The following is a 56,817-nucleotide window of genomic DNA, read 5'->3' as shown; positions in this document are numbered from 1 at the left end:
GACCCGGTGCGCATGTACATGCGCGAAATGGGCACGGTCGAACTCCTGACGCGCGAAGGCGAGATCGAGATTGCCAAGCGCATCGAGGGCGGCTTGATGCGCATGATGGAGGCCATCTCGGAAAGCCCGGCGACGATCGCCGAAATCTTGCGTCTGGCCGAAGAAATTCGCGAAGGCAAGGTCGTCATTTCGACAGTGGTTGACGGCTTTACCGTGGCCAACGAAGCCGATGACTATGTTGCCGAGGAAGACTTCGACGAATTCGACGAAGACGATGACGACGACGGCAAGGGCGGCTCCAAGGCGCTGACCAAGAAGCTGGAAGAGCTGAAGAAGGAAGCGCTCAACCGTTTTGAAAAAGTGGGCGATTACGCCGAAAAGGTCAGAAAGCTCTACGAAAAAGAAGGTTACGGCAGCCAAACCTACCTGAAAACGCAAAAGGCCCTGAGCGACGAGCTGATGACCGTGCGTTTTACCGCCAAGACGATTGAAAAGCTGTGCGACCTGCTGCGTGGCCAGGTGCTCGACGTGCGCAAAAAGGAACGCGAACTGCGCAAGATCATTGTCGAAAAGTGCGGCATGCCGCAGGAAACCTTCATCAAGGACTTCCCACCCAACCTGCTGAACCTGAAATGGGTCGAAAAGCAGGTCGCGTCCGGCAAGCCGTGGTCGAACGTCATGGCCCGCAACATTCCGCCGATCCAGGAACTGCAGACCAAGCTGGGTGAATTGCAGTCGCGCGTTGTGGTGCCGCTGGCGCACCTGAAGGACATCAACAAGCGCATGAACGAGGGCGAATCCAATTCGCGTGACGCCAAGAAGGAAATGATCGAGGCCAACTTGCGGCTGGTGATCTCGATTGCGAAAAAGTACACCAACCGTGGTTTGCAGTTCCTCGATTTGATCCAGGAAGGCAATATCGGCCTGATGAAGGCAGTGGACAAGTTTGAATACCGACGCGGCTACAAGTTCTCGACCTATGCGACCTGGTGGATTCGCCAGGCCATCACCCGCTCGATTGCCGACCAGGCGCGCACCATCCGCATTCCGGTGCACATGATCGAGACCATCAACAAGATGAACCGCCTGAGCCGCCAGCACTTGCAGGAGTTCGGCTTTGAGCCCGACGCCAGCATCCTGGCCGAGAAGATGGAGATTCCGGAAGAAAAAATCCGCAAGATCATGAAGATCGCCAAGGAGCCGATCTCGATGGAAACGCCGATTGGCGACGACGACGACAGCCACCTGGGCGACTTCATCGAGGACGGCGCCAACACCGCACCGTTAGAGGCGGCGATGCAGGCCGGCCTGCGCGATGTGGTGAAAGACATCCTCGACAGCCTGACGCCGCGCGAAGCCAAGGTGCTGCGCATGCGTTTCGGCATCGAGATGTCCACCGACCACACGCTCGAAGAAGTCGGCAAGCAGTTCGACGTGACGCGCGAGCGCATCCGCCAGATCGAGGCCAAGGCGCTGAGAAAACTCAAGCACCCGAGCCGCAGCGACAAGCTGCGCAGCTTCATCGACACGCTGTAAACGTCGGATCACGATAAAAAGCCAGCGCCCTGAAAAAGGCGCTGGCTTTTTTCATGGGCACGAATTTTTGCTATTGAATGAATAGCTGTCTGTGCAGTCCAGGTGTGCGCAAAAGGCTTGTTTGATGCTGAAAAGTCGTTCGCGCGCCAGAACGGATGCGCTCCATCAAATCATGATCATGTTCAATCCAGCTTGATGCTGGCCTGCTCCACAACCTTGGCCCATCGGACTTTTTCCTGATTGAAGAAACCATCCTGCTGCGCTGGCGTCATCGTGACCACCTCGGCGCCCTGCCCGGCCAGCTTGGCGCGAATGTCAGGCTGGCGGATGACCTTGATCAGCTCGCTGTTGAGGCGGTTCAGGATGGCGGGTGGCGTGCCGTTGGCCACCAGCATGCCCTGCCAGGTGCCGGACTCGAACCCGGCCAACCCTTGTTCGGCCAGCGTCGGCACGTCGCCAATCAGCGGCATGCGGCTGCCTTTGGAAACGCCGAGGATCTTGAGCTTGCCGCTCTGCACAAACGGCAGGGTCGCCAGCATGCCATTCATGAGAATCTGAGTTTGCCCGGCCATCGTGTCGGTGATCGCCTGCGAGCCGCCCTTGTACGGGATGTACTGCCATTTGGCGCCGCTGGCGCGCTCGACCGCCACGCCGGCCAGGTGCGGCGCACTGCCCATGGCGGTGACGGCAAAGTTCAGCTCGGTTTTTTTCGACAGCGCGACCAGTTCCTTCAGGTTGCTGGCCGGCACCGACGGATGCACCACCAGCAGGTGCGGCGAATAGGCCAGCATGGTCACGCCGCGCAGGTCCCGGGCCGGATCAAACGGCAGCTTGGTGTACACCGACGGGCTGATGGCCAGCGCCCCGGTGTCGCACAGCAGCAGCGTGTAGCCGTCGGGTGCCGACTTGGCGACGTAGTCCGCACCCAGGTTGCCATTGGCGCCGGCCTTGTTTTCGACAATGACGGACTGCTTCAGCGCTTCCGACAGCGGCTGGGCAATCGACCGGGCAATGATGTCGGACGAGCCGCCCGGCGGGTACGGCACCACGATGCGGATCGGCTTGGCTGGCCAGTTGGGCGACTGCGCGCTGGCAGCGCCCAGACCGAGGGCCAGCGTGGCCCCCACGAGATCACGACGGTTGATGGACATGGTTTGTCTCCTGCATTGAATGGATGCCCGGGTTGCCCGCCCTCAAGGCCGCAGCCCTGAAGGGGTTCGGAAACCGTTTGCCTGACGTGCTCAGGCGACGGTGTGGTTGGCCATGATTTCCAGGCTGCGCACCAGCGCGGAATGGTCCAGGTCCTGCATGCCGTTGGCAGCGCAGACCTGCATCAGCTGCGCCGCGCCGGCAGTCTGCGGCAGCGCCACGCCCAGCGTCCGGGCACCGGCCAGCGCCAGGCTCAAGTCCTTCTGGTGCAGGCCGATGCGAAAGCCGGGGTTGAAGGTGCGCTTGATCATGCGTTCGCCATGCACTTCCAGGATGCGCGACGCGGCAAAGCCGCCCATCAGCGCCTGGCGCACTTTGGCCGGGTCGGCGCCGGCCTTGCTGGCGAACAGCAGGGCTTCGCCGACGGCGGCGATGTTCAGCGCCACGATGATCTGGTTGGCGACCTTGCAGGTCTGGCCGTCGCCGTTGCCGCCAACCAGCGTGATGTTCTTGCCCATCAGTTCGAACAGCGGCCTGACGAGTTCAAACGCCGCCTCGGGGCCGCCGATCATGATGGTCAGGCTGCCGGCCTTGGCGCCGACTTCGCCGCCCGACACTGGCGCGTCGAGGTAGTCGCAGCCCAGCGCATTGATTTTTTCAGCGAATTCCTTGGTGTCCATCGGCGAGATGGAGCTCATGTCCACCACCGTCTTGCCCTGGCTCAAGCCGCTGGCCACGCCGTCGTCACCAAACAGCACCTTGGCCACATCGGGGGTGTCGGGCAGCATCAAAAAGATGATGTCGGCTTTTTGCGCCACTTCCTGGGCTGAAGCGCAGGCGCTGGCCTGGCCGGTCAGCAGTTCGGCAGGCACTTTGCTGCGGGTATGCAGGAAAACTTCGTGTCCAGCGGCGATCAGGTGGGCGGCCATGGGCGCGCCCATGATGCCGAGGCCGATAAATCCAAGTTTGCTCATTGTTGGCTCCAGTCAAAAAGAAATAATAAGTATCGCGAAATCAGTTGCGGTAGCGGTCGCACAAGGCCTGCGTGGCCGAGCGGAACGCGCCCAGGTCGCTGCCAACGCCGACAAAGGTCGCGCCCATCGCCATGTAGCGGCGTGCATCGGCCTCGACCGGCGCCAGAATGCCGGCCGGTTTGCCACAGGCCTTGGCGTCGGCGAACACGGCGGCAATCACAGCCTGCACGTCGGGATGTCCGGAATTGCCCAGGTGGCCCATGCCGGCGGCCAGGTCGGACGGACCGACAAAAATGCAGTCTACGCCGTCGATGGCGGCAATCTCGCGCGCCGCCGCCACGCCGGCATGGCTTTCGATTTGCACCATCACGCAGATGTGCTCGTTCACCGACTTGAAGTAGTCTGGCACGGTGCCGTAGCGGTTGCTGCGCTGCGACACCGACACACCGCGAATGCCTTGCGGCGGGTAACGCGTGGCGGCCACTGCGCGCCGCGCATCGTCAGCACTTTCGACAAACGGAATCAGGAAGTTGTAGAAACCCGCGTCCAGCAGGCGCTTGATTTCCACCGCGTCGTTGCAGGTGGGCCGCACGACCGGCGCACTCGCACTGTCTTTCAGCGCCATCAGCTGCGGAATGAAAGTGGTCACGTCGTTGGGCGAATGCTCGCCGTCGAGCAATATCCAGTCGAATCCGGCCACGCCCAGTACTTCGGTGGTGATGGCATTGGACAGTGACGACCAGCAGCCGATCAGCTTTTTGCCGGCCAGCAAATCACGCTTGAGGCTGTTGGGAAAACTCTGGTAAGGGCTTGACTGTGTCATGGAATTTCTCCTGTTGCCGCTGGCCGCTATGCAATGGCCTGGCTGTTGACAAATAAAAAGGGACTGCTTGCGCAGCGCCCCGGAGGGGTCCACAGACTGCTTTCCATTGCCAAATATGCCTTTTCCGCATATCTGGCGGGCGAAAGCAGCTATGAATTAAATAGCAAGAACATGCCTTGCCGGTGCATCGCCTTGAGGCGGGGCAGCTTTCATGCGGCACCAAAGATTCACGCCAGCGTGTAGGCGGTCTTGACGACGGTGTAGAACTCCTGCGCATAACGACCCTGCTCGCGCGGGCCGTAGCTCGAACCCTTGCGGCCGCCAAACGGCACGTGGTAGTCAACCCCGGCGGTTGGCAGGTTGACCATGACCATGCCGGCCTGGCTGTGGCGCTTGAAATGCGTCGCGTATTTCAGGCTGGTGGTGGCTACACCGGCAGCCAGGCCGAACGGCGTGTTGTTGGCTTCAAACAGCGCTTCTTCGTAAGCCTTCACGCGGATGATGCTGGCCACCGGGCCGAACACTTCCTCGCGGTTGATGCGCATGTCGGCGGTGGTGTCGGTCAGCAGCGCCGGGGCCATGAAAAAGCCATCGGTTGACAGCTTCAGGCGCTCGCCACCGGCCAGCAGCACCGCGCCTTCCTTCTGGCCGATATCGACATACGACAAGTCCTGCTCCAGTTGCGACAGCGACGACACCGGGCCGATGTCGATGCCGGCGGCCAGCGCATCGCCGACCTTGAGCGTGGCCATGCGCGCCTTCATCGCCTCGACGAATTTCGGGTAGATGCCTTCGGTCACGATCAGGCGGCTTGACGCGGTGCAGCGCTGGCCGGTCGAGAAGAACGCGCTTTGCACGCTGAGCTCGACGGCCTGCGCCAGGTCGGCATCGTCCAGAATGACCTGCGGATTCTTGCCGCCCATTTCCAGCTGGACTTTTTTCAGGTTGACCGCGCATTGCTGGGCAATGCGAGCGCCCACACCCTGCGAGCCGGTAAAGCTGATGGCGTCCACGCCGCTGTGGTTGACCAGCGGGTCGCCAATCACGCTGCCCCGGCCCATGACCAGGTTGAACACGCCGGCCGGAATGCCGCTGCGACTGATGATTTCGGCCAGTGCCCAGGCACAGCCGGGAACCAGGTCAGCGGGTTTCATCACCACGCAGTTGCCGTAGGCCAGCGCCGGGGCAATCTTCCAGGCCGGAATGGCAATCGGGAAATTCCATGGCGTGATGATGCCGACCACACCGACCGGCTCGCGGGTGATTTCCACGCCAATGCCGGGACGCACCGAAGTGACGACCTCGCCGGTCAGGCGCAGGCATTCACCGGCAAAAAACTTGAAGATATTGCCGGCCCTGGCAGCCTCGCCAATGCCTTCCGCCTTGGTCTTGCCTTCTTCACGTGCCAGCAAGGTGCCCAGTTCTTCACGGCGCGCCAGGATTTCGGTGCCGATCTTGTCGAGCGCATCGGCGCGGGCCTGGATGCTGGAGATGGACCAGGCCGGAAAGGCAGCGCGGGCGGCCTGCACGGCGGCGTCCAGTTGCCCGGCGCTGGCCTGGGTGTAGTCGCCGATCACATCTGACAGGTTGGACGGATTGATATTGGGCGTGTAGCCGGTGCCAGCGATCCATTCGCCGCCGATCAGGTTATCGTGTTGTTGGGTCATTTTTTATCCTTTAAAAATCGTTGTTCGGTAGTCGTTCATGCCATAAGACCATCAGGTCACCGGCGCAGGGTTGAACAGCACCAGCGCGTTGTGCAGCTTCCAGTGTTCGGCCCAGGTTTTCTTGCGCCCGCTGGCCACATCGAGCATGAACTGGAACAGCTCGCGGCCCACGTCCTCGATCGTCGCGTCGCCGTCGGCGATGCGGCCGGCGTTGATGTCCATCAGGTCGTGCCAGCGGCGCGCCAGGTCGGTGCGGGTCGCCACCTTGATCACCGGCACTTCGGCCAGGCCGTAAGGCGTGCCGCGTCCGGTGGTGAAGACATGCAGGTTGATGCCGGCGGCCAGTTGCAGCGTGCCGCAGATGAAGTCGCTGGCCGGCGTGGCGGCATAGACCAATCCCTTCAGGCCTTTTTGCTGGACTTTCTCGCCCGGCGACAGCACGCCGCTGATCGGCGAGGTGCCCGACTTGACGATGGAGCCCATGGCTTTTTCGACAATATTGGACAGGCCACCCTTCTTGTTGCCCGGCGTGGTGTTGGCGCTGCGGTCCACCTTGCCTTTTTCGAGGTAGGCGTCGTACCAGGCCATTTCGCGGATCATCGCCTGCGCCACTTCCGGCGTGCTGGCGCGCGATGTCAGCTGATCGATGCCGTCGCGCACTTCGGTGGTTTCGGAAAACATCACCGTGGCGCCGGCACGCACCAGCAGATCGGTGCAGAAACCCACCGCCGGATTGGCCGTGACGCCGGAAAACGCATCGCTGCCGCCGCACTGCACGCCGACCACCAGTTCACTGGCCGGAACGGTTTCGCGCCGGCGCGCATCAAGCCTTTCCAGGTGCAACTCGGCCGCGCCCATGATCGAGTCGATCATCGACATGAAGCCGACATGGTGTTCGGACTGCAGGCAGACCACATCGAGTGGCGGCTCTGCCGTCATGCCGACGTCGGCCACATTGCGCTCATCCACGATGGGAATGGTGCCGGGCGGCAGCAGGCGCTCGGGCTGCAATTTTTCGCAGCCCAGGCTAACCACCATGACCTCGCCGCCAAAGTTCGGGTTCAGCGTGATGTTGCGCAGCGTTCGGATCGGGATGATGGCGTCGGGCGCGTCAATTGCCACGCCGCAGCCGTAGCTGTGCTCCAGTCCCACCACGTCATCGACATTCGGAAAACGCGGCAGCAACTCGTTTTTGATGCGCTTGACGGCAAACTCGACCACGCCGGCCACGCACTGCACCGTGGTGGTGATGGCCAGGATGTTGCGGCTGCCCACCGAGCCGTCGGCATTGCGGTAGCCCTCGAAGGTGTAGCCCTCCAGCGGCGGCATGGGCTCGGGCTTTACCGTGGCGATGGGCAGGTTGTCCAGCCCGCGCGCGTCGGGCATGTCCAGCAGGCGCTCATGCACCCAGCTGCCGGCCGGGATGTCTTTGACGGCATAGCCGATGGGCACGTTGTAGCGCCGCACGATGCCGCCCTGCGGCAGATCGACCAACGCGACCTTGTGGCCTTGCGGCACCTTGTCGCGCAAGGTCAGTCCGCTGGCAAAAACGGTGCCTGCAGGCAGGCCGCCGTCATTCACGACGATGGCCACGTTGTCGGCCTCGTGCATGAGGATGTAACGGGCTTGCGAGCTGGGCAATGCGGTCATGCGAAAGGCTCCGGTGGATTGATTACTGCGGGCCGAGCGTCTTGATCAGTGCGGCCAGCTCTTCCATCTCGGCGGGCTTGAGGTCGATCAGGGGCGGACGCACCGGGCCGGCGCTGTGGCCGACAAGGGTGGCGCCGGCCTTGACGATGCTGACGGCGTAGCCTGGATTCTTGTTGCGAATGGCCAGGTACGGCATGAAGAAGTCCTTGAGCAGGCGATGCTGGGTCGCCATGTCGTCACGCGCCACGGCATGGTAGAAATCCATGGCGGTTTTAGGGATGAAGTTGAACACCGCCGATGAATACACCGGCGTGCCCAGCGCCTTGTAGGCAGCGGCATAGACCTCGGCCGTGGGCAGGCCGCCCAGGTACGAGAAGCGGTCGCCCATCTTCAGGAAGATGGAGGACATGGTTTCGATGTTGCCCACCCCGTCCTTGAAGCCGATCAGGTTCGGGCAGCGGTCGGCCAGAATGGCCAGAATGGCCAGCGAGTCGGCAGTGAGTTTGCAGACGTTGCGGTTGTAGACGATCACGCCGAACTTCACGCTCTTGCAGACCGCCTCGACATGGGCAATCAACCCTTCCTGGCAAGCTTCCATCAGGTAATGCGGCAGCAGCAGGATGCCGTGGGCGCCCAGGCGCTCGGCTTCCTGTGCGCAGGCCATGGCAAAACGGGTCGGGCCGCCAACGCCGGCGATGATGGGCACCTTGCCACGGCAGGTATCGACCGCCGTCTTGATGATGGCCGGGTACTCGTCGCCGGTGAGCGAGAAGAATTCGCCGGTGCCGCCAGCGGCAAACAGCGCGCTGGCGCCATAAGGTGCCAGCCATTCCAGACGCCCGGCATAGCCCTTGGGATTGAAGTCGCCCTGCGCGTCAAAGTCGGTGACGGGGAAAGACAGGAGGCCGGAGCTGACGATGGTTTTAAGGTCTTGCGGGTTCATGAATGGTTCTTCAAGAAAATTTTGTGTTGGATCGAGTGAAAATCAGAAAAAGCAGCGGCAAGCACGTCATGGATTTCACGCCGTGGTGATGGCACTCCTCCGGCTGGCCGCTAGCGGCTCGGCAGGAGGGGCTTGAAAACAAAAGTGTTTTGGCCGGCAAACACCTTTAAAAAAGTGCCTGTTTATTTCAGCAGCAGGTTCGGCAGCCACAAAGACAGTGCCGGGATATAGGTCACTGCCAGCAGCACCAGCATCAGCGCGCCAAAGAAGGGATACAGCGCCTTGACTACCTTTTCGATGGGCAGCTTGGCCACGGCCGCGCCGACAAACAGCACGCCGCCCACCGGTGGCGTGATCAGGCCCATGCCCAGGTTGACCATCATGATCATGCCGAAATGCACCGGATCGACGCCCATGGCGGTCACGACTGGCAGCAGGATGGGGGTCATGATCAGGATCAGCGGCGCCATGTCCATCAGCGTGCCCAATACCAGCAGCAGCACGTTGATCATCATTAGGACCACATACTTGTTGTCCGACACGCTGGTGAACAATGCGGTGATCTGCTGCGGAATCTGCATCATGGTCATGATGTAGCCGAAGCTGGCGGCAAAGCCGATCAGGATCATCACGATGGACAGCGTCTTGACTGTGCGGTGCACCAGCTTGGGCAACTCGTTCCACTTGTAGTCGCGGTAAATGCACATGGTGACAAAAAACGCCCAGATCACGGCAATCGCGGCCGACTCGGTGGCGGTGAAGATGCCCGACAGGATGCCGCCCAGAATAATCACCATGGTCATCAGGCCCCACAGCGCATCGACGCAAATCTTGATGGCCTGGCGCATGGGAATGCGCTCGCCTTTGGGGAAATTGCGTTTTTTGGCAATGAACAGGCACATGGTGGCCAGCGTCAGGCCCAGCAGCAGCCCCGGCAGGATGCCGGCCAGGAACAGCGCGGCAATCGACACGCCGCCGCCCGCTGCCAGCGAATAGATCACGGCGTTGTGGCTGGGCGGAATCAAGATAGCCTGCACCGAGCCGCTGACCGTCACGGCCGTGGCGAAGTCACGCGGATAGCCCTTCTTTTCCATCTCGGGAATCAGCACCGAGCCAATGGACGCGGTGTCGGCCATGGATGAACCTGAAATCGCACCAAAGAAGGTAGAGGCCAGAATGTTGACCAGCGCCAGGCCGCCCTGGATAAAGCCCACCAGCACAGCGGCAAAAGCCACCAGCCGCCGGGACATGCCGCCCTCGGCCATGATGGCGCCGGCCAGCACGAAAAATGGAATAGCCAGCAGCGAGAATTTGTTTACCCCGCTGGCAATGGCAATCATGATGGCGTCCAGCGGAATTTCAATCCACCAGGCGCCCACCAGGGCAGCCAGCCCCAGGGCGTAAGCCACCGGCATGCCGATGATCATCAGGCCCAGAAATGAGCCCAGCAGTACAAAAGCGTCCATCAGAGGGCTCCAGCTTCAATTTTTTCGTGGTCAAACGTCACCACCTCACGTTGGCCCTGATAACCCAGAAACATGTGTTCCAAGATGAAGACCAGCGTCAAAGCGCCACCCAGCGGCACCGGCATATAGGTTGCACCGACCGGCATGCCGGGCAAGTTGCCAATGGTTTGGTTCCAGGTTTCCATACACAGCTTGGCGCCGTAAAAGACCATGAAGATCGCAACAGTCAGCATCAGCAAATCAACCACACGCGTGCAGAGCCAGCGCAAGGACTGCGGCAGGCGGTCAGTCACCATGGCCACGGCAATATGAGCCCCTGCACGGTAGGTAGCGGCAGCACCAAAAAAGGTGAAGACCACCATCAGCAAAATGGAAACCGGCTCAGGCCACTGCGAGCCCGTGCCCAGCACATAGCGGGCAAAAATGCCCCAGGGAATGATCAGGGACATCACAAAGACCGAGGCACCGGAAATCCAGATGCAGGCCAGATAAAGGATGTCGTTGAAACGAAGAATGTTGTTTTTCATGGCGGTATCCGTTCGGACGCAACCGGGGCAAAGCCATTGCTGGCAGTCGCCCCGGCCTGGTCGCAGGTCTTAGTTGGACTTGGTGGCGTCGATGCGCTTCATCAGATCGGCGAACTTGGCGCCGTACTTCGCACGCACTGGGGCGGTTGCATCAAAAAAGACCTTCTGGTCAACCGGCACGAACACAACGCCAGCGGCCTTGAGCTTGGCGGTGTAGTCGGCCACGCTCTTGTCCCACAGCACGCGTTGCTCCATCTGGGCTTCGCGGGCGACTTTTTTCACCAGCACCTTGTCATCGGCCGACAGCTTGTCCCAGGTCACTTTGGACATCACCAGCAACTCCGGAATGATCAGGTGGTTGGTCTGGGCGTAGTACTTCATGCCCGTCGTGTAATGGTTGGAGGTGAAAAAGCTCGGGGGATTGTTTTCTGCCCCGTCAATCACACCGGTCTGCAGGGCGCTGAACACCTCGCCGTAAGACATCGAGATGCCGTTGCCGCCCATGGCATTCATGGTGTCCACAAACAGCGGATTGCCCATCATGCGGACCTTGATGCCTTTGAGATCGGCTGGCGTCTTGACCATGGTCTTGGTGTACAGGCTGCGGGCGCCGCCGTCCATCCAGCCCAGCGCAACCAGACGGGCCGGGCTGTTGGTGACTTTTTCGAGCAATTCGGCGCCAATGGGGCCGTCAATCACGGCACGCATGTGAGCAACGTCGCGGAACACGAAGGGCATGTTGAACACGTCCACATCAGGCGCGACAGGACCAACGACGCCCAGCGAGATGCGGGCAATCTGGATGGCGCCGATCTGGACCTGCTCAACGGCTTCTTTTTCCTCGCCCAGCACGGCACCGGGGAACATTTTCAAGGTGATGCGGCCATTGGTGGCGGCATCGAGTTTTTTACCCATGTTTTCGACTGCCACCACCGTGGGGTAACCTGCCGGATGGGTATCTGCTGCCTTGAGCACCATTTTTTGCGCCAGGACTGAAAAGGATGCGGAAAATGCCACGGCAGCGACAGCAGCGGCGATGAAGTTTCTACGGAAAGTCATTGTTGTCTCCTTGAAGGACCAGGTTAAAAGTTATGAACGGGAACAGGTGAAAAAACAGGCTCAGGCAGCCCGCGCACGCCGGGGCGCAGCGCAAACACACCGCCGGCCAGCGGCTGGTCAGATAAATCGATGCCTTCGGGGCGAATCGATGTCACGAACAGGGTGTCCAGGCCGGCGCCGCCAAAGGCGCACATGGCCGGTTTTTTGACAGGCACGGCCAGCGAGCGGTCGAGCCGGCCGTCAGGCGTGAAACGGTGAATCAGGCCGGCATCGTTGCCGCAAATCCAGTAGCAGCCGTCGGCATCCACGGCCGCGCCATCGGGCCTTCCGGGCAAAGGGTTCATGTCGATGAACAGTCGGCGGTTGGACGGCTTTCCGGTCTCGGGGTCGTAGTCAAAAGCCCAGACCGACTGCACAGAAGGGTGCGAATCCGACAGGTACATCGTGCAGCCGTCGGGACTGAAGGCCATGCCGTTGGGGGTGATGAAGCCGTCCAGCAGTTTGCTCAATCCACTCTCTTTTTGGTAGCTGTAAATGCAGCCCACGCTTGCGGCGGCGGCCATATTCATCAACATCGTGCCGGCCAGGAAACGGCCCTGGCGGTCGCAGCGGCCATCGTTGAAGCGCATGCCGGGCATGGCATGGCTCACGGGGGCCAGGCTTTCAAAGCCGAGTTGTCCGTCGTCCTGAAGTTGCAGCGCGAAAATTCCACTTTCGGCGCCGGCAATCCAGCCATTCGATCCGCCCATGCGCGCCACGCAAGCCAGCATCTCGGGCGCCCTCCAGCTTTGGCTCTCGCCGGTGGCGGGCGTCCAGCGGCACAGGGTGTGCGCCGGAATATCGACCCAGTACAGCGCCTGCTCGGCACCGTGCCAGACCGGGCTTTCACCCGTTCCGTTGCGCGCGTCGAGCACCAGCTCGGCCTTGATGTTGTCGTTAACCATGATTTGATCAGTCGCCGAACGGTCCGGCCACCACGAAGCCGCCGCCCTGGTACCGGGCCACCGGATCGTTCAGGTCCGGGTTTGGGGTGCGTGTGTAAACCGCGTCGCGGAACACGTCCGAGCTGTCCTGCGGCACAAAACCAATGTGGCGTGCGCGGCTGTTGTCCCACCAGGTCACGGCGTTGTCGGACATGCCAAAGATGATGCTGTGGCCGAGGATCGGGGTCGTGAGGCAGGCGGTGATCAGGCGGTGCAGGTCGTCAAAGCTCAGCCAGGTGGCCAGCATGCGGCGGTCCCTGGGCTCGGGGAATGACGAGCCAATGCGCACGCAGGCAGTTTCGATACCGTAGCGGTCAAAATAAAAGCGCGACAGGTCTTCACCAAAAGCCTTGCTCAAGCCATAGAAACCGTCAGGCCGGGCCGGATGGTCGGCAGTGATGGTTTCGTCCTGGCGGTAAAAGCCGGTCACATGGTTGGAACTGGCGAAGATGATCCGCTTGACGCCATGCTTGCGGGCCGCTTCATAAAGGTTGTAGACCCCCACGATGTTGGCCTGCAGGATCGGACCGAACGGGCCTTCGACCGACACGCCGCCCAGGTGAACAATGGCGTCCACACCCTTGACCATCGCATCAACCGCCGTGGCATCCGCCAGATCGGCCAGGGTAATTTCCTCGCCTTCAACGGCCTCGCCAAAGGCCTGGACATCGGACAGGCGCAAAACCGAGCAATTGGCTTTAAGCCGTTCGCGCAAGGCTTTTCCCAAACCGCCGGCCGCGCCCGTCAGCAGCAGTTTGTCATGAACTTTTATCGTCATTTTTCGAGGCCGTTTCTTTGTAAAACACTGGACAATTCCATCAGGTTTGATAGAGTCAAACCCATCGATCATTAGTCGTACGTTGTCTGATGACTCAAATTGTCCAATCGCCCTTTTAACCTGTCAATGGTTTTTAAATGAACTCATGGAAAACCCCTAGCACGATCCAGACCGCAGTCATCGGCAACGCTCACCCGATCGGGGATGTGTTGCCGCGTACACGCCGGCCGCGCGGACTGGTGGGTGAAATCGTCAACAGCCTGGCAGCCAGCATTCGCGCGGGACAGCTGAAACCGGGGGATAAACTCCCGACCGAAGCTGAAATCATGGCGCAGTTCGATGTCAGCCGAACGGTGGTCCGCGAATCCCTGTCCAAGCTCCAGGCGTCCGGGCTGGTCAGGACGCGGCATGGCATCGGCACCTTTGTGCTGTCGCCCGAGGAGTCGGGAAACTTCAAGATTGCAGCGGACGACTTCGCGACGATTACCGATGTCATTTCGGTGCTGGAACTGCGCATCAGCCTGGAAACCGAAGCGGCCGGGCTGGCGGCGCAAAGGAGAACGCCCGCCAACCTGGCGGCACTCGAAACGGCGCTGCACGCGTTTCGGGACTCGATCAACCGGGACTCGGATGCCGTGCCGCCCGACTTCCAGTTCCACATGGAAATTGCACGCTCGACCGGAAACCGTCACTTTGCCGACCTGATGACCTACCTGGGCACCATGATCATTCCGCGCACCCGGGTGAACACGGCGCACAACGCCCCCGAGGGACGGCTGAACTACCTGCAGCGCGTCAACACCGAGCACGAAAGCATCTACAACGCCATCCGCGATCAGGACCCTGAAGCGGCCCGCGCCGCCATGCGTACCCACCTGTCAAACAGCCGCGAGCGCCTGCGCCGGGGAAACAATGCGCACACCCTTCAGCCTTCGGATCAGCCTGAAAAAAGCGGCTTCAAGTAGGCTGCTTCGTATCCATGCATTGATGTAGAACACATTGAAGTTGTACGACAACTCATTGGTTTTACGTCCACAGACAACTGAACCCACACGGGAAACCGCTCAAGTGCATATGCAAAATCAACCGGCTGTTGCCGCATCTTCTCCAGACAGGCTGTGCCTGGCCGTCATTGGCGCCGGGCTGGGTTCGGCACCGCATTTCCAGAGCCTGGAAGACCTTGCCGGGGAAGCCGAAGTGACCTGGGTGTACGGGCGAAGCGCCGGGCGTCTTGCCGGCGTCCAGGTACCGGCGCACGCGCGCAAGACCACGCGGCTTGAAGACATATTGGAAGATGGCTGGGTGAAGGCTGTGCTGGTGCTGACACCACCGAACACGCACCTCGACATCGTCCAGCGGGCAGCCCGCGCCGGCAAGCATGTGCTGGTCGAAAAACCGCTGGAGATCGACCTCGACCGGGCCACCCGGCTGGTGCAGGCTTGCGAAACCGCAGGCGTCACGCTGGCGGTCATGCTGCAGCACCGACTGCGGGAGGCAGCCGTGGGACTGAAGGTTTTGCTTGACGCCGGCGAACTCGGCCGGCTGGTCAGCGCGAGCGCGTCAGTTCGCTGGTGGCGTGCGCAGAGCTATTACGACGAACCGGGGCGCGGCACGCTGGCGCGGGATGGCGGCGGCGTGCTGATCACCCAGGCGATTCACACGCTGGACCTGCTGCTCAGCCTCACCGGTTTGCCCGAGCGCGTGACCGGCCTGGCCGCAACCTCGCCGGTGCACCGCATGGAAGGCGAGGACACGGCAGCGGCGCTGCTGCATTACGCCGGCGGCGCCATGGGCGTGGTGCAAGCCACCACGGCGGCCTATCCGGGTTATCCGGAACGGATTGAACTCAATGGCACGCTGGGCACGGCAACGCTGGAATCCGGCGAGTTGCAGGTCATGTTTGCCAGCGGCAAGCACCTGGCGCTGGGCGCCCGTCAGGGCTCGGGCGGCGGTGCAGGCCGGACGAACGCCAGCGGTCAGTGGACGCTCCGCCCTGGGCGTGCAGCAGGTCATTGAAAGCATCATGCAATCGTCAAGAGCCGGCTGCCCGGTCACCTTGCCTGCCGCATTGCAGCGTGCATGAATGCGGCGCTGAAGCGGCCTGGATACCTGAACCGGTTGGTCCTGGCATTGCGCCATGACACCGGGGTATCTGCAAGACTCATAAGAGTTTTGTCTCGAAATCCACACAGCACGGGCATTACCAGCTATAAAACTCGTAGCAAAACGGATTTTGCGTTATATTTGGCGGCGGGCCTTTGCCGGGCCTGATTTTCCTTCCCTGTGACCCCGACCGACCTGAGGAGACAACCCCATGAGTGCCAAAGAAAACGCTGCCGTGAGCCTGTTGCTTGAACTGCTGGAGTCGCGCTACGCACTGCGCGTGCTGTGGGCACTGAAAGACGGCCACCCGCAAACCTTTCGCCTGCTTCAGGACAGCATTGGCAACATCACGCCCAATACCCTGAACACCCGCATCAAGGAATTGCGCGCAGCCGGACTGCTCGGCCATGGCGAAAAGGGTTATACCGTCACGTCACTCGGGGCCGACCTGCTCAAGCGCCTGAACGATCTGCAGGCTTTCGCCGGAAAATGGGTGGTCAGCCAGACCAAGGTCAACGCCGACAAGAGCACTCCGCAATAAGAAGACGGCTACTGCCGACAAGCAATCAAAAAAAACAGGCAAAAGGCCTGTTTTTTTGATTGCGGGCTACGCCGGCTTCGCGCGGTTGATGGCACATCGGCCAACGCCTTCACTGCCTTGCCCCTTGCCCGAAGGCCAGGGGCCGAATCTTCAAACGAAAGTTGAACCCGGGCGTTGGCCCTTCTACAATCCTGACGCATCGAGCCGGGATTGCTGCCGGCGTTGAGGCTGCCCATGCTGCTTGCAGCCCTCACGCCACCGGTTCAGGCGACATTTCATTACCAATCCTCAAATCCCTGTCTTGAAAAGGGGCTTGGGGTCCCAAGCTGATGAACTTAGCAGCTTCAAAAACCTCACCAATCAACATGTCCGAGAACAAACAACCCGAACAGAACAGCCACCTGACAGGCGCACCCAGCCCGGAAGAACTTGAAGCGGCGCAGGCCGCCAACGAGTACGACGCCATGAATACGGAGAATGAGGCGCAAGCCCAGCTGGCGATCCTGCAAGCCAAAAATACCGAACTGTCCGACAACTATCTGCGCGCCAAGGCCGAGGCTGAAAATGCCCGCCGCCGCGCCGATGATGAAATTTCCAAAGCGCGCAAATTTGCCCTTGAAAGCTTCGCCGAAAGCTTGTTGCCGGTGCTCGACAGCTTTGAAGCGGGTCTGGCACTGAAAGAAGCCACGCAGGAGCAGCTCCGCGAAGGCTCTGAAGCCACGCTCAAGCAACTCAAGAGCGCCCTGGAGCGCAATAAGGTCATCGAGATCAATCCAGCAGCCGGCGCCAAGTTCGACCCCCACCAGCACCAGGCCATCAGCATGGTGCCGGCCGCGCAGGAAGCCAACACGGTAGTGACTGTGCTGCAAAAGGGCTACCTGATTGCCGAGCGGGTGTTGCGTCCCGCACTGGTCACGGTAGCTGCATCGCAATAACGGCAAACCGTCAAAAAATCTGCTGAAGCACTTGAAGTTGAAAAACTAATCCGCAAGTCTTCAGCAGCTTGATGAACAGGGCAATCGACTGAAGCATGTGCCCGGCATCCAAACCTTAACGAAACAATAAACTGGAGTAAATCATGGGAAGAATTATCGGCATCGACTTGGGTACGACCAACAGCTGCGTCTCCATCATGGAGGGCAACACGCCCCGCGTCATTGAAAACTCGGAAGGCGCCCGTACCACGCCATCCATCGTCGCCTACCAGGAAGATGGCGAAGTACTGGTCGGCGCCTCGGCCAAGCGCCAGGCCGTGACCAACCCGAAGAACACGATTTACGCCGTCAAACGCCTGATCGGTCGCAAGTTCAGCGAGAAAGAAGTCCAGAAGGACATCGACCTGATGCCCTATTCGATCGTGGCTGCCGACAACGGCGACGCCTGGGTCGATGTGCGCGGCAAGAAGATGTCGGCACAGCAAGTTAGCGCCGACATTCTGCGCAAAATGAAGAAAACCGCCGAAGACTACCTCGGCGAGCCGGTCACCGAAGCCGTGATCACGGTGCCGGCCTATTTCAATGACGCTCAGCGCCAAGCCACCAAGGATGCAGGCCGCATTGCCGGCCTGGATGTCAAACGCATCATCAATGAGCCTACCGCAGCCGCCTTGGCCTTTGGCATGGACAAGCAGGAAAAAGGCGACCGCAAGATTGCCGTGTATGACCTGGGCGGCGGCACGTTTGACGTCTCCATCATCGAGATTGCCGATGTCGATGGCGAAAAGCAGTTTGAAGTGCTGTCCACCAATGGCGACACTTTCCTGGGCGGCGAAGACTTCGACCAGCGCATCATCGATTTCATCATTGACGAGTTCAAGAAGGACTCCGGCGTCAACCTGAAGAACGACGTTCTGTCCCTGCAGCGTTTGAAGGAAGCGGCAGAAAAAGCCAAGATCGAGCTGTCCAACAGCATGCAGACGGATATCAACCTGCCCTACATCACCGCCGATGCGTCGGGTCCGAAACACCTGAGCGTCAAGCTGACCCGCGCCAAGCTGGAAAGTCTGGTCGATGAACTCATCGAGCGCACGATCGCTCCTTGCCGCATGGCGATCAAGGATGCTGGCGTCAGCGTCGGCGACATCCATGACGTGATCCTGGTCGGCGGCATGACCCGCATGCCCAAGGTGCAGGAAAAGGTCAAGGAGTTGTTCGGCAAGGAGCCGCGCAAGGACGTGAACCCCGACGAAGCCGTGGCCGTTGGCGCCGCGATCCAGGGCCAGGTGCTGTCGGGCGACCGCTCCGACGTGCTGCTGCTTGACGTGACGCCGTTGTCCCTGGGCATTGAAACCATGGGCGGCGTGATGACCAAGATGATCAAGAAGAACACGACCATCCCGACCAAGTTTGCCCAGACCTTCTCGACCGCTGAAGACAACCAGCCGGCCGTGACGATCAAGGTGTTCCAGGGCGAGCGCGAGATTGCTTCGGGCAACAAGGCACTCGGCGAGTTCAACCTCGAAGGCATTCCACCGTCATCGCGCGGCACGCCGCAGATCGAAGTGTCGTTCGACATCGACGCCAACGGCATCCTGCATGTGGGCGCCAAGGACAAGGGTACCGGCAAGGAAAACAAGATCACCATCAAGGCCAACTCCGGCCTGTCGGAAGCTGAAATTCAGCAAATGGTGAAAGACGCCGAGCTGAATGCCGAAGACGACAAGAAAAAGGTCGAGTTCGTGCAGGCCAAGAACAGCGCCGAAGCCATGGTCCACAGCGTGAAAAAATCGCTGGCAGAATACGGCGACAAGCTTGACGCGGGCGAAAAGGAAAAGATCGAAACCGCCATCAAGGACATGGAAGAAGCCCTCAAGTCCGACGACAAGGACGCGATTGAAGGCAAGAATGCCGCCCTGATGGAAGCCAGCCAGAAACTTGGCGAAAAAATGTATGCCGACATGCAGTCTTCGCAGCCCGCTGGCGGCGACGCAGCTGGCGCGGCAGGCACCGAACAGGCTCAGGCCAAACCCGCTGCCGACGACAATGTGGTTGACGCCGAAGTCAAGGAAGTCAAGAAGGGCTGATAAAAGCCGGCCTGAAACGGCCTGCTGACTGCATGAAAATGCATCGCCAGTACAAGAGCGGAAACCAGGAGCAGTCCCGGCTTTCCGCTTTTGTCTTTTGCCGCTGCACCCAATGCCCGTGTCTTCTGTGCCACCTTTGCCTGGCCGACCGCTGAATTTTTAACAATGATTGCCTGACCTGACATGGCCAAAAAAGACTATTACGACACGCTCGGCGTTCCCAAGAACGCGAGCGACGAAGACATCAAGAAAGCGTACCGCAAGCTCGCGATGAAACACCACCCGGACCGCAACCAGGGTGACCACAAGGTGTCGGAAGAAAAGTTCAAGGAGGCCAAGGAAGCCTATGAAATGCTTTCCGATGCGCAAAAGCGAGCTGCCTATGACCAATATGGCCATGCCGGCGTGGACCCGAACATGCGCGGCGGCGGGGGTCCCGGCGCTGAAGGCTTTGGCGGTTTTGCCGAGGCTTTCGGCGACATCTTCGGTGATGTATTCAGTGGCCAGCGCGGTGGTCAGGGCGGCGGCCGTCAGGTCTACCGCGGTGGCGACCTGAGCTATGCAATGGAAGTCACGCTTGAGGAAGCGGCCGCCGGCAAGGATGCGCAGATCCGCATCCCGAGCTGGGACGATTGCGGCATCTGCCACGGCAGCGGCGCCAAGCCCGGCACCAAGGTGGCCACCTGCACCACCTGCCACGGCCATGGCGTGGTGCAGATGCGCCAGGGATTTTTCAGCGTTCAGCAGACCTGTCCGCAGTGCAAGGGCAGCGGCAAGCTGATTCCCTCGCCCTGCATGGCCTGCCACGGCGTGGGCAAGACCAAGTCGAACAAGACGCTGGAAGTGAAGATTCCGGCCGGCATTGACGACGGCATGCGCATCCGCTCGACCGGCAACGGTGAACCGGGCACCAACGGCGGCCCGCCCGGCGACCTGTACATCGAGATCCGGCTCAAGAAGCACGACATCTTCGAGCGCGACGGTGACGACCTGCACTGCTCGATGCCCATCAGCTTCACCACGGCGGCATTGGGCGGCGAGATCGAGGTGCCGACCCTTGCGGGCAAGGCGGCCATCGACATTCCCGAAGGCACGCAGGCCGGCAAGCAGTTCCGCCTGCGCGGCAAGGGCATCAAGGGCGTGCGTTCGAGCTATCCGGGTGATCTGTACTGCCATATCTCGGTGGAAACGCCCGTGAAGCTGACCGAGCACCAGCGCAAGCTGCTCAAGGAACTCGACGAGTCGATCAAGAAAGGCGGCGCCAAGCACTCGCCCAGCGAGGAAGGCTGGACTGACAAGCTGAAGAATTTCTTCGGCGCCTGACCCCTTCCGTCTGCCTTGATGAAATGCCGGATTCAGTCCGGCATTTTTTATGTCTGCGCGAGGCATGGATTTCAGTAGCTACTAACGCTTTTGATTGGATGGCTGCGGTTTCTGTTTCTGTTTCTGTTCTGGGGGCTTGGGGTGGGTTCTTCTGTGGTTTGAGGGGTGAGCGCCTTCCCGGCGGGGGGTAACTTTCTTTTCTGGCAAAAAAGAAAGTCACCAAAGAAAGTTGCCTGGGGAACGGGAGCGGGTTAGAGCTGAGCGCTCTGTCGGGCCTTCGCTTCGCTGGGCCCTGGGTTCTTTGATCGGCAGCCGGTGATCAATGCCGGAGGCTGGCTAGTTCTACCGCTCGTTCGCCAACAGCTTCACGCTCTGCTTAATCTGGCTGGCTGGTTTGCGCTGCGCGCTGCGCGCATCGCTGTCGGCTTTCGGCTGTGCCGTTTTCGTATTCCCTGCTGGGTTTGGGCTGGTGGATCAGTGGCTGTGGAACCACGATGGTTCTTTTTACCAATCGCTGTCAGCCCCTTCCCAGGCTGCCTGCCTTGGCCGAGAAAAAAGGGAAAAAAACTGCCAGCAGTGCTCGAGGCACAGAACAAACGATCAAGCAGAGCGTGAAGCTGTTGGCGAGCGAGCGGTAGAACTAGCCAGCCTCCGGCATTGAATCACCAGCTGCCGATCAAAGAACCCAGGGCCCAGCGAAGCGAAGGCCCGACAGAGCGCTTAGCTCTAACCCGCTCCCGTTTCCCAGGCAACTTTCTTTGGTGACTTTCTTTTTTGCCCGAAAAGAAAGTTACCCCCCGCCGGGAAGGCGCTCACCCCTCAATCCACAGAAGAACCCACCCCAAGCCCCCAGAACAGGAACAGAAACAGAAACCGCAGCCATCCAATCGAAAGCGTTAATAGTTAAGAATTTCAAGAAAAAACAGCCTTTTGCGCAATTCCAGCATGCATCAATAGCTATTAATTTCATAGCAAAAACCAATTTCAGGTCCAGCCGCAAAAACGCCCCCGTAAAATCTTCCGGGCATGCCCCTCGTCACCCTCATCCTCCTGCCCTTTATCGGCAGCCTCATTGCCGCGCTGCTTCCGGCCAATGCACGCAATACCGAATCCACGCTGGCGGGCCTGATTGCCGTGTTCTGCACCGTACAGGCGGCGCTGTACTTTCCGCAGATAGCCGACGGCGGCGTGCTGCGCCAGGACATCGCATGGCTGCCGGCGCTGGGCCTGGACCTGGTGATCCGCCTGGACGGCTTTGCCTGGATGTTCTGCATGCTGGTGCTCGGCATCGGCTCGCTGGTGGTGCTGTATGCGCGCTACTACATGGCGCCGACCGACCCGGTGCCGCGCTTTTTTTCCTTTTTTCTGGCATTCATGGGCTCGATGGTAGGCATCGTGCTGTCGGGTAACCTCATCCAGCTGGCCTTTTTCTGGGAACTGACCAGCCTGTTTTCCTTCCTGCTGATCGGCTACTGGCACCACCGCAAGGATGCGCGACGCGGTGCCCGCATGGCGCTGACCGTGACGGGCAGCGGCGGGCTGTGCATGCTGGCTGGCATGCTGGTGATCGGCCACATCGTCGGCAGCTACGACCTGGACGTGGTGTTGGCGGCCGGGCCGCAGATTCGCGCGCATCCGCTGTATTTGACCTGCCTGGTGCTGGTGCTGCTGGGCGCACTGACCAAAAGCGCGCAGTTTCCGTTTCACTTCTGGCTGCCGCATGCCATGGCCGCGCCGACGCCGGTATCTAGCTACCTGCATTCGGCCACCATGGTCAAGGCTGGCGTGTTTTTGCTGGCCCGCATGTGGCCGGTGCTGGCCGATACCGAACCGTGGTTCTGGCTGGTCGGCGGCGCCGGCCTGATCACGCTGCTGATTGGCGGCTATGCGGCGATGTTCCAGAACGACCTGAAGGGCCTGCTGGCCTATTCGACGATTTCGCACCTCGGCCTGATCACCTTGCTGCTGGGCCTGAACAGTCCGCTGGCAGCCGTCGCGGCGGTTTTCCACATCATGAACCATGCGACCTTCAAGGCCTCGCTGTTCATGGCGGCCGGCATCCTGGACCATGAAAGCGGCACCCGCGACATCCGGCGGCTGTCCGGCCTGCGCAGACTGATGCCGGTGACTGCCACGCTGGCCATGGTGGCCAGCGCAGCCATGGCGGGCGTGCCGCTGCTCAACGGCTTTTTGTCGAAGGAAATGTTCTTTGCCGAAACCGTCTTCATCCAGGCCACGCCGCTGGTTTCCCTGCTGCTGCCGGTGGCCGCCACGCTGGCCGGCATGTTCAGCGTGGCGTATTCGCTGCGCTTCACGGTGGACGTGTTTTTTGGCCCGCCGGCCACCGACCTGCCCCGGCAGCCCCACGAACCGCCGCACTGGATGCGCGTACCGGTCGAGTTGCTGGTGCTGGCCTGCCTGGTGGTCGGCATCTTTCCGGCCTGGAGCGTGGGTCGTTTCCTGGATGCGGCGGCGCGTCCGGTGGTGGGCGGCGAGTTGCCAGTTTACAGCCTGGCCGTCTGGCATGGCTTCAACACGCCCTTGCTGATGAGCATCGTGGCAATGCTGGGCGGTATCGCGATCTACCTGGTGCTGCGCCACTACCGTTCGCTCGGCCAGGTGGACGCGGCCGTCCTGATGTACCGCCTCAACGGCAAGCGCCTGTTTGACGGCACGCTGGCCCTGCTGACGCTGGCGGGTCGCCAGGGCCGGAGGATGCTGGCCACACAGCGCCTGCAGTGGCAGATGCTGTGGCTGGTCAGCGCCACGCTGGTGGCGGGCGTTCTGCCCTTGTGGACGCGGGGGCTGTATGTGGGCGACCGGGCGTCGCTGGCCTTGTCGCCGGCTTTCGCCCTGCTCTGGGCCGTCGGCGCGGTCTGCGCGGTCGCCGCCGCCTGGCAGGCCAAGTACCACCGCATGGCAGCGCTCGCGCTGATGGGCGCGGCCGGACTGTGTGCCTGCATCACCTTTTTATGGTTTTCCGCGCCCGACCTGGCGCTGACCCAACTGGTGGTGGAAATCGTCACCACCGTGCTGATCCTGCTGGGCCTGCGCTGGCTGCCCAAGCGGCATGAAAGCCTGCGGCTGCCGAACCGGGCCGAGCGGCGCGGCACGCGCTGGCGCCGGCTGCGCGACCTGCTGCTGTCGGTGGGGGCAGGCACCGGCATGGCGCTGCTGTCCTGGGCCATGATGAGCCGGCCTTTTCCCGAAAGCACCTCGACCTTCTTCCTTGAGCGCGCCTTCACCGAAGGCGGCGGCAGCAACGTCGTCAACGTCATGCTGGTGGACTTCCGGGGCTTTGACACCTTTGGCGAAATCGTCGTGCTGGGCATCGTCGCGCTCACGGTCTATGCGCTGCTGCGGCGCTTTCGCCCGGCGCTCGAAACCATGGACCTGCCCGAGCAGCAGCGCGCCCTGCCCGCCGACCTGGCCACCGACCTGCTCAACCCGCGCCAGGCCACGGACACGGCCGTGGGTTACCTGATGGTGCCGGCGGTGCTGGCCCGGCTGCTGCTGCCGGTGGCCGTCATGGTGTCGGTGTTTTTCTTCATGCGCGGGCACAACGAGCCGGGCGGCGGCTTCGTGGCCGGGCTGGTGCTGTCGGTGGCGCTGCTGCTGCAATACATCATCTCGGGCACCCAGTGGGTCGAGGCGCACCTGCCGCTGCGGCTGCGCCGCTGGATGGCCCTGGGACTGCTGACCGTGCTGGGCACCGGACTGGCCTCGCTGGCCTGGGGCTATCCCTTCCTGACCAGCCATACAGCGCACTGGGACCTGCCGCTGATCGGTGAGCTCCATGTGGCCAGCGCAATATTTTTCGACCTCGGCGTTTTTGCCCTGGTGGTGGGTTCGACGCTGATGATCCTCACCTCGATTGCCCACCAGTCGGTGCGCGGCCATCGCCACCACGCCCGCATGGCCGAGGAAACCCGCGAGGCCGCAGCCTTGCCTGCTGCATTGGAAACCCGCTGATGGAAATTGTTCTGGCCCTTGCCATTGGTGTGCTGACCGGCTCGGGCGTGTGGCTGCTGCTGCGCCCGCGCACGTTCCAGGTGATCATGGGCCTGGCGCTGCTGTCGTACGCGGTCAACCTGTTCATCTTCAGCATGGGCCGGCTGGGTCTGGCCCTGGGCAAGGCGCCCCTGCTCACGCCGGGCGTGCCGCAGGACCTGCTGCACTATGCCGACCCGATGCCGCAGGCCTTGACACTGACGGCGATTGTCATTGGCTTTGCCATGACGGCGCTGTTCCTCGTGGTATTGCTGGCTTCGCGCGGCATGTCGGGCACCGACCATGTAGACGGCAGCAAGGCCGACGACGCCCAGGAACTGCAATGAGCGCAATACATGCGATAAGTGCCCTGAACGAAGTCATTGCGCCGCTGATGCCGCACCTGATGCTGGCGCCCATCCTGCTGCCGCTGCTTACCGCCGCGCTGATGCTGCTGATGGGCGAAGACCAGCAACGCACCAAGCTGACACTGAACATGGCCTCCACGCTACTGGGGCTGGGCGTGTCGGTGGCGCTGCTGGGCTGGGCCGGCCAGCAGGGCCCGGCGTCCACCATGGACGTTTACCTGGCGGGCAACTGGCCGGCGCCCTTTGGCATCGTGCTGGCGCTGGACCGCCTGTCGGCCATGATGCTGGTGCTGACCAGCACCATCGCGCTGGCCTCAGCCATGTTTGCCGCCGCCCGCTGGCACCGCGCGGGCGTTCACTTTCACCCGCTGTTCCAGCTCCAGCTCATGGGCCTGTGCGGCGCCTTCCTGACGGCCGACCTGTTCAACCTGTTCGTGTTTTTCGAGATCATGCTGGCGGCGTCCTACGGGCTGCTGCTGCATGGTTCGGGCCGGGTCCGGGTGCAGTCGGGACTGCACTTCATTGCCATCAACCTGGCCGCGTCGTCGCTGTTCCTCATCGGCGCCTCGATGCTCTACGGCATCACCGGTACGCTGAACATGGCCGACCTGGCGCAAGGCATTCCACAGGTGGCTGAGGCCGACCGGGGCCTGCTGCATGCGGCGGCCGGCATCCTGGCGACGGCCTTCCTGATCAAGGCGGCGGTGTGGCCGCTGAATTTCTGGCTGGTGCCGGCCTACAGCGCGGCGACGGCACCGGTCGGCGCGCTGTTCGCGCTCATGACCAAGGTCGGGATCTACGTCATCCTGCGGCTGTGGCTGCTGCTGTTCGGCTTGGATGCCGGTCCTTCGGCGCACTTCGGCAGCCTGTGGCTGATCGTCGGCGGCATGCTGACGATGGCTTTTGGTGCCATCGGCATGCTGGGCTCGCAGCGGCTGGGCTACCTGGCCGGATACGGCGCCATTGTCTCGTCAGGCACCTTGCTGGCCGCCGCCGGATTTGGCCAGCCTCTGCTGACGGCCGGCCTGTTGTACTACCTGCCCAGTTCGACGCTGGCGATCAGCGCGCTGTTTTTGCTGGCCGACCTGATGGACCGCTGGCGCAACGACGGCGCCAGCCTGGCGCCCTTTGACCACGACGATGCGCCCTTCCTGACCGCCGAGCTGATGCCCGTCAAGGGGCTGAACCTGGACGACGACGAGGAAGTGCTCACCGGCCGGGTGATTCCTGCCGCCGTGGCGCTGCTGGGACTGGGCTTCATGGCCTGCACGCTGGTGATTGCCGGCCTGCCGCCGCTGTCTGGCTTTGTCGGAAAGTTTGCCATGCTGACGGCCTTGCTCAATCCGTCCGGGCTGGGCCTCTCTGGCGGCCAGGCGCCAGGCGCGGCCGGCTGGACGCTGCTGACGCTCCTGATTGGCACCGGCCTGCTGGCGCTGATCGCACTGACGCGCGCCGGCATCCTGCATTTCTGGGCCACCTACGACCGGGCCTCACTGCAGCTGCGCGTGCTCGAAGGCCTGCCCATCGCCTTTTTGCTGGGCGCCTGCGTGCTGCTGACGCTGCAGGCCGGCCCGGTGATGGGCTACATGCAGGCGACGGCCGATGCGCTGCACACGCCCGAACTTTATGTGCGGGCGGTCATGTCCGCCCGCCCGATACCGGGGCCGCAGGCGCCACGGGCAGAACCCGCCCAGGAGGCGCCATGAAAAAAATGCTGCCCGCGCCGCTGCTGTCCGCCGCGCTGTTCGTGCTGTGGCTGCTGCTCAACCGCACGCTGGGCGTGGGGCACCTGCTGCTGGCCGGACTTCTGGCAGTGGCCATTCCGCTGCTGACTGCCGGGCTGCGGCCGGTGCGGGTGCGCATCAGAAAGCCGGGCGTAGCGCTGCGCCTGCTGCTCACGGTCGCTGGCGACTCGACGCGCTCGAACATCGCCGTGATGCGCCTGCTGCTCAGGCCAGGCAGCCGGCGCCATCCGCCCGGTTTTGTGCAGGTGGCGCTGGACCTGCGTGATCCGAACGGACTGGCAGCGCTGGCCATGATTGTCTGCCTGACGCCCGGAACGGCCTGGGCCGAGTTGTCGCTGGACCGCGCCACCTTGCTGCTGCATGCACTGGAAGTCGATGATGCCGGCGCCATGGCCGCGCAGATCAAAACGCGCTATGAGCGCCCCCTGATGGAGATTTTTGAGTCATGAACCCGATTCTTTCCTGGGCACTGCCGCTGGCGCTGTTCATGCTGGTGCTGGCCATGCTTTGCACCATGGTCCGGCTGATCAAGGGACCAGCGGCGCAGGACCGGGTCCTGGCGCTGGACTGCATGGTCCTCAACGGCATGCTGGCGATGCTGGTGCTGGGCCTGATCTACGGCAACCGGCACTACTTCGAGGCGGCGCTGCTGATCGCGCTGCTGGGGTTTGTCAGCACCACGGCAATGGCCAAGTTCCTGCTGCGCGGCGAGGTGATTGAATGACGGGGGCCGGCGTTGCCCTGCCGCTGTGGGCGGAGATCGTCGTCGCTGCACTGGTGCTGGCAGGCGCGGCAGTGGCGCTGCTGGGCTCTTTCGGCTTGCTGCGCCTGCCGACTTTTTTCGAGCGCGTCCACGTGCCGGCCATCATTGCCACGCTGGGCTGCTGGTGCGTGATGTGGGGAACGGTGCTTTTTTTCTCGGTCCAGCAAGGTGAACTGGCGATTTTTCCGCTGCTGACGGCGCTGTTCATTGCCATCACCGTGCCCATTCCGACGATTTTCCTGATGCGCGCCAGCCTTTTCCGGGCCCGGCAGATGGGCAAGGATGTGCCGCCCAGCGTCAGCCGCATCGTCCCGCCGGGAGTCAAAGACTCCTGAATTGATAGCTTCTTGTGCACACCCGTCTTGCGCAAGAGCTGATTTGACTTATAAAACCTTGGTTCAAACCGCGTAGCGCGCCACAAACTGGCGGTCGATGCGGTCTTTCCAGCGCCAGACCCAGGCGCCTTCGACGCTGAGCCCGCCCCACACGGCAATCGCATGGCGACCGCCGCACGACAGCAGGTTAAGCGTGCGCTGTTGCGGCGCATAGGGCTTGAGCGGCTGGCCCTGCCATGCGGCGCGCAGGTTGGCCAGCAGCGGCGGGCCGGCGCGCACCGCGTACACGCCGCTTCGCGCATGCGGCGCATCGACGCGGCTGGCGACATCGCCGGCAGCAAATACCGCCGGATGGCTGGTGCTTTGCTGAAAGGCGTTGACCGCCACAAAACCACCCTCGTCCAGCGCCAGGCGGCTGCCAGCCAGCCATGCCGGCGCCTGGGCGCCCAGGGCCAGCAGCGGTACATCGCAGGCCAGATGCTGGCCGTTGCCCAGCCTCATGCCGCCTGCGTCCAGACCGACGCAGGATTCAGGCAGCACCTCGATCCGAAGGCGTTGCAAGGCCCGGGCAATGCGGCGCTGCACGCTGGCAGGGTAGCTGGCACCCGGTGGCTGCGCACCGCTGAGCAGCGTCACCCGGCTGCCTTTCGCGTACGACGCACCGCCCAGTGCATGGGCAGCGGCCATGGCCAGTTCCAGACCCGCCGCACCCGCGCCGACCACGGCCAGGTGAATTTTTTTATCTCGCGCCATCGCCATCACCCGGGGCCAGAGCTGGCCGAAGGCTTCGATGGGCCGCACGAACAAGGCATGCTCGCGCGCGCCCGGCATCTGCGCCTCGATCTTTTCGCGGTCCATGACCGGGCCGGTGTCCAGGCTCAGCCAGTCGTAAGGCAATGTGGCGCCGCTGGCCAGGGTCACAGTGCGCGCATCGACGTCCAGCCCCTTTGCGCTGCCTTGCACATGGCGCACCCCGCTGCGGGCAAGCAGCCCGTCGAGCGGAATCATGCAGTCGGCCAGCGTGTAATGCCCGGCGACAAACCCCGGCACCATGCCCGAATAAAGCTGGCGCGGGTGCGGCGTAACGAGCGTGATGCTCAGGTCAGCCGGCCGGTCTTGCGCCAGGCTGTGCAGCACATGCACGTGGGCATGGCCAGCCCCCAGCAGCACAAGATGCCGCCCGCCCGCTGGCGCGGGGCTTGCCGGAAGAACGCCGGCTTCATCGGCAGGCTTGGCCTTGTTTTCAACCGGCGTCATGGCGACAGCGTGATATCGCCGACATAGCCCAGGCTCTGGCCGGCGGTGTTGTCCGAGTCGCCGCCCACCAGCAAGCCCTGCAAAGGCGGCACGGTAGCAGACTCCTTGCCGAAGGCGCGCCGGAAGTCGGCTGCCAGGTCCTGCGAGTGCGCAACCCACTGGCCCAGATGCAGTTCGCCGCTGTCCGCCACGATCATGCGCATGCGGTGCGTGAAGGCGTTGTCGAGCAGGGTTCCAGCCGGCAAGCTGGCGTCCCAGACATAGCACAAGGTGGCGGCAGGCAGGTTTTCGCCGCTCGACAAACGGGCGGCACGCAGCAGGTTTCGCTCGACGAAGCCAAGCTGCTCCAGCGGCATGTCGAACAGGGCGCAGACCTTGAGCGGCGTGTCGTCGCCGGCGCGTTGCCGCAGGTCGGTGCCTCGCAATGGCTGGTCCAGCCGCCAGCGCCAGCGCAGTTTCATGCCAGGCGCCAGCGCAAAGTCCGGCAGGTCATGCACCAGGTTGGCATAGGAATGGTCGGTCTGCACCCGCAGCACCGGGTGGCCGTCGAGAGGCACCAGGTCAAAGCGGGTCAGCGGCTTGGTGGCCTTGGGCAGGCCGACCACGCGCCAGGGTGCGGGCGGCACGGCACCGCTGGCGGACGAAAAGGGATGCAGATTCGCTGCCGTCGTTGTCAACGCGACCAAATCTTCAGCAAATACCGGCTTTGCGCACAGCCACAGGGCACCAGCAGCTATAAAAAGCATAGTGGGATAAAATAAGGGAAAGCGCCTTGTGGCGGGAGGCAATGTCATGTCAGCTTCGTTTCCAGTCGTGGTATTTGCGCACCCATTCCAGCAGCCGCACGGGCTGGTGCGCGCGTTTCCATTCACCGGCTGCGTATTTGTTGGCTTCCGACAGCGTCGGGTAGGTGTGAATGGTCGAGAGAATCTTGTTCAGCCCCAGCCCGTGCCGCATAGCCAGCACGTACTCGGCCAGCAGATCGCCGGCGTGGGTGCCGACAATCGTCACGCCCAGGATCTTGTCCTTGCCCGGCAAGGTCAGCACCTTGACGAAACCGCGCGCCTCGCTGTCGGCAATGGCGCGGTCCAGGTCATGGATAGGGTATTTCGTGACCTCGTAGGCCACGCCTTTTTCCTTGGCCTCGGCTTCGCTCAATCCGACGCGGGCGACTTCCGGGTCGATGAAGGTGGTCCACGGAATGACCGAATAGTCGGCCTTGAACAGCCTGAACTCGCCAAACAGCGCATTGACGGCGGCATACCAGGCCTGGTGCGCTGCCACATGCGTCAACTGGTAAGGCCCGGCCACGTCGCCCGCGGCATAGATGTTCGGGTAGATGGTCTGCAGATAGTCGTTGGTGGGCACCGTGCGCTCTGTCGAGATGCCGAGTTCTTCCAGTCCGTAGCCACTCAAGCGCGCCGCGCGGCCGACGGCGCAGAGTAGCTGGTCGAATTCGATGCGCTTTTCAACGCCCTGGTGCGCAACCACCAGGGTCTTGACGCCGCCCACGTTCTCGCAGCGCAGTGCCTCGTGGCCGGTCAGCACCTGCACGCCGTCGGCTACCAGTGCGTCACGGGCCAGCGCCGACACTTCCTCGTCCTCACGGCTCAGCAGGCAAGGCCCCTTTTCTACCTGCGTGACCGTCGCGCCCAGCCGCGCAAAAGCCTGTGCCAGCTCACAGCCAATCGGCCCGCCGCCCAGCACCACCAGGCGCTTGGGAACGGCGTCAAGCTGGGCAAACACGTCCCACAAGGTGTCGCTGGTGACATAGCCCACCTCGTCCAGGCCCGGCAGCGGCGGCACGAAAGGCCGGGCGCCGGCCGCAATCACGATGCTGCGGGTGGTCAGCGTTTGCGTGCCGCCATCGTTCAGCGCAATTTCCACCGTCCACGGATTGACAATGCGGGCATGGCCTTTCAGCACCTCGACACCCAGGCTGGTGTAGCGCTCCACGCTGTCGTGCGGCGCAATGGCGCGGATCACGTCCTGAATCCGCTGCATCACGGCCTTGAAGCTGAATTCTGGCGTGGCGTTGCTCAAGCCGTAATTGGCGCCGTGGCGCATCTGGTGCGCCAGCTTCGCGCTGCGGATCAGCGCCTTGGACGGCACGCAGCCGTAGTTCAGGCAGTCGCCGCCCATCTTGTGCGCTTCGACCAGCGTCACCCTGGCCTTGACCACGGCGGCAATGTAGGCCGACACCAGCCCGCCCGCACCGGCGCCAATCACGACCAGGTTGCGGTCAAAACTTGACGGTTTCACGCCCTTCCAGCGCGCATACACCTTGCGACGCTTGACGAGCGCCAGCACCTTGCTGACCGCCAGCGGCAGCAGCCCCAGCAGCACAAAGGAGCCAATCAGCCCCGGCGACAAAATCGACTGCAGCGAGTCGATCCTGGCGATTTGCGTGCCCGCGTTCACATAGGCCACGGTGCCTGCGAACATGCCCAGCTGGCTGACCCAGAAGTAGGTCCAGGTCTTGATGCGGCTCAAGCCCATCAGCAAGTTGAGCGCAAAAAACGGCACCACCGGGATCAACCGCAGGGAGAAAAGATAGAACGCGCCTTCTTTTTCAATGCCCTTGTTGATTTCTTCCAGGCGCCGGCCAAAGCGCGCCTGAATCGTATCGCGCAGCAGGTAGCGCGCCGCCAGCATGGCCAGTGTGGCCCCGATGGTCGAGGCAAAGGACACCACCACCGTGCCCCACACCAGCCCGAAACTGGCGCCGCCCGCCAGCGTCAAAATAGCCGCGCCCGGCAGCGACAGCGCGGTGACGGCCACATAAAGAGCGAAAAACACCAGTGTCACCATCACCGGTCGTTCATTGAACAGCGCCGTGAAAGAAGCCTGGCTGTCCTTGATGAACGCCAGGCTGAAATAGCGGCTCAGGTCCAGCACAAAGAAAGCGGCGATGCCTGCCAGCAGCAGCGCGGCAATCAGAAATTTGCGTAGATTCACGGGGTCCTTGGGGTTGTTCTTCTGCTTGATTTGGACCGACGCCTGATTCTCACAAAAAAAGGAGGCTGCATCTGTAGGAAGAAGCCAGGTTCGTCGCCCAATGAGGTAAAGGGACATCGGACCGGGACACGCCTGCTTTCTGGAAAACTCGCACAGAATCAGGGACTGTGCGGCAAATAGCCCACCCCCAGACGCTCAAGCAGTCTAACTTCAACCAGGAATTCAAAGCATGAACCAGGCATTGGTCGGCATCATCGGAGGCAGTGGCCTTTACCAGATGGACGCACTCGAAGGCGCGCAGGAACAGGTGATGGACACGCCGTTTGGCGCGCCATCCGACGTGCTGGTCACCGGCCAGGTGCATGGCGTGCCAGTGGCCTTCGTGGCCCGGCACGCGCGCGGCCACCGCCTGCTGCCCTCCGAGGTGCCCTACCGCGCCAACATCCACGCCATGAAGCAGCTGGGTGTGCGCTACCTGCTGTCCATATCGGCCGTGGGTTCCTTGAAGGAAGATGTCAAGCCGCTGGACATGGTGCTGCCCGACCAGTTCATCGACCTGACCAAACGCCGAGAAAGCACGTTTTTTGGGCGCGGCGCGGTTGCCCATGTGTCGATGGCGCAGCCGGTCTGTCCGGCAACCGCCGGCGTGCTGGCGCAGGCGGTGCGCAACGTGCTTGCACGCGAAGCCCCCGGCCACGGCGTGACGCTGCACGAAGGCGGCACCTATGTGTGCATCGAAGGCCCGCAGTTTTCCAGCCTGGCCGAATCGAACTGGTATCGCAGCATGGATGGCGGCGTGATCGGCATGACCAACATGCCCGAGGCCAAGCTGGCCAGAGAGGCGCAGATTGCCTACACCACGCTGGCGCTGGTGACCGACTTTGACTGCTGGCACCCGCGCGAGGCGCATGTGAGCGCCGACATGGCGCTGGCCAACCTGTTCAAGAACGCCGGCCGGGCGCAGCAGGTGGCCGCCGAAGCCATCCGCCTGCTGGGCGCCGAACAGCCTGCAAGTCAAGCGCACACGGCGCTTCAAAACGCGCTGGTGACCCAGCCGGACGCCATGGCGCCCGAGGTCCGCGCCCGCCTGGCCGCGCTGCTCAACTGAACTTTCCGCCCGCACAACGACCTATAGACGCATGCACGCTACCTTACCCCTGCTGAAAAAAATCCGCTTTCCGGCGATTGACCGGGCACGCCTGGACACGCTGCAAGTCAACCTGGGCTACCGCTGCAACCAGAGTTGCGTGCACTGCCACGTCAACGCCGGACCGCATCGCACCGAAATGATGGACGCGGCCACCCTGGCGCTGATTCCCGAGGTGCTGGCGGCGCGCGGCCTGTCAACGCTGGACCTGACCGGCGGCGCGCCCGAGTTGCACGAAGGCTTTCGCGGCCTGGTGCGTGCCGCGCGGGCACAGGGCGTTCGCGTGATCGACCGCTGCAACCTGACGATCCTGTTTGAACCCGGCCAGGAAGGGCTGGCGGCATTCCTGGCCGAACAGCGGGTCGAGGTGGTCGCGTCCATGCCCTGCTATTCAGCCGCCAACGTGGACAAGCAGCGCGGCGAGGGCGTGTTTGACCTGAGCATTGCCGCGCTCCAGCAGCTCAACGCGCTGGGCTACGGCCAGCCCGGTTCCGGCCTGGTGCTGAACCTGGTCTACAACCCGCAGGGCGCGTCGCTGCCGCCCGACCAGCAAATGCTGCAGGCCGACTACAAGCGCGAGCTGCTGGCCCACTTCGGCATCGTCTTCAACGAGTTGTTTGCGCTGACCAACATGCCGATCCAGCGCTTTGGCTCGACGCTGGTGTCCAAGGGCTCGTTTGACAGCTACATGGAGTTGCTCAAAAACAGCTACCAGCCACAGAACCTGCCAGGGGTGATGTGCCGCAGCACCGTCAGCGTGGACTGGCAAGGCTGGCTGTCGGACTGCGACTTCAACCAGCAGCTCGGCCTGCCGCTGGGCACGTCGGGGCTGCAGCGCCACCTGCGCGATTTGCTCAGGCATAGCCTGGACGACCAGGCCATCCGCGTGGCAGGCCATTGCTACGGCTGCACGGCAGGCCAGGGCAGCAGCTGCGGCGGCGCGCTGGAACACTGAACGCGACATGACGCCCGCCCGCCTGTCGGTGGTGATTCCCGCGCTGAACGAGGCTGCGGGAATTTCGGCTATGTTGCAAGCACTGGCCCCGCTGGTGGCATGCGGCGCGCAATTGCTGGTGGCCGATGGCGGCAGCGTCGATGGCACCGTGGCGCTGGCGCAGGCCGGTGGTGCGCAGGTGGTCCACGCCCCGCGCGGGCGCGCACTGCAGATGAACGCGGGCGCGCATCAAGCCACAGGCGACGTGCTGGTGTTTTTGCACGCTGACACACGACTGCCGCCCGATGCCGACAGACTGATCCAGCAGGCACTCGCCAGCGGCCCGCAGGTCTGGGGCCGTTTTGACGTGCGCATTGAAGGCAAGCACCGGATGCTGCGCGTGATTGCCGCGTTGATGAACCGGCGCTCGCGCTGGACCGGCATCGCCACCGGCGACCAGGCGCTGTTCATGACCCGCGCCGCGTTTGACGTCGTTGGCGGATTCCCGGTCCAGCCGCTGATGGAAGACATCGAGATGTCAGTCCGGCTGCTGAAAATTTCGCGCCCGGCCTGCCTGTGCGCGCGCGTCGTCACCTCGGGCCGGCGCTGGGAAAGGCATGGCGTGTGGCGCACGGTGCTGCTGATGTGGCAGCTGCGCCTGGCCTACTGGCGCGGCGCGGCGCCCGAGCGACTGGCCGAGCGTTACAAGTGAAGGTTACCGAGAGCCCCAGGCTGGTGGTGTTTGCCAAGGCGCCGCAAGCAGGCACCGTCAAGACCCGGCTGATTCCGGCCCTGGGCGCCGAGGGCGCCGCCGGGCTGGCGCATCGCATGCTGGCGCACACCTTGCAACAGGCGCTGCAAGCAGGCGCCGGGCCGGTCGAGCTGTGCATGAGCCCGTCGCCCAACGACCCGGCTTGGGAAAACATCGCCATTCCCGCTGCGGTGTTGCGCACCGCCCAAGGCGAAGGCGACCTGGGCGAACGCATGGCCCGCGCAGTCCGGCGCGTGACGGCTGAAGAGGGCCAGACGGTGCTGCTGATGGGCAGCGACTGCCCGGCGCTGACGGCTGCGGTGATCCACGAAGCCGCACGCCGGCTGAAGACGCATGATGCGCTGCTGGTGCCGGTGGCCGACGGCGGCTATGTGCTGATCGGGCTGAAGTCGCCCTGCCCCACACTGTTTGACCGGATGCCGTGGAGCACCGCTACCGTCGCCGCCGAAACGCTGTCTCGCATGACCGCACTGGGCCTCAAGGTCTGGCGCGGACCGTTGCTGCACGACATCGACGAGCCGGCAGACCTTGCGCACTTGCCTGCGGGCTTTCTCAAGCCTTGATATGCGAAAAAAACAAGGGTTTCCGCTTTACTGTATTGGGTTTATAGCTATATATTCCATAGCATCAATCCCAACGGCAAGCACAGGGTGTTGAACACTACTGAATTGATAGCTGCAAGTGCTCGCGCCATATGCGCAAAGGGCTTGCTTCATGCCAAAACATTCCGCAACCCATTGGACTGCCACGCATCAAGCCACGCCGAAGCCCCCACCGCCCGGCGTGTGAATCTCGAACACATCACCCGGCTGCATCTCCGCCTGCCCGATATGCGCCAGTTCCTCGATCTGGCCGCCAGCCCGCACCACCAGGTTGCGGCCGACCGCCCCCGGCTCGCCACCGGCCATGCCAAAAGCACCATGTTTGCGGCCATTGGACAGGATGCTCGCCGTCATGGCTTCCAGGAACCTGACCCGGCGCACGCCGCCATTGCCGCCCACCCAGCGCCCGGTGCCGCCCGAGTCAGGGCGAATCTCGTAGCTTTCCAGCCGCACAGGAAAGCGGAACTCCAGCACCTCCGGGTCGGTCAGCCGCGAGTTGGTCATGTGGGTTTGCACCACCGAAGTGCCGTTAAAGCCCTCGCCCGCCCCGGAGCCGCCCGAGATGGTTTCGTAATACTGGTGGCGCTCGTTACCGAAGGTGAAGTTGTTCATCGTGCACTGGCTGGCCGCCATCACGCCCAGCGCGCCATACAGCGCATTGGTGATGCAGGTCGAGGTTTCCACATTGCCCGCCACCACTGACGCCGGCGGATTCGGGTTCAGCATCGAGCCTGCAGGAATGATGACCTTGAGCGGCTTCAGGCACCCCGCATTGAGCGGAATGTCGTCATCGACCAGCGTGCGGAACACATACAAAACGGCGGCCATACAGACGGCGGTGGGTGCGTTGAAGTTGTTGGTCTGCTGCTCCGACGTGCCGGTGAAGTCGATCTCGGCGCTGCGGTTTTGCGTATCGACCCGAATCGCCACCTGGATCTGCGCGCCGTTGTCCAGCGGCAGGGTGAAGGCACCGTCCTTCAGCCGTGTGATGACGCGGCGCACCGATTCTTCGGCGTTATCCTGCACATGGTTCATGTAAGCCAGCACGACATCCAGGCTGAACTGCTCGACCATCTTGCGCAACTCCTGCACGCCTTTTTCGTTGGCGGCAATCTGCGCTTTCAGGTCGGCCATATTCTGCTGCGGATTCCTTGAAGGGTATTGGCCGCTCTTGAGCAGCGCCACCATCTCGGCTTCGCGCAGCACCCCGCGATCGACCAGCTTGACGTTGTTGATCTGCACGCCCTCTTCTTCAATGCGCGTGGAGAACGGCGGCATCGAGCCCGGCGTGATGCCGCCGATGTCGGCATGGTGGCCGCGCGAGCCGACGTAAAACGTGGGCGTGTCGTGGTGCGGCGAAGCGCCCAGGTACACCGGCGTGATCACGGTAATGTCAGGCAGGTGCGTGCCGCCGTGATAAGGATCGTTCAGCACATAGACGTCGCCCGGCTGCATCTTGCCGGCGTTCTCGCGAATCACCGTCTTGATGCTTTCGCCCATCGAGCCCAGGTGTACCGGCATGTGCGGCGCGTTGGCAATCAGGTTGCCTTCGGTGTCAAACAGCGCGCAGCTGAAATCCAGCCGTTCCTTGATGTTGACCGAGTAGGCGGTGTTTTGCAGTTGCAGGCCCATCTGCTCGGCGATGTTCATGAACAGGTTGTTGAACACTTCGAGCAGCACCGGATCGACCGTCGTGCCGACTGCAAATTTAATCGCACGCTCTGCCCGCCGGTCCAGCACCAGATGGTCCAGCGCCGTCAGATTCGCTTCCCAGCCGGGTTCGACCACGGTGGTGGCATTTTTCTCGGCAATGATGGCCGGACCGGAAATGATGTCGCCCGGCTGCAGGTCTTCGCGCACCACAAGTGCCGCATCCAGCCACTGGCCGCCCGAATACATGCGCACGGTTTCACGGCGCGGCACTTCGCGCGGCTCGTGCAGCGCGTGACGCGGCTCGGCCGGCGCATCGCCTGCTACCACCGCTTCGACCGACACGGCTTCGACGACCAGGCCCTTGCCCTGCATCAAAAAGGCAAAACGCTGGCGGTAAGCTGCTTCAAAGCTGGCTTCGATCTGCGCCAGACTGCCAAAGGGCACGACCAGCGCCGAATCGCTGCCTTCATAGCGCACATGCACGCGCTGATGCGTGGTGATGGCGCCCGTGCTGACCTGCTGGCGCTGCAACTCGGCTTGCGCGGTGGCGGCCAGCGCATTGAGCGCGTCGGCAATCTTGGGCAAGGCCGCGTCTGTCAGTTTGAGTTCCACGGCTTGCTCGCGAATCACGTTCTGGTCGGCCAGCCCCATGCCGTAGGCACTCAGAACCCCCGCCAGCGGATGCACGAACACCTTGGTCATTCCGAGCGCATCGGCCACCAGGCAGGCATGCTGGCCGCCCGCGCCGCCAAAACACTGCAGCGTGTAACGCGTCACGTCGTAGCCGCGCGCGACCGAAATTTTCTTGATGGCGTTGGCCATCTGCTGCACCGCAATGTTGATGAAACCTTCGGCCACTTCTTCGGCGCTGCGGCCGGTCTGCGTCGCCAGTTCGTCGAACTTGATCTGCACCGCCTCAAAGCTCAGCGCCTCGTCGGCCTGCGGGCCGAACACCTTGGGAAAGTAGCGCGGCTGGACTTTTCCGACCATCACGTTGGCGTCGGTCACGGCCAGCGGACCGCCGCGCCGGTAACTGGCGGGGCCGGGGTTGGCGCCTGCGCTCTCGGGGCCAACCCGAAACCGGGCGCCATCAAATGCCAGAACCGAACCGCCACCCGCTGCCACGGTGTGAATGCTCATCATCGGCGCGCGCATGCGCACGCCGGCCACCTGGGTTTCAAATTCGCGCTCGAATTCGCCGGCGTAATGCGACACGTCGGTCGAGGTGCCGCCCATGTCAAAACCGATCACCTTGGCAATGCCGGCAATCGCGGCGGTGCGCGCCATGCCGACGATGCCGCCGGCCGGGCCGCTCAGGATCGCATCCTTGCCCTGGAACACATGGGCATCGGTCAGGCCGCCCGAGGACTGCATAAAGAACAGCTTCACGCCGGGCATTTCGGCCGCCACCTGCTCGACATAGCGGCGCAGGATGGGCGACAGATAGGCATCGACCACGGTGGTGTCACCCCGGCTGACAAACTTCATCATCGGGCTGGTTTCATGCGATGTGCTGATCTGCGTGAAGCCGACTTCCTGAGCCACGCGTTTGGCCGCCTTTTCGTGCTCGGTGAAGCGGTAGCCGTGCATGAAAGCAATCGCAAGGCTCCGCAGCCCTTTCTGGTAGTGCGCAAGCAGCTCTTCTTTCAAGCGCACTTCATCCAGCGGCTGAAGCACTTCACCCTGTGCGCTGACGCGCTCATGGGCTTGCACCACGGCGCTGTAAAGCAGTTCGGGCAACACGATGTTGCGGTCAAACAGGCGCGGGCGGTTCTGGTAGGCGATGCGCAGCGCATCCCTGAAACCCTGGGTGGTGACCAGCAGCGTCGGCTCGCCCTTGCGCTCGAGCAGCGCATTGGTGGCCACGGTGGTGCCCATCTTCACGCAATCGACCACGTCGGCACTGACCGCCTCGCCGGCTTTCAGGCCCAGCAGATGGCGAATGCCGGCAACCGCCGCATCACGGTACTGCTCTGGGTTTTCGCTCAGGAGCTTGTGCGTGACCAGCGAGCCATCGGGCTTTTTGGCCACCACGTCCGTGAACGTGCCGCCCCGGTCGATCCAGAATTGCCAGCGCTTGGTGCCATTTTTTTCCATGAGGTGCCCTGAAGGTAAAGAAGATTAGAGGCTGGCCGCAGAGCGCGCGGCCTGGTCGTAAATGCCTGAAAGCAGGCGCAGCAGGCGCGCCAACTCGCCAATGTCGCGGTTCAGCCCATCGTCGGCATTGAGGGCATTGATCAGACAGGACTCACGAATCTCGCGGTAGCGCATCACGTAGTCAAGCCCCGTATCGGTGCACGCATAGGTCACGTCCTTGCCGTTTTTGCTCGATACCACCACGCCCAGGTTCTGCAGTTTCTTGAGCGAATAGTTGATCAGGTGGGTGTCTTCCACATTCATGATGAAACAGATGTCGGCCAGGCGCTTGTTGCGGGCGCGGTGCGTGACATGGTGCAGCACCAGCACATCAAGCGGAGTCAGGTCTGGCAGGCCGGCCGCACTCATGCAGTGCACCACCCAGCGGTGAAAGGCGTTGCCGGCCACGATCAGGCCGAACTCGAACTCGCTCATCTCGGCGCTGCGGGGCGACACCAGGTGCGCCGACGAGACGATGGAAGAAGCTGGCGTGGCCCGGGGCGCCGGGGGGTCGGTTTTTTTCATGGCGGGCAGGCTCCGGGCTGGCATCTTTGTTGCATGGATAAATTGTAGGCAGTTAAATCACAATTCATCAACGTTTTATTGACATTCAGGGAAAACACCCAGCCAGTGCCCCTCAATCCCCCTTACATTTAGCTGCCGACCTTGCCATTCAATAATTGGAGTCTTCATGAAACGTCGCCTGTTTGCACTGACCACCACCGCAGCCGCGCTGACCCTGGCCCTGGCCGGCGGTGCGGCTTTTGCCCAAACCAAATGGGACTTGCCAGCCGCTTACCCGGCCACCAACTTCCATACCGAAAACCTGGTGCAGTTTGCCGCCGATGTCGACAAGGCCAGCGCGGGCAAACTCAAAATCACGGTGCATGGCAATGGCGCGCTGTTCAAGGCGCCAGAAATCAAGCGCGCCGTGCAGGGCGGGCAGGCGCAGGCCGGTGAAATCCTGCTGGTCAATTTCCAGAACGAGTGGCCGCTGTTTGGAGTGGATGGACTGCCTTTCCTGGCCGACAGCTACGACGCGTCGCAAAAACTCGCCAAGGCGCAAAAGCCTTTCCTGGAGAAAAAGCTCGCCGAGCAAGGGATGGCGCTGCTGTACACGGTGCCGTGGCCTACCCAGGGCATTTTTGCCAAGAAAGTGATCAATTCAGGCGCTGACCTGAAGGGCGTGAAATGGCGTGCCTACAGCCCGTCCACCGCGCGCATCGCCGAGCTGGTGGGCGCCCAACCCGTCACCGTGCAAGCCGCCGAGTTGTCGCAGGCCATGGCCACCGGCGTGATCGAGTCGTACATGTCTTCCGGCTCCACCGGCATGGACACCAAGACCTACGAAAGCCTGAAGTATTTCTACGACACCCAGGCCTGGCTGCCGAAAAATGCGGTCATCGTCAACAAGGCCGCTTTCGATGCGCTCGACGCATCGACCAAGCAGGCGGTGCTCAAGGCGGCAACGGACGCTGAAGTGCGCGGCCTGGCCGCCTCTAAAAAGACCAATGCCGACTCGCTCGACAAGCTCAAAGCCAACGGCATGAATGTGTTGCCGCCGTCGCCGCAACTGAAGGCCGACATGAAGAAAGTCGGTGACGTGATGCTCAAGGAATGGCTGGAAAAAGCCGGCCCCGAAGGCAAGGCGCTGATCGACGCTTACAACAAGCCCTGAAGCAACGCTGATGCGAAAAGCGCTTGATGCCCTGTACGACGGCGCGGCTGCCCTGGCTGCGCTGTGCATCGTCGGTCTGCTGGCGATGGTGGTGCTGTCCATCGTCAGCCGGCAGCTCAATTTCCATGTGCCGGGCACCGACGCTTACGCAGGTTACCTGATGGCGGCCAGCGGCTTTCTGGCGCTGGCCCACACCTTGAAGCGCGGCGAGCATATCCGCGTGACGCTGATTCTGGGCGCACTGACCGGGCGCTGGAAAAAAGGGCTCGAACTGTGGGCGCTGGGCTTTGCCAGCGCGTTAAGCGCCATGTTCGCCTGGTACTGCTGCCGCCTGGCCTGGCAATCGCACAGCTTTCACGACATTTCCACGTCGAGCGACGCGACACCGCTGTGGATTCCGCAAATCGGCATGGCGGTGGGCGCGGTGATCCTGGCGATTGCCTTTGTCGATGAGCTGGTGCTTGAAATCATGGGCAAGCGCGTCGCCTACAGCAGCGGCGAAGCGCTGCGCAATGAATAAATCGATCCACTTTTACCCCACAAGCGCTTTTTCATGAACGACCTTGCCATCACCGCCGCCCTGCTGGCGGCCCTGTTGCTGATCCTGGGCAGCGGCGTCTGGGTTGGCTTGAGCCTGACCGGCGTCGCGTGGATAGCCGTCACGCTGTTTTCGTCGCGCCCGGCCGGTGACGCGATGGCCGTGACGGTCTGGGGCTCGTCTTCGAGCTGGACGCTGACCGCCCTGCCCCTTTTTATATGGATGGGCGAAATTTTGTTTCGTACCCGGCTGAGCCAGGACATGTTCAAGGGACTGGCACCCTGGGTGCAGGCCCTGCCGGGGCGGCTGCTGCACACCAACGTGATCGGCTGCACGATTTTTGCTGCCGTGTCGGGGTCAAGCGCCGCAACCTGCGCCACCATCGGCAAGATGACGCTGCCGGAACTGACGCGGCGCGGCTACCCCGAGCACATGGTCGTCGGCACGCTGGCTGGCGCCAGCACGCTGGGCCTGTTGATTCCGCCGTCGATCATCATGATCGTCTATGGCGTGGCGGCCGAGGTGTCGATCTCCAAGCTGTTCATCGCCGGCGTGTTTCCGGGGCTGCTGCTGGCCGCGCTGTTCTCTGGCTACATCATGTTCTGGGCGCTGCGCCATCCGGAACAGGTGCCGGCCGCCGACAGCAAGACCAGCTTCATGCAAAAGATTGCCAGTTCGCGCAGCCTGATCCCGGTGGTGCTGTTGATTGCCGCCGTGCTGGGCTCGATCTATTCCGGCGTTGCCACTGCCACCGAGGCGGCGGCTGTCGGCGTGGTCGGCTCGCTGGTGCTGTCCTCGCTGCAGGGGTCGATGAACTGGGCGACGTTTCGCGATGCGCTCATGGGCGCTACCCGGCTGTACTGCATGATCGGGTTGATTCTGGCGGGCGCGGCCTTTTTGACACTGGCCATGGGCTATGTCGGCCTGCCCCGGCACCTGGCCGAATGGATTGGCACACTGGGCCTGAGTCGGGCGCAACTGATTGTGGCCCTGGCGGTGTTCTTCATCATCCTGGGCTGCTTCCTGGACGGCATTTCGATGGTCGTGCTGACCATGGGCGTGCTCATGCCTACGGTGCAGGCAGCAGGCATTGACCCGATCTGGTTCGGCATTTTCGTGGTGCTGGTGGTCGAGATGGCGCAGATCACGCCGCCGGTCGGCTTCAACCTGTTCGTGCTGCAAGGCATGACCGGGCGCCAGCTCACCTGGATTGCCAAGGTCACGATGCCGATGTTTTTGCTGATGTGCGCGGCGGTGGCGCTGATCTATGTCTTCCCGGGCATCGTCACCTGGCTGCCGCAAAAAATGGCGAACTGAAGCTATGGGCGCAGTGCTGGCCATCTGCATCGGTGCCTCGGTGGGCGCGCTGTCCCGCTGGGGCCTGGCGCTGTGGCTGTCGCCCGGCGGCCTGATCCCCTTGGGCACGCTGGCCGCCAATCTGCTCGGCGGCTACCTGATCGGCATCGCCATCGCGGTGTTCCAGGCCATGCCGCAGATTGACCCGGTCTGGCGCCTGCTGCTGATCACCGGTTTTCTGGGCGGGTTGACGACGTTTTCGACCTTTTCGGCCGAGGTCGTGACCTATCTGCTCGAAGCCCGCTACGGCATGGCCACGGGCGTCGCCCTGGTTCATGTGATGGGCTCGCTTCTGATGACTGTGGCAGGCATCAAGTCTGCTGCGTTTTTCATAGCTAGCCGCGCAAGCTAGACATGCGGGAAAACACTATTTTCCTTAAATTTCAGAGGTTGCCCCATGGCCCCGGCGACTGCCGTTTTGCGACCCGGACGAATCAGCTGTCGCCCAGCCCAATCGGCGCCGGTGCCCGCATCACGATGCGCGTGAACAGGCGGTCGTAGGCCGGGTCAGGCGGATATTTTCCTGTCAGCGGATCGCAGTTCTTTTCGAAGGCCGCATCCAGTTCCTTCCAGTCGGCATCGGTCAGCACCTTTTCGGCTTCGGGCAGGATGACGGTTTCCTCCAGCCGCATGTGCTCCAGATAAAAGGAAGCGTATTGCTTGCACTGGGCCGTGAATGCGGGCCGGCGTGGCTCGCCCAACAGTTCCCAGGCCAGCAGCAGGTGCTGGAGTTCGCGAACGGCCTTTTCGCCATTCATGTGGTCGCTTTCAAGCCGCTGCACGGCGGACATGACTGACGGCGAAGCCCGCACCACGCGCGGAAACAACAGGTCCGACTCCTTCGGATGGTGCAGACGCTCGGGAAACTCGTCGATGTAGAACAGCATGGCGCGCAGCACGTCGAAAAACTGCTCCGGATTGTCTCCGGGGCCGCGCGCGACCATCATGGTCATGGACCGGAGCATGGCGGCCAGTGACGAATGTTCGTCGCGGATGATTTGCAGGCTGGTGTGTTTGATGGCAATCTCCTCAAATTTTTGTGACGAGCAAACAGCATGCCTTGTACCCGGTCAGCAGGCCATGACACAGGTCAAGTTTTCATCAACTTCAAGGCCTGCGCAAACACAGAGTTACAGGCGACACCGGCAGTGTCCAAGGCCCCGACTCCGTTCAAATTCAGGCATCCTGCCCACGCAATCAGGGCTTGTGGGCGCCGTGGCCTGCCGCTTTTCCTGCCATGTTGCCTGCCGGGGCCGCCGTGCTGACAGGCACGCTGACCTCCAGGCGGGTTTCCACGCCCTGGGCATCCTGAAGGCGCAGCGTCAGCGGCACCGTGCTGCCCTGGGGCAGCGGCTGCTTCAGGTCCATCAGCATGAGGTGGTAGCCGCCGGGCTTGAGCTGCACGCTCTGTCCGGCCGGAAGGTCCAGCATGGGCAGCGCGCGCATCTTCATGATGTCGCCCTCCATCTTCATTTCATGCACTTCAGCAATGCCGGCCACGGGCGAGGAAATGCCGACCAGTTTGGCGCCGTCCTTGGCGGTGATGCTCATGAACGCGCCCGTGCCTTTTTGGCCCGGCACGGTGGAGCGAACCCAGGCGTCTTTGACTTCGACGGTTTGGGCATGCAGGGCGCTGCAGGCGAGCAGCAGGGAAGCGGTCAATACTTTCAATTTCATGGGAGTCTCCAATAGCGAGGGTAAAAAATCCAGCCCGGAATTATTTCCGGCTGGGCGGGGATCAGTGTTGATGCGCGCCTGGCGCGTGCACCGGGGCGGAATCCATAGAGGCGGCACCTTCTTGGCCAGTGACTTCCAGCAAAACAGCGGGAAATTCCAATCCTTTCGAGGACGCTCCTGCGGCGGGAAGCTCGCTCCAGTCAAGGTTGCCGCTTTCGCAGCTTTGCAGCACCTTGAACCACAGCGGCCCGGCCGCTTCAGGCAGCTTGCCGCGCAGCGTGAACTCATCAAAATGCGCATCCTGCAGCGCGGCGTCCTTGCTGGACGCCGTCCAGCTCACGACGGTGACGTCTTCGCTGATCTGCTTGCCGTGGATGTCGTAGGGTTTGACCAGTTTGCCAAGTTTGGTGACCAGTGCCCAGCCGGCCTTTGGATAGGGTTTGGCACCCTGAAAGCCGGTGGGAATCTGGACCGATATGCCCGTGGTAGCCGAGCCCTGGCAGCCATGGCCGACCTGAAAAACAGCTTTGTAGGCGCTGCCAGCCGGGGCAGTTTTAGTCTCCAGAACAATGTGAGAAAAAGCGGGTACGGCCAGCATGCAGATTGCGCCGGCAGCTAGTTTTTTTGTGGCAAATGAGAATTTCATGATCAACTTTCGTGAAGAATGGGAGTGTGGGATGCCGGGCTCGCTTACAGGTCGAACTTCAGCTCAGCCGAGTAGGTGCGCTGGGGATAGGGATGGAAATTCCAGTACTGGTAGTTGTTCAGGTTGTCGATGCCCAGGGCGGCGCTCACCTGCTTGCTGATCTGCCAGCGCAGGCGCACATCGGTGGTGAAGTACTTGCTGGTGCCCATGTAGGCAAAGCCGTTGACGTCGCTGTTGTCCAGGCTGGAAAACTGGCTGCCGCTGTAACGCGCGCCCAGTGTGCCGGTCCAGGCCGGATTGAAGCGGTAGCTGACCAGGGCCGTGGCCCGCCAGGCCGGCACGCGCGGCTGGTATTTGCCCAGCGTGTCACCGGGCGTGGCGACAAAGCCGCTGTTTTCCTTGATGCGCGAATCGGCATAGGTCGCGCTGCCGTTGAAGTCCAGCCCCCGGGCCAGCACATCGGTGCCGTTGAGGGCCACTTCCATGCCGTGGGTCTTGATGCGGCCCACGTTTTGCACCCGGCTGACGTTCAGGTTGGCCGCCGGGTCGAACGTGGTTTGCGAATACAGCGAGTCGCGCACGTTTTCGGTGAACAGCGTGAAGCGCAGCAAGGCATTGCCCAGGTCTTTTTCAGCGGTCAGTTCGCTGGTCCAGGATTTTTCCGGCTGCAGGTTCGGGTCGTTGAGATAGCGGGAATTGACCGACGCCGTGGCGCCGTACAACTCGCCCACGGTGGGAAAGCGCACCGCCCGGCCGGTCGCGGCTTTGAGCACGGTGTCCGACGCCCACTGGTATGACAAGGCTGCCTTGGGCGAGACAAAGCTTTCACTGCGCGAGGCATAGCCGGTGTTGGCCGCGTTGCCGGCACCAAAACGGGTGAAGCCATTGGACGCGTTCCAGTATTCGATGCGGGCGCCGAGCACGGTTTTCCATTTCGGTGCAAACGCCCAGGCGTCCTGCGCATACACGCTGCGCAGTTGCGTCCTTCCGCCCACCTCGTTGACCAGCGCCCCGGCCGGGCCGCTGATCCAGTCGCCGACCACGCTGGACTTGAGGATGTGCAGCTTGTAGCTGTCTTGCTGGTAGCCAAAATCAGCGATGTGCGCGCCCTGCAGGCTGTCGGGCCGCCAGATGCCCTTGAACGCCAGGTTGTTCCAGCCGGTGCCGTCCTGGTCCTGCAGGGTGCCAGCACCTCCATTCAGGGAACCGGGCTGGGCGGTCGTGCCCGCGCGCAGTTGGTCCTTCTGGTAGCTGTAAACGCTGGCGGCGACTTCCCAGTCCCACACACCCCGGATGTTGGACTTGACCGACAGGCCGTGCATCACATGCGTCAGCGCTTCGTTGCTGACGCCAAAGTCGGTGGCTGCCAGGTTGTAGCCCCGGCCGTCGATGCTGACATTGCCGCTGTAAACCGGCGCGCCGGCGGCATTGCGCAGGTAGCTTTCCGAGCGGTTTTGCGACGTGTTGTCCCAGTAACCCAGCGTGTAGCTGGCGCGCACGGTGGGTGAAAAATCGTAGGCCAGTTTGAGCTTGGCATGCGCCTGCTCGGTGTCGTATTGCGTGGCGCCGCCGACCAGCAGCCAGGGCACATTGCGGGTGTTCAGCCCCGGCACCGCGCCGGTCACTGCCACCGCGCCGGGCGCAGGCGCGGCGGTGCTCAGGAGCTTGGTCGTAAAGGTCAGTGGCTGGCCCGCGCTTTTAGTGCGGTTGACGTTGATGAACCACGACCAGTCGCCGTTGCGATTGCCCAGCGACGCACTGGCCTGCGTGCCGCCATAGCTGGTGTCGGTGCCGTAGAGCTTGAAGTTCTGGTTGAAGCCGCTGAGCTTGGCATGCGATTCCAGCTGGGTCGGCATGCGCGTGACGTAATCGACCACCGCGCCCACCGAATTGCCCGGATAGGCGGCAGAAAACGGGCCGTACATCACGTCCACGCGCTCGATTTCCTCGGGTGTCACCAAACCCCAGCGCGGCGCATAGTTGGTGCCGTTGGCAATGCCGTTGCCCAGGTAGTTCGACAGCAAAATGCCATCGGCATAAACCGCCGAACGGGCGCTGTTGCCGGTACCCGAAGCGCGGCTCGACAAGATGGCATGGTTGTAGTCGCCGATGTAACGCTTGCGCACCAGCAGGCTGGGCAGGTATTTCAGCGCGTCCTCGCTGTCGGTAGCGTTGATGGTCTGCTCAATCTGCTCGCGGGTCACGCCCTCCATGGTGGTCGGGATTTGCGTCGGCAGCGACGTGGGCTGGCCGCTGCTGATCGTGACCATGCCCAGAGATTTGACGGGCGCACCGGAAGCAAGCGGCAGCGGCACATCGGGCGCGGTTTGAGCGAAAGCCGCCTGGCTTGCCAGGGCGGCAAGGGCAACTGCAGTGCGCGTCAGGGAAAACGGGAAAAAGACAGGGAAAGACTGCTTAGATCGGATGGGTCTCATGAAATCCACGCTTTGAACGGAACGATAAAAGGCGTGCTGGCCGGAACACGGTCAACACGCAATACGCCTCAAAAGAGGCGGGTCAGTTCAAAGTGCGGGAGGCCCGCGGCTGAAAGGCAGCCCGGGGATGGCGGCGGTCAGATCCGCCGGAACATCAGCTTCGGCCACATGCAGGCCGGGAAAGGTGGGAATGGCCAGCACCGCCAGCGGCGGCGACGCCCAGCCCAGCGATGCGCACAAATTGCAGTGCGCGCCAGCCGGCGGCGCATCATCCAGACCCGCATCGGAAGCGCTGGCCAGGTTGGTGTTGACGCTGCAAATGCCGCTCAACTGGCCGCTGCGCACGTCCTGCGCCAGCGCAGACACCGGCGCCCACAACGCCGACAGCACGGCGAGAAAACTCAGCCAGGCTGCCAGGCGTGCCCATACGGCAAGTGTCGGGCGGGAATGGGGTTGGTAGGGCACGGCGAGATTATAGGGACAGGCGCCACGACCCCCGCAACCAAACCTGCAGGCTTCTAGCCGGTAACAGCGATCACCACGGCAGACTCGTCAATGAATGCCAGCGCCGGGCGGCCCACCTTCAAGCCGCTGTCCGCGCCGCAAAAACCCACCAGTTGCAGGCCACCGGCCAGTTCCAGCGCGACTTCGCCACCGCCGGCAGCGCGCGAAACGCGTGTCGCCCGGCCCTGCAGCCAGTTGCCGGCTTCAGTCGGCATATCACCGGCGGACACCTTGACGGCCGTCGCCTTGCACAAGGCCAGCACTTGCTGGCCAGGGTGCAGCGCCAAAAGTTGCGCGCTTTCCCGGGTGATGCGGGACACCAGCCGCATTCCACCGGCCAGTTCCAGTTGCACGCGCACCGCCTGCCCCTGCGCGCGCAGGCGCACGATGGTGCAGGGCAGCTGGTTGCGCATGCTGGTGCGCAAACCCAATGCGGCCAGCGCAGAAGCCTTGGGCAAATGGTCGCCCTCGCCTGCGCGTCGCGCCAGTCGGGCCAGCACTTGCGCGCGCGCCTGCGCCAGTTCGTCCGCAGCACGCAGCAGTTCCTGGCCCGCATCACTCAGGCGCGCACCGCCGCCGCCCGCACCGCCCACCACGCGCTCGACCAGGGCCACACCCGCCAGGTTGCTCAATGTGTCAATCGCCTGCCAGCCGGCCTTGTAGCTGACGCCGGCGGCGCGAGCCGCTTCGGAAATCGATCCGGCCTCGCCAATGCGGCGAAGGATGTCGATGCGCTTGTCGGCAGCCTCGTGGCCCAGCGCACCCGCCAGCTGCAGTTGGGGTTTCTTCATGCCTGCATTGTCGGTCTCCAGAACAGCGGCTGGCTATACTTTCGCTATTCCATTTTTGAATAGCGAGCAGCTGATGATGAAATTTTCCCGCCTTCTTGCCGCTATGGCTGTCCTGACGCTGGGTATTAGCCATGCGGCAGAGGTCACGGTTGCCGTCGCCGCCAACTTCACCGCACCGATGCAAAAAATTGCCGAAGCCTTTGCGCAAGAGACCGGCCACAAAGCAGTTTTGGCCTTTGGCGCGACCGGCAAGTTCTATGCGCAAATCAAGAACGGTGCGCCCTTCCAGGTACTGCTGGCGGCCGACAATGAAACCCCCGCCAAGCTGGAAAAAGAAGGCTTTGCCGTGGCAGGCACCCGTTTTACCTATGCCACGGGCCGGCTGGTGCTGTGGAGTGCGCAGCCGGGTGTGGTCGACGAAAAAGGCGACGTGCTGCGCACCAGCCAGGACGGCAAGGTCGCGCTGGCTGATCCCAAACTCGCCCCTTACGGCGCTGCCGCCATCGAAACACTGGCCCAACTGGGCTTGCTTGAGCGCCTGCGGCCACGCTTTGTGCAGGGTGAAAGCATTGCCCAGGCCTACCAGTTCGTGGCCACCGGCAATGCGCTGATGGGGTTTGTCGCGCTGTCGCAGGTCATGGCCGGTGGCCGCATGGCCAAAGGCTCGGCCTGGGTGGTGCCGGCCACCCTGCATGCGCCGATTCTGCAAGACGCCGTGGTGTTGAACCCTGGCAAGGACAATCCCGCGGCGCTGGCGCTGACACGCTATTTGCGCAGCGAAAAAGTCCGCGCCATCATCCTTTCCTATGGCTACGAGTTCTGAGTCACCCGTCCCGATGCCGTTCAGCGCAGAAGACCTGGCCGCCGTCTGGCTCACGCTCAAGCTGGCGAGCCTGACCACTGTTTTGCTCTTACTGCTGGCCACACCGCTGGCCTGGTGGCTGGCGCGCACATCATCGCGCCGGTGGGTGCGGTGGTGGCGCTGCCGCTGGTGTTGCCACCCACGGTGCTGGGTTTTTACCTGCTGGTGTCGCTGGGCCCCAACGGCTGGGGCGGGCAGTTCACGCAGGCGCTGGGGCTGGGCTTGCTGCCCTTCAGCTTTGGCGGGCTGCTGCTGGGCTCGGTGATTTATTCGCTGCCTTTCGCGGTGCAGCCGCTGCAGCACGCGTTTGAAGCCATTGGCAGCCGCCCGATGGAAGTCGCCGCCACCTTGCGGGCGCGGCCGCTGGATGCTTTTTTCAGCGTCGCGCTGCCGCTGGCCAAGCCAGGCTTCATCACCGCCGCGATCCTGAGCTTTGCGCACACGGTCGGCGAGTTTGGCGTGGTGTTGATGATTGGCGGCAACATTCCCGGCCAGACGCGGGTGGTGTCCACCCAGATTTACGGCCATGTCGAAGCCATGGAATATGCGCAGGCGCATTGGCTGGCCGGCGGCATGGTGCTGTTTTCATTCACTGTGCTGCTGGGCCTGGCTTTGTTGAACCGGCGCAATGCGCGCGTGCTGGCGTGACCGGCATGGACAGCCACCGCATTCGCCTGTCGCTGCAGCGGCCCGCCTTCACGCTGCAGGCCGACCTGTTGCTGCCGCCGCGCGGCATCACGGTGCTGTTCGGCCCGTCAGGCTCGGGCAAGACCACGCTGCTGCGCTGTGTCGCCGGCCTGGAGCGGGCCGATGGCGCGCTGATCGAGATTGCCGGCCAAGCGTGGCAGGACGACAGCCGCCGCATTTTTCTGCCCACCTGGCAACGCCCGCTCGGCTATGTCTTTCAGGAAGCCAGCCTGTTTGACCATCTCGATGTGCGCGGCAATTTGAGCTACGGCCTGCGCCGCGTCAAGTCAGGCGAAACCGCGCTGGCGCTGGAAGCCGCCATCACGCTGCTGGGCATTGGCGGCCTGTTGGCGCGCCGCACCCACCAACTTTCGGGTGGCGAACGCCAGCGCGTGGCGATTGCCCGCGCACTGGCGACCCAGCCCCGGCTGCTTTTGCTCGACGAACCGCTGGCCGCGCTGGATCATGCGCGTCGCCAGGACATCCTGCCCTGGCTGGAGCGGCTGCGCGACGAGCTGCACATTCCGATGCTCTACGTCACCCATTCGGCCGATGAGGTGGCACGGCTGGCCGACACGCTGGTCGTGCTGGACCAGGGACGCATCGTGTCCGCTGGCGCCGTCGCCGATGTCTTGTCACGCGTCGATCTGCCGGTGGTGCTGGGCGAAGACGCCGGTGCGCTGTTGGAAGGCGAAGTAGTGGAACGCGATGCGCGCTGGCACCTGATGCGCATGGCGTTTGCCGGCGGCAGCCTGTGGCTGCGCAACAGCGGACTGGAGACTGGCACCCGGGTCCGGGTTCGCGTGCTGGCACGGGACGTGAGCCTGTCCACCCAAGCCCCCAGCGCCACCAGCATCCAGAACCTGTTGCAGTGCGAGGTCAAGGCCATCGTGCCGGACACCCATCCGTCGCAGGCACTGGTTCAGCTGACATGCGGCGAATCGGTGCTGCTGGCGCGCATCACCGCGCGTGCCGCTGATGCGCTGGGCCTGGAGCCCGGCAACCCGGTCTGGGCGCAGGTGAAGTCAGCCGCGCTGGTCGGTTAAGCCCGCACAAGCGCATGGCAGAAAAATGTCCCCATCAAGGCGGACATTTTCTCAAGGCTGGCCGAAGCCGTAATGCTTCAGCACCGCCTGCGCCGGGGGCGACAAGATGTATTGCACCAGTTGCGCCGCAGCCGCATCGCCCTGCCGGGCCGCCACACCGTAACGGGCCGCGACCTGCAACTCTGGCGGAACGCCGATGATCGTCAAGCTCGGCATATCCTGCCGGGCGGCCACGGCATTGGTGCAATAGGTGACAAACACATCCGCCTTGCCCTCGCCCATGATCCACGCATAGGTGCTGCGCCCCGGCGGCGGTCGGGGCGAATCCGCGCCGCCGGTCAGCTTGAGCGCCTTGGCATCCAGCAGCGCATAGGCGCCCGGCTGCAGCACCTCGGCTCGGCGGAACAGTTCCCAGGCGTAGTCGCCCGACGGATCGGCTTTCGGCGTCGAAGTCCCGACCCGTATCCCGGGCTGAAGCATCGTCGCCAGCAGCATGTCCGGGCTGGCCGCCACCGAAGGCGCTGCCAGCACGCACATCTGGTTGAGCGCGAACACGCTGGGCGTCGTCCAGCCGCCGGCCTGCGCCAGCCGCTGCGGATGGTCCATGTCGGCCGATGCAAACACCTGGGCCGCTTCACCCTTTTCAATGCGCGCACGCAGCAAGCCGGAGGCGCCAAAGGTCAGCCCCACGGTCTGACCGGTCTGCGCTTCAAACTGACCCGTCAACTCGGTCAACGCGTCGCGCAAGCTGCCCGCCGCATAAAGCTGGACGGGCGAAGCCTGGGCATGTGCGCTGGACATGGCAAACGAGGCGGCAAAGGGCAACAACACACTCAGCCAGCGGCGCATCATTTGTCTGCGTTCGGGAAAAAGAGCTGTTCGCCACCGATTTTGTAGCTGGCAATCACGCCCTGCCCGGTTGGCGAAATCACCCAGTCCACAAACTTCTGCGCTTCTGCGGCCTTGACCTGCGGATGCTTGGCCGGGTTGACGACCATCACGCCATACTGGTTGAACAGCCGGTTGTCGCCCTCGACCAGCACCGCCAGATCAGCGCGGTTCTTGAAGTTCAGCCAGGTGCCACGGTCGGCCAACACATAAGCGCCCAGGCTGGACGCCATGTTCAGCGCCGGCCCCATGCCGCAACCGCAGGCCTTGTAGCCCGAAAAGGCGGTGGGCTCGACACCCGCGGTTTTCCAGTAACGCAATTCGGCCGCATGGGTGCCGCTCTTGTCGCCGCGCGAAATAAAACCGGCATTGGCCGCATTGACCTTTTTCAGCGCTTCAGTGATGTCCTTGCCCTTGACCTTTGCCGGGTCAGCGGCCGGGCCAATCAGCACGAAGTCGTTGTACATGACCGGGTAGCGCTTGAGGGCATAGCCTTCGGCCACTACTTTTTCTTCGGCCACCTGGTCGTGAACGAACAGCACATCGGCGTCGCCCCGGCGGCCCATGTCGATGGCCTGGCCGGTGCCGACGGCGACCACTTTCACGTCAATGCCGGTGGCTTTCTTGAACTCCGGCAGCAGATAGGGAAACAGCCCCGACTGCTCGGTCGAGGTGGTGGACGCCATCACGATGCTGGGTGTCTGCGCTATCGAAACAGTAGCTGTCAACGCAATAGGGAGCAGCGCAAAGAGCCTGAAAGGCTTGAAAAACCTGTTAAAACCATTCATCCGAGTTCTCCTTTTAAAAAGTTGTCTGCCGCTGGGGGCAACGGTCCGTTGAAAAAATCATGCGTCGGCAAGTCGGCCACCAGCCGGCCCTGCTCCAGATACAGCACACGGCTGGCCAGGCGCTTGACCTGGCCCAGGTTGTGGCTGCTGAAAATCAGAGTCATGCCGTCGCCCGCAAATTCGGCGATCAGCCGCTCGACCTCGCGTTTGGCCGACGGGTCCAGGCTGGACGTGGGTTCATCCAGCAACAAGACCTGCGGCTTGAACGCCCAGGCCCGCGCCAGCGCCACGCGCTGCTGCTGCCCGCCCGACAGCGCCTTGGCATGGCGGCCAGCCAGGTCGGCCAGCCCGACCCGCTCCAGCGCCTGCAGCGCCTGCGCCTTGGCCGGTTTCCAGGCCACGCCCCTGAGCCACAAGCTCAGGGCCACGTTTTGCAGCACGCTGGCGCGCAGCATGTAAGGGCGCTGGAACAGCATCGCCTGGCGCACCCGCGCATCCCGCTGCAAGCGGCCTTCCGCTGGGGCCACCAGCCCGTGCAGCGTTCGCAGCAACGTACTTTTTCCGCTGCCATTGGAGCCCACCAGCGCCAGCCGTTCGCCAGCGCTGATGCGCAGCGTGCAACGGCGCAAGGCTTGGACGCGTCCAAAATTCACGCTGACGGAATCCAGGCTGAACATCGGCGTCATGGCGCAGCGCGTCCGGTCGCGGCTTGCGCCGGCAGCACTTTTTCAGCAGCGTGCAGCGGGTCATCACGCCGCTCGCTCCAGCGCCGCACCCCGGCTAGCAACACATTGAGCAGCAGCACCACGCCCAGTAGCACAATGCCCAGCGCCAACGCCAGCGGCAAGTCGCCCTTGCTGGTTTCCAGCGCAATCGACGTCGTCATCACCCGCGTGAAGCCTTCAATATTGCCGCCCACCACCATCACCGCGCCGACTTCCGAAACGGCCCGGCCAAACGCCGCAATCAGGACCGTTAGCAAGGTATAGCGCTCGTCCCACAACAAAATCAGGCTGCGCATGAAACGCCCCGCGCCCAGTGACTGGAATTGCTCGCCGTGGCTGCGGTCGGCGTCGTCAATCGTCTGGCGCACCAGCGCCGTCACCATCGGCAGCACCAGCACGCTTTGCGCCAGCACCATCGCCTTGAACGAGAAAAGCCAGCCCAGAAAGCCCAGCGGTCCGCTGCGCGACAGCAGCAAATACACCACCAGCCCGACCACCACCGAAGGCAAAGCCAGCGCGGTATTGAGCAAGGCCAGCACGACGGCCCGACCGCGAAAGCGCGCCACGCCCAGCCAGGCGCCCAGCAGCAGCCCGGCGCTGCAGGCGATCAGGCACGCCAGCGCACTGACGGCCAGCGACCGGCCGACGATGCCGGCAAACAGCGGGTCCAGTGAAGTGATGAGGGAAAAAGCGGTGACGACGCTGTCGGAAAAGGTGTTCATGGGTCAGGTGGTGGCGAGACTGTAGCCCAGCTCCCCTCTTTTCTGAGCCCCTAGGTACTTGTCGTTAGGAAGCTGTTTGCATAGGAAAAACGGACTGCGACAAGCCGTGCAGCGCTGTAGGCCGCATCGATAATCCGTAAACACCCCATGCACAAAGTCGAACTCTCCTACCTCCTCAGCCCCCAACGCGGCAAAGACGCGCTGATCCGCAACCCGATGATGGACATCCTGCATGCCGTCAGCGAGCAGGGCTCGATTTCAAAAGCGGCCAAGGCACTCGACTTTTCCTACCGCCATGTCTGGGGCGCGCTTAAAGACTGGGAACAGACGCTGGGCCGCAGCCTCATCGTCTGGGACAAAGGCCAGCGCGCGCGTCTGACCGAATTCGGCGAAAAGCTGCTCTGGGCCGAACGCCAGGCACAGGCCCGGCTTGCGCCGCAGATCGAAGCCTTGCGCGGAGATATCGAACGCGCTTTTTCCACCGCGTTTGACGACAACGCGCATGTGCTGACGCTGTTTGCCAGCCACGACGCGGCATTGTCGGCGCTGCGCGACCAGACCAGCGCGCACGGTTTGCACCTGGACATCCGCTTCATGGGCAGCGTCGACGCGATGGCGGCGCTGAACGACGGGCGCTGCATGATGGCCGGCTTTCACGTGCGCGACCAGCCGGCGCGGCATTCGGCGGCAGCGCGCAACTACCGCAGTCTGCTCAAGCCGGGCCTGCACAAGCTGATCGGCTTTGCGCACCGCCAGCAAGGCCTGATCGTGGCCAAAAACAACCCGCTGCAGATTGAAAGCCTGGCCGATCTGACGCAACCCAGCATGCGCTATGTGAACCGCTCCGAAGGCACGGGAACGCGCGTGTTGCTCGACGACCTGCTGGCCGAAGCTGGCCTGACGCCGTCGGCTATTCACGGCTACGACAGCCAGGAACCGTCGCACACCGCCGTGGCACAAGCCATTGCCAGCGGCGCGGCCGATGCCGGCCTCGGCATTGAAGCCGCCGCCCGCGAAAAAGGCCTGGGGTTTGTGCCGCTGGTGCGGGAGCGCTACCACCTGGTCTGCCTGAAGTCCGAACTGCCCACCCCGCAAGTGCAGGCGCTGATCAGGGAACTGCAAAGTGACGAATGGCAAACCACGCTGAACCAGCTGCCCGGCTACAGCGGCAAGCAGGCCGAGAGCGGCAAGGTGCTGTCCTTGCGTGCGCTGTTGCCTTGGTGGAGCTACAGGAAAGCGAAGGCGGCTTGAGGGTGGGTTGGGCTTCACGGGTCCGAATTACGAGGAAAATCAGGCTCTTGCGCAATAGAGACGGTCGTTAGCAGCTATTTTTTTTCATAGTAGTTGGGATATCAATTTACGGAAGCTATGGCATCAATTCAGTCTGTTTCAACACTTTTCATTACGTCAGAAACGCAATGGATCAGCTTCGTCGTCCATTAAATTCACACCGGCGCAGCACTAAGTCATAGCTTGTCTCACGGGGTTTCTGTAGATACACTAACCACATGACAATCACCTACTATCCAGCCAAGTGCGCAAGGACGCTGGCTGAACGGGGGCTGCACTTCGCCGACGCCGAGTTGGTTTTTGCCGGTGTCACAACTGGAAGTTGAAGACACACGCAAAGACTATGGCGAAAAGCGCATTGTTTGCTATGGCCTGCTGGAAGGTCGAATGGTTGTTTTGGGTTACACGCCGCGTGGCGCGGATCGCCACATCTTCAGTATGAGGAAAGCCAATGAACGCGAACAAGCCCGCATCACCCCCCTCTTTGAAGTCTGATCTGGCGCGTGTTGATGCGCATGTGGTGAAGGCTGAGGAATATGACGAGCTTCCTGAATTTACAGACGAAATGCTCGCACGCGCAAAGGTCAACAAAGGTGGCCGGCCTTTGTCTACAAATCCACGCAAACTGATCTCGCTGCGACTGCCCGTCAACGTGATCGAACAATGGAAATCCACCGGCCCCGGCTGGCAAACCCGGATGGCGGAACGGCTGAGCAAGGTGTGAAGACATAACCTGCCTTGGTTGCAGCGACTTTTCAAGCCATCAAATAGCGGCTGCGATATCTTTCCTGTTGATGGCTGCATGTTTGAGAAATTCGATGCAGCCGACGCAAGGGTCAAGCTGATCACCAAATCTGACGCCAGCATCGCCTATTTGTATTAAATCAGCCTGATTAGCGACTTACCTCAGAGCACCTTGAACCTTGCGCCATTGCTGTACTCCAACAGCAGATGCCGAGTCATCGGCCAAGGAGCAGGCA

Annotated in this window: 52 protein-coding genes and 1 pseudogene (1 of these 53 only partly in view); 27 read left to right on the top strand and 26 right to left on the bottom strand. The window is 62.6% G+C overall.

Going from position 1 to position 56,817, the window contains the following annotated elements:
* Positions 1–1,536: the 3' portion of an RNA polymerase sigma factor RpoD gene (gene rpoD / locus GZ092_RS09755; RefSeq protein ID WP_293636206.1), read on the top strand. Its footprint begins 669 nt before the window's first position; only the last 1,536 of its 2,205 coding nucleotides appear in the window; its start codon lies beyond the left edge, outside the window; the stop codon is at positions 1,534–1,536.
* Positions 1,537–1,718: 182 nt separating this feature from the next.
* On the opposite strand, the gene GZ092_RS09750 is transcribed toward rpoD, so the two are convergent.
* The 11 genes from GZ092_RS09750 to GZ092_RS09700 all read right to left on the bottom strand — a co-directional run bounded on the left by GZ092_RS09750 (position 1,719) and on the right by GZ092_RS09700 (position 13,555).
* Complete coding sequence (locus GZ092_RS09750; RefSeq protein ID WP_293636205.1) at positions 1,719–2,687, bottom strand: tripartite tricarboxylate transporter substrate binding protein; 969 nt, start codon at positions 2,685–2,687, stop codon at positions 1,719–1,721.
* Between the two features lie 90 nt (positions 2,688–2,777).
* Positions 2,778–3,659: a 2-hydroxy-3-oxopropionate reductase gene (gene glxR, locus GZ092_RS09745; RefSeq protein WP_293636204.1), complete on the bottom strand. Its 882-nt coding sequence runs from the start codon at positions 3,657–3,659 to the stop codon at positions 2,778–2,780.
* 40 nt (positions 3,660–3,699) lie between these two features.
* Positions 3,700–4,482, bottom strand: a complete 783-nt coding sequence (gene garL, locus GZ092_RS09740; protein WP_293636203.1) for a 2-dehydro-3-deoxyglucarate aldolase — start codon at positions 4,480–4,482, stop codon at positions 3,700–3,702.
* 227 nt (positions 4,483–4,709) lie between these two features.
* Positions 4,710–6,149, bottom strand: coding sequence for an aldehyde dehydrogenase family protein (locus GZ092_RS09735; RefSeq protein ID WP_293636202.1), 1,440 nt, complete (start codon positions 6,147–6,149; stop codon positions 4,710–4,712).
* A gap of 51 nt (positions 6,150–6,200) precedes the next feature.
* The gene (gene garD, locus GZ092_RS09730) at positions 6,201–7,799 is read right to left on the bottom strand and encodes a galactarate dehydratase (protein ID WP_293636201.1); all 1,599 of its coding nucleotides are present in this window, start codon (positions 7,797–7,799) and stop codon (positions 6,201–6,203) included.
* A gap of 22 nt (positions 7,800–7,821) precedes the next feature.
* A complete protein-coding gene (gene kdgD, locus GZ092_RS09725; protein WP_293636200.1) occupies positions 7,822–8,742 on the bottom strand; it encodes a 5-dehydro-4-deoxyglucarate dehydratase in 921 nt (306 codons plus the stop codon).
* A 182-nt stretch (positions 8,743–8,924) separates the two neighbouring features.
* On the bottom strand, positions 8,925–10,208 hold the full coding sequence (locus tag GZ092_RS09720) for a TRAP transporter large permease (protein WP_293636199.1): 1,284 nt from the start codon (positions 10,206–10,208) through the stop codon (positions 8,925–8,927).
* Entirely contained in the window at positions 10,208–10,735 is a 528-nt protein-coding gene (locus GZ092_RS09715) for a TRAP transporter small permease (RefSeq protein ID WP_293636198.1), read from the bottom strand. Before GZ092_RS09715 ends, GZ092_RS09720 begins: the two co-directional genes overlap by 1 nt.
* A gap of 69 nt (positions 10,736–10,804) precedes the next feature.
* Positions 10,805–11,794, bottom strand: coding sequence for a TRAP transporter substrate-binding protein (locus GZ092_RS09710; RefSeq protein WP_293636197.1), 990 nt, complete (start codon positions 11,792–11,794; stop codon positions 10,805–10,807).
* A gap of 23 nt (positions 11,795–11,817) precedes the next feature.
* Positions 11,818–12,738, bottom strand: a complete 921-nt coding sequence (locus GZ092_RS09705; RefSeq protein ID WP_293636196.1) for an SMP-30/gluconolactonase/LRE family protein — start codon at positions 12,736–12,738, stop codon at positions 11,818–11,820.
* Positions 12,739–12,745: 7 nt separating this feature from the next.
* Complete coding sequence (locus GZ092_RS09700; RefSeq protein WP_293636195.1) at positions 12,746–13,555, bottom strand: NAD(P)-dependent oxidoreductase; 810 nt, start codon at positions 13,553–13,555, stop codon at positions 12,746–12,748.
* Between the two features lie 137 nt (positions 13,556–13,692).
* Between GZ092_RS09700 and GZ092_RS09695 the strand changes: the two genes are divergently transcribed.
* The 12 genes from GZ092_RS09695 (at position 13,693) to GZ092_RS09640 (ending at position 27,745) form a co-directional block, all read left to right on the top strand.
* Entirely contained in the window at positions 13,693–14,520 is an 828-nt protein-coding gene (locus tag GZ092_RS09695) for a FadR/GntR family transcriptional regulator (RefSeq protein ID WP_293636194.1), read from the top strand.
* A gap of 109 nt (positions 14,521–14,629) precedes the next feature.
* A complete protein-coding gene (locus tag GZ092_RS09690; protein WP_293636193.1) occupies positions 14,630–15,571 on the top strand; it encodes a Gfo/Idh/MocA family oxidoreductase in 942 nt (313 codons plus the stop codon).
* 298 nt (positions 15,572–15,869) lie between these two features.
* Positions 15,870–16,199, top strand: coding sequence for a winged helix-turn-helix transcriptional regulator (locus GZ092_RS09685; protein WP_293636192.1), 330 nt, complete (start codon positions 15,870–15,872; stop codon positions 16,197–16,199).
* Between the two features lie 365 nt (positions 16,200–16,564).
* The gene (gene grpE / locus GZ092_RS09680; protein ID WP_293636191.1) at positions 16,565–17,134 is read left to right on the top strand and encodes a nucleotide exchange factor GrpE; all 570 of its coding nucleotides are present in this window, start codon (positions 16,565–16,567) and stop codon (positions 17,132–17,134) included.
* A 143-nt stretch (positions 17,135–17,277) separates the two neighbouring features.
* On the top strand, positions 17,278–19,221 hold the full coding sequence (gene dnaK / locus GZ092_RS09675) for a molecular chaperone DnaK (RefSeq protein WP_293636190.1): 1,944 nt from the start codon (positions 17,278–17,280) through the stop codon (positions 19,219–19,221).
* 183 nt (positions 19,222–19,404) lie between these two features.
* A complete protein-coding gene (dnaJ, locus tag GZ092_RS09670) occupies positions 19,405–20,544 on the top strand; it encodes a molecular chaperone DnaJ (RefSeq protein WP_293636189.1) in 1,140 nt (379 codons plus the stop codon).
* 1,026 nt (positions 20,545–21,570) lie between these two features.
* Positions 21,571–24,516, top strand: coding sequence for a monovalent cation/H+ antiporter subunit A (locus GZ092_RS09665; RefSeq protein WP_293636188.1), 2,946 nt, complete (start codon positions 21,571–21,573; stop codon positions 24,514–24,516).
* Complete coding sequence (locus GZ092_RS09660; protein WP_293636187.1) at positions 24,516–24,881, top strand: Na+/H+ antiporter subunit C; 366 nt, start codon at positions 24,516–24,518, stop codon at positions 24,879–24,881. Before GZ092_RS09665 ends, GZ092_RS09660 begins: the two co-directional genes overlap by 1 nt.
* Complete coding sequence (locus GZ092_RS09655; RefSeq protein WP_293636186.1) at positions 24,878–26,608, top strand: monovalent cation/H+ antiporter subunit D; 1,731 nt, start codon at positions 24,878–24,880, stop codon at positions 26,606–26,608. The genes GZ092_RS09660 and GZ092_RS09655 overlap by 4 nt, the downstream gene beginning before the upstream one ends.
* Positions 26,605–27,096: a Na+/H+ antiporter subunit E gene (locus tag GZ092_RS09650; protein ID WP_293636185.1), complete on the top strand. Its 492-nt coding sequence runs from the start codon at positions 26,605–26,607 to the stop codon at positions 27,094–27,096. Before GZ092_RS09655 ends, GZ092_RS09650 begins: the two co-directional genes overlap by 4 nt.
* Positions 27,093–27,371 carry a K+/H+ antiporter subunit F gene (locus GZ092_RS09645; protein ID WP_293636184.1) on the top strand — a complete coding sequence of 93 codons (279 nt, stop codon included), beginning with the start codon at positions 27,093–27,095 and terminating at the stop codon, positions 27,369–27,371. The genes GZ092_RS09650 and GZ092_RS09645 overlap by 4 nt, the downstream gene beginning before the upstream one ends.
* A complete protein-coding gene (locus tag GZ092_RS09640; RefSeq protein WP_293636183.1) occupies positions 27,368–27,745 on the top strand; it encodes a monovalent cation/H(+) antiporter subunit G in 378 nt (125 codons plus the stop codon). Before GZ092_RS09645 ends, GZ092_RS09640 begins: the two co-directional genes overlap by 4 nt.
* Positions 27,746–27,808: 63 nt before the next feature.
* Here GZ092_RS09640 and GZ092_RS09635 read toward each other — a convergent pair whose 3' ends face one another.
* The 3 genes from GZ092_RS09635 to GZ092_RS09625 form a co-directional block, all read right to left on the bottom strand.
* Positions 27,809–29,002, bottom strand: coding sequence for an FAD-dependent oxidoreductase (locus tag GZ092_RS09635; RefSeq protein ID WP_293636182.1), 1,194 nt, complete (start codon positions 29,000–29,002; stop codon positions 27,809–27,811).
* Positions 28,999–29,679 (bottom strand): DUF3047 domain-containing protein, encoded by a 681-nt coding sequence (locus GZ092_RS09630; RefSeq protein WP_293636181.1) that lies wholly within the window; start codon positions 29,677–29,679, stop codon positions 28,999–29,001. The genes GZ092_RS09635 and GZ092_RS09630 overlap by 4 nt, the downstream gene beginning before the upstream one ends.
* A gap of 118 nt (positions 29,680–29,797) precedes the next feature.
* Positions 29,798–31,960, bottom strand: coding sequence for a bifunctional TVP38/TMEM64 family protein/FAD-dependent oxidoreductase (locus GZ092_RS09625; protein ID WP_293636180.1), 2,163 nt, complete (start codon positions 31,958–31,960; stop codon positions 29,798–29,800).
* A gap of 229 nt (positions 31,961–32,189) precedes the next feature.
* On the opposite strand from GZ092_RS09625, the gene mtnP reads away from it, so the two are divergent.
* Genes mtnP through GZ092_RS09605 form a run of 4 tightly spaced genes read left to right on the top strand, consistent with a single transcriptional unit; the run spans position 32,190 to position 35,376 of the window.
* Positions 32,190–33,068, top strand: a complete 879-nt coding sequence (mtnP, locus tag GZ092_RS09620; RefSeq protein WP_293636179.1) for an S-methyl-5'-thioadenosine phosphorylase — start codon at positions 32,190–32,192, stop codon at positions 33,066–33,068.
* A 31-nt stretch (positions 33,069–33,099) separates the two neighbouring features.
* On the top strand, positions 33,100–34,062 hold the full coding sequence (gene arsS, locus GZ092_RS09615) for an arsenosugar biosynthesis radical SAM (seleno)protein ArsS (protein WP_293636178.1): 963 nt from the start codon (positions 33,100–33,102) through the stop codon (positions 34,060–34,062).
* A gap of 7 nt (positions 34,063–34,069) precedes the next feature.
* Positions 34,070–34,753, top strand: a complete 684-nt coding sequence (locus GZ092_RS09610) for a TIGR04283 family arsenosugar biosynthesis glycosyltransferase (protein WP_293636177.1) — start codon at positions 34,070–34,072, stop codon at positions 34,751–34,753.
* Complete coding sequence (locus GZ092_RS09605; RefSeq protein WP_293636176.1) at positions 34,750–35,376, top strand: TIGR04282 family arsenosugar biosynthesis glycosyltransferase; 627 nt, start codon at positions 34,750–34,752, stop codon at positions 35,374–35,376. The genes GZ092_RS09610 and GZ092_RS09605 overlap by 4 nt, the downstream gene beginning before the upstream one ends.
* Before the next feature lie 189 nt (positions 35,377–35,565).
* On the opposite strand, the gene GZ092_RS09600 is transcribed toward GZ092_RS09605, so the two are convergent.
* Entirely contained in the window at positions 35,566–39,165 is a 3,600-nt protein-coding gene (locus tag GZ092_RS09600; RefSeq protein ID WP_293636175.1) for a hydantoinase B/oxoprolinase family protein, read from the bottom strand.
* Between the two features lie 24 nt (positions 39,166–39,189).
* Complete coding sequence (locus GZ092_RS09595) at positions 39,190–39,729, bottom strand: winged helix DNA-binding protein (RefSeq protein WP_293636174.1); 540 nt, start codon at positions 39,727–39,729, stop codon at positions 39,190–39,192.
* Positions 39,730–39,895: 166 nt separating this feature from the next.
* On the opposite strand from GZ092_RS09595, the gene GZ092_RS09590 reads away from it, so the two are divergent.
* The 4 genes from GZ092_RS09590 to crcB are packed head-to-tail and all read left to right on the top strand — an operon-like array spanning position 39,896 to position 43,128.
* Entirely contained in the window at positions 39,896–40,882 is a 987-nt protein-coding gene (locus GZ092_RS09590) for a TRAP transporter substrate-binding protein (protein ID WP_293636173.1), read from the top strand.
* Positions 40,883–40,892: 10 nt separating this feature from the next.
* Positions 40,893–41,402, top strand: a complete 510-nt coding sequence (locus GZ092_RS09585; RefSeq protein ID WP_293636172.1) for a TRAP transporter small permease — start codon at positions 40,893–40,895, stop codon at positions 41,400–41,402.
* A gap of 33 nt (positions 41,403–41,435) precedes the next feature.
* Complete coding sequence (locus GZ092_RS09580) at positions 41,436–42,737, top strand: TRAP transporter large permease subunit (protein ID WP_293636171.1); 1,302 nt, start codon at positions 41,436–41,438, stop codon at positions 42,735–42,737.
* A 4-nt stretch (positions 42,738–42,741) separates the two neighbouring features.
* Complete coding sequence (gene crcB / locus GZ092_RS09575; RefSeq protein ID WP_293636170.1) at positions 42,742–43,128, top strand: fluoride efflux transporter CrcB; 387 nt, start codon at positions 42,742–42,744, stop codon at positions 43,126–43,128.
* Between the two features lie 82 nt (positions 43,129–43,210).
* Here crcB and GZ092_RS09570 read toward each other — a convergent pair whose 3' ends face one another.
* From GZ092_RS09570 to GZ092_RS09545, 6 genes are all read right to left on the bottom strand, one after another.
* Positions 43,211–43,795 (bottom strand): hemerythrin domain-containing protein, encoded by a 585-nt coding sequence (locus GZ092_RS09570; protein WP_293636252.1) that lies wholly within the window; start codon positions 43,793–43,795, stop codon positions 43,211–43,213.
* Between the two features lie 178 nt (positions 43,796–43,973).
* Positions 43,974–44,453, bottom strand: coding sequence for a copper chaperone PCu(A)C (locus tag GZ092_RS09565; protein ID WP_293636169.1), 480 nt, complete (start codon positions 44,451–44,453; stop codon positions 43,974–43,976).
* A gap of 61 nt (positions 44,454–44,514) precedes the next feature.
* Positions 44,515–45,099 carry a YcnI family protein gene (locus tag GZ092_RS09560; protein ID WP_293636168.1) on the bottom strand — a complete coding sequence of 195 codons (585 nt, stop codon included), beginning with the start codon at positions 45,097–45,099 and terminating at the stop codon, positions 44,515–44,517.
* Positions 45,100–45,143: 44 nt separating this feature from the next.
* Positions 45,144–47,534: a TonB-dependent receptor gene (locus GZ092_RS09555; RefSeq protein WP_293636167.1), complete on the bottom strand. Its 2,391-nt coding sequence runs from the start codon at positions 47,532–47,534 to the stop codon at positions 45,144–45,146.
* 87 nt (positions 47,535–47,621) lie between these two features.
* Complete coding sequence (locus tag GZ092_RS09550) at positions 47,622–47,999, bottom strand: DUF2946 family protein (RefSeq protein ID WP_293636166.1); 378 nt, start codon at positions 47,997–47,999, stop codon at positions 47,622–47,624.
* 53 nt (positions 48,000–48,052) lie between these two features.
* Positions 48,053–48,829, bottom strand: coding sequence for a TOBE domain-containing protein (locus GZ092_RS09545; RefSeq protein WP_293636165.1), 777 nt, complete (start codon positions 48,827–48,829; stop codon positions 48,053–48,055).
* A 73-nt stretch (positions 48,830–48,902) separates the two neighbouring features.
* Here GZ092_RS09545 and modA point away from each other — a divergent pair, with 73 nt between their 5' ends.
* The 3 genes and pseudogenes from modA (at position 48,903) to modC (ending at position 51,424) form a co-directional block, all read left to right on the top strand.
* A complete protein-coding gene (gene modA / locus GZ092_RS09540) occupies positions 48,903–49,652 on the top strand; it encodes a molybdate ABC transporter substrate-binding protein (RefSeq protein ID WP_293636164.1) in 750 nt (249 codons plus the stop codon).
* Between the two features lie 13 nt (positions 49,653–49,665).
* A pseudogene (modB, locus tag GZ092_RS09535) lies at positions 49,666–50,339 on the top strand (molybdate ABC transporter permease subunit).
* Between the two features lie 5 nt (positions 50,340–50,344).
* Positions 50,345–51,424, top strand: coding sequence for a molybdenum ABC transporter ATP-binding protein (gene modC / locus GZ092_RS09530; RefSeq protein ID WP_293636163.1), 1,080 nt, complete (start codon positions 50,345–50,347; stop codon positions 51,422–51,424).
* 51 nt (positions 51,425–51,475) lie between these two features.
* Here the strand turns inward: modC and GZ092_RS09525 are convergent, their stop codons facing one another.
* From GZ092_RS09525 to GZ092_RS09510, 4 genes are read right to left on the bottom strand one after another with little or no spacing between them, the layout of a single operon-like run.
* Positions 51,476–52,276 (bottom strand): molybdate ABC transporter substrate-binding protein, encoded by an 801-nt coding sequence (locus tag GZ092_RS09525; protein ID WP_293636162.1) that lies wholly within the window; start codon positions 52,274–52,276, stop codon positions 51,476–51,478.
* Complete coding sequence (locus GZ092_RS09520; RefSeq protein ID WP_293636161.1) at positions 52,273–53,100, bottom strand: extracellular solute-binding protein; 828 nt, start codon at positions 53,098–53,100, stop codon at positions 52,273–52,275. The genes GZ092_RS09525 and GZ092_RS09520 overlap by 4 nt, the downstream gene beginning before the upstream one ends.
* On the bottom strand, positions 53,097–53,786 hold the full coding sequence (locus tag GZ092_RS09515) for a phosphate ABC transporter ATP-binding protein (RefSeq protein WP_293636160.1): 690 nt from the start codon (positions 53,784–53,786) through the stop codon (positions 53,097–53,099). The genes GZ092_RS09520 and GZ092_RS09515 overlap by 4 nt, the downstream gene beginning before the upstream one ends.
* Complete coding sequence (locus tag GZ092_RS09510; RefSeq protein ID WP_293636159.1) at positions 53,783–54,547, bottom strand: ABC transporter permease; 765 nt, start codon at positions 54,545–54,547, stop codon at positions 53,783–53,785. The genes GZ092_RS09515 and GZ092_RS09510 overlap by 4 nt, the downstream gene beginning before the upstream one ends.
* Positions 54,548–54,694: 147 nt before the next feature.
* Here GZ092_RS09510 and GZ092_RS09505 point away from each other — a divergent pair, with 147 nt between their 5' ends.
* From GZ092_RS09505 to GZ092_RS09495, 3 genes are all read left to right on the top strand, one after another.
* Positions 54,695–55,798 carry a substrate-binding domain-containing protein gene (locus GZ092_RS09505; protein ID WP_293636158.1) on the top strand — a complete coding sequence of 368 codons (1,104 nt, stop codon included), beginning with the start codon at positions 54,695–54,697 and terminating at the stop codon, positions 55,796–55,798.
* A gap of 345 nt (positions 55,799–56,143) precedes the next feature.
* Positions 56,144–56,332, top strand: coding sequence for a BrnT family toxin (locus GZ092_RS09500; RefSeq protein ID WP_363254417.1), 189 nt, complete (start codon positions 56,144–56,146; stop codon positions 56,330–56,332).
* Positions 56,289–56,561, top strand: a complete 273-nt coding sequence (locus tag GZ092_RS09495) for a BrnA antitoxin family protein (protein ID WP_293636157.1) — start codon at positions 56,289–56,291, stop codon at positions 56,559–56,561. The genes GZ092_RS09500 and GZ092_RS09495 overlap by 44 nt, the downstream gene beginning before the upstream one ends.
* The last annotated feature ends 256 nt before the right edge of the window (positions 56,562–56,817 follow it).

The sequence above is a fragment of the Polaromonas sp. genome, assembly GCF_010365105.1.
GTDB lineage: Bacteria > Pseudomonadota > Gammaproteobacteria > Burkholderiales > Burkholderiaceae_C > Polaromonas.
This window is presented reverse-complemented; position numbering and strand designations above follow the sequence as displayed.

Bases quoted from the DNA above. Each gene is read 5' to 3' on its own strand.
- grpE (WP_293636191.1), top strand. From the start codon at position 16,565: ATGTCCGAGAACAAACAACCCGAACAGAACAGCCACCTGACAGGCGCA.
- GZ092_RS09515 (WP_293636160.1), bottom strand. From the start codon at position 53,786: ATGACGCCGATGTTCAGCCTGGATTCCGTCAGCGTGAATTTTGGACGC.
- GZ092_RS09590 (WP_293636173.1), top strand. From the start codon at position 39,896: ATGAAACGTCGCCTGTTTGCACTGACCACCACCGCAGCCGCGCTGACC.
- GZ092_RS09495 (WP_293636157.1), top strand. From the start codon at position 56,289: ATGAACGCGAACAAGCCCGCATCACCCCCCTCTTTGAAGTCTGATCTG.
- GZ092_RS09510 (WP_293636159.1), bottom strand. From the start codon at position 54,547: ATGAACACCTTTTCCGACAGCGTCGTCACCGCTTTTTCCCTCATCACT.
- GZ092_RS09585 (WP_293636172.1), top strand. From the start codon at position 40,893: ATGCGAAAAGCGCTTGATGCCCTGTACGACGGCGCGGCTGCCCTGGCT.
- mtnP (WP_293636179.1), top strand. From the start codon at position 32,190: ATGAACCAGGCATTGGTCGGCATCATCGGAGGCAGTGGCCTTTACCAG.
- GZ092_RS09660 (WP_293636187.1), top strand. From the start codon at position 24,516: ATGGAAATTGTTCTGGCCCTTGCCATTGGTGTGCTGACCGGCTCGGGC.
- GZ092_RS09700 (WP_293636195.1), bottom strand. From the start codon at position 13,555: ATGACGATAAAAGTTCATGACAAACTGCTGCTGACGGGCGCGGCCGGC.
- GZ092_RS09635 (WP_293636182.1), bottom strand. From the start codon at position 29,002: ATGACGCCGGTTGAAAACAAGGCCAAGCCTGCCGATGAAGCCGGCGTT.
- GZ092_RS09565 (WP_293636169.1), bottom strand. From the start codon at position 44,453: ATGAAATTGAAAGTATTGACCGCTTCCCTGCTGCTCGCCTGCAGCGCC.
- garL (WP_293636203.1), bottom strand. From the start codon at position 4,482: ATGACACAGTCAAGCCCTTACCAGAGTTTTCCCAACAGCCTCAAGCGT.
- GZ092_RS09690 (WP_293636193.1), top strand. From the start codon at position 14,630: ATGCAAAATCAACCGGCTGTTGCCGCATCTTCTCCAGACAGGCTGTGC.
- GZ092_RS09555 (WP_293636167.1), bottom strand. From the start codon at position 47,534: ATGAGACCCATCCGATCTAAGCAGTCTTTCCCTGTCTTTTTCCCGTTT.
- GZ092_RS09580 (WP_293636171.1), top strand. From the start codon at position 41,436: ATGAACGACCTTGCCATCACCGCCGCCCTGCTGGCGGCCCTGTTGCTG.
- GZ092_RS09525 (WP_293636162.1), bottom strand. From the start codon at position 52,276: ATGATGCGCCGCTGGCTGAGTGTGTTGTTGCCCTTTGCCGCCTCGTTT.
- GZ092_RS09720 (WP_293636199.1), bottom strand. From the start codon at position 10,208: ATGGACGCTTTTGTACTGCTGGGCTCATTTCTGGGCCTGATGATCATC.
- GZ092_RS09520 (WP_293636161.1), bottom strand. From the start codon at position 53,100: ATGAATGGTTTTAACAGGTTTTTCAAGCCTTTCAGGCTCTTTGCGCTG.
- GZ092_RS09640 (WP_293636183.1), top strand. From the start codon at position 27,368: ATGACGGGGGCCGGCGTTGCCCTGCCGCTGTGGGCGGAGATCGTCGTC.
- GZ092_RS09715 (WP_293636198.1), bottom strand. From the start codon at position 10,735: ATGAAAAACAACATTCTTCGTTTCAACGACATCCTTTATCTGGCCTGC.
- GZ092_RS09665 (WP_293636188.1), top strand. From the start codon at position 21,571: ATGCCCCTCGTCACCCTCATCCTCCTGCCCTTTATCGGCAGCCTCATT.
- GZ092_RS09710 (WP_293636197.1), bottom strand. From the start codon at position 11,794: ATGACTTTCCGTAGAAACTTCATCGCCGCTGCTGTCGCTGCCGTGGCA.
- GZ092_RS09545 (WP_293636165.1), bottom strand. From the start codon at position 48,829: ATGAAGAAACCCCAACTGCAGCTGGCGGGTGCGCTGGGCCACGAGGCT.
- modC (WP_293636163.1), top strand. From the start codon at position 50,345: ATGGACAGCCACCGCATTCGCCTGTCGCTGCAGCGGCCCGCCTTCACG.
- garD (WP_293636201.1), bottom strand. From the start codon at position 7,799: ATGACCGCATTGCCCAGCTCGCAAGCCCGTTACATCCTCATGCACGAG.
- arsS (WP_293636178.1), top strand. From the start codon at position 33,100: ATGCACGCTACCTTACCCCTGCTGAAAAAAATCCGCTTTCCGGCGATT.
- dnaJ (WP_293636189.1), top strand. From the start codon at position 19,405: ATGGCCAAAAAAGACTATTACGACACGCTCGGCGTTCCCAAGAACGCG.
- GZ092_RS09685 (WP_293636192.1), top strand. From the start codon at position 15,870: ATGAGTGCCAAAGAAAACGCTGCCGTGAGCCTGTTGCTTGAACTGCTG.
- GZ092_RS09600 (WP_293636175.1), bottom strand. From the start codon at position 39,165: ATGGAAAAAAATGGCACCAAGCGCTGGCAATTCTGGATCGACCGGGGC.
- GZ092_RS09735 (WP_293636202.1), bottom strand. From the start codon at position 6,149: ATGACCCAACAACACGATAACCTGATCGGCGGCGAATGGATCGCTGGC.
- modA (WP_293636164.1), top strand. From the start codon at position 48,903: ATGATGAAATTTTCCCGCCTTCTTGCCGCTATGGCTGTCCTGACGCTG.
- GZ092_RS09560 (WP_293636168.1), bottom strand. From the start codon at position 45,099: ATGAAATTCTCATTTGCCACAAAAAAACTAGCTGCCGGCGCAATCTGC.
- GZ092_RS09650 (WP_293636185.1), top strand. From the start codon at position 26,605: ATGAAAAAAATGCTGCCCGCGCCGCTGCTGTCCGCCGCGCTGTTCGTG.
- kdgD (WP_293636200.1), bottom strand. From the start codon at position 8,742: ATGAACCCGCAAGACCTTAAAACCATCGTCAGCTCCGGCCTCCTGTCT.
- crcB (WP_293636170.1), top strand. From the start codon at position 42,742: ATGGGCGCAGTGCTGGCCATCTGCATCGGTGCCTCGGTGGGCGCGCTG.
- glxR (WP_293636204.1), bottom strand. From the start codon at position 3,659: ATGAGCAAACTTGGATTTATCGGCCTCGGCATCATGGGCGCGCCCATG.
- GZ092_RS09610 (WP_293636177.1), top strand. From the start codon at position 34,070: ATGACGCCCGCCCGCCTGTCGGTGGTGATTCCCGCGCTGAACGAGGCT.
- GZ092_RS09645 (WP_293636184.1), top strand. From the start codon at position 27,093: ATGAACCCGATTCTTTCCTGGGCACTGCCGCTGGCGCTGTTCATGCTG.
- GZ092_RS09505 (WP_293636158.1), top strand. From the start codon at position 54,695: ATGCACAAAGTCGAACTCTCCTACCTCCTCAGCCCCCAACGCGGCAAA.
- GZ092_RS09655 (WP_293636186.1), top strand. From the start codon at position 24,878: ATGAGCGCAATACATGCGATAAGTGCCCTGAACGAAGTCATTGCGCCG.
- GZ092_RS09750 (WP_293636205.1), bottom strand. From the start codon at position 2,687: ATGTCCATCAACCGTCGTGATCTCGTGGGGGCCACGCTGGCCCTCGGT.
- GZ092_RS09595 (WP_293636174.1), bottom strand. From the start codon at position 39,729: ATGAAAAAAACCGACCCCCCGGCGCCCCGGGCCACGCCAGCTTCTTCC.
- GZ092_RS09695 (WP_293636194.1), top strand. From the start codon at position 13,693: ATGAACTCATGGAAAACCCCTAGCACGATCCAGACCGCAGTCATCGGC.
- dnaK (WP_293636190.1), top strand. From the start codon at position 17,278: ATGGGAAGAATTATCGGCATCGACTTGGGTACGACCAACAGCTGCGTC.
- GZ092_RS09705 (WP_293636196.1), bottom strand. From the start codon at position 12,738: ATGGTTAACGACAACATCAAGGCCGAGCTGGTGCTCGACGCGCGCAAC.